The sequence below is a fragment of the Corynebacterium sp. HMSC077D03 genome (assembly GCF_001808545.1).
GTDB lineage: Bacteria > Actinomycetota > Actinomycetes > Mycobacteriales > Mycobacteriaceae > Corynebacterium > Corynebacterium simulans.
This window is the reverse complement of the sequence record NZ_KV793700.1, coordinates 113,642-170,229: the sequence shown is the minus strand read 5'-3', so window position 1 is coordinate 170,229 and position 56,588 is coordinate 113,642. Positions and strand designations below refer to the sequence as shown.

Genomic DNA, 56,588 nt, shown 5'->3' with positions numbered 1-56,588 from the left:
ATGGCAAAATTGCCAGAGACCATGCAGGTCACCGCTCATGCCCGCCTGGACCGTCTGCGCGCAGTCTAAATAGCGGTGGGCAAGGCCAAAGGTCTGGCCGGTTGCACAAACAATAGGGAAAGGCAGAGCACAGATGCTCTGCCTTTCCCTATTGTCGCTTTGAGTGTTAAAACACGTCGCGCTTAGAGCTGCGAGCCTTTGCGCTGCCAGGATTGCTCGATGACGGCCTCACCGGCGGTCTCGACCTGGAGATCAGAGCAACCGCCGTCGAAGTAGACGCGGGAGCCCATGGCTACCTGGCCGCCGTCGGCGTAGACCTCTACGGTGGCACCGTCGACTACGACGGTGAGGGAATCGGAATCACCCTCAGCCAAATGCGCTACGGCAGGAGCCGAGTCCTTGAAATAGGAATCGAAAGCAGTGCCCATGGAACGATCTAAGGTCAGTGTGCTGCCAGCATGGGTGATGACTGCCGCGGGCTTGCCGTTGCCGTCGAGCAAGGTGACGGTGACGGAGGAGCCTTCCGGGACATCCATTACGCCGACCCAGGAGCGGGCGCGCTCTGACTGGCGGATGGCATCCGGCAGGCCGCGCGGCGGAGTCTGGAAGAGCTTGCCTCCCTGGAGGGTGATGCGACGCGGCAGTGCGAGGGTATTGGCCCATCCTTCCTCCTCGAAGGAAGGATGCGCTGCAGGATCGTCGCCGCGGCCATTGCCGTTGAGAAGACCCAGGACAACCGCTTCGTCGTAGCGGGTCTCCTGCGGGACGGTGCCCTCGGTGGCGTTGGTGTTGCGCGGGCGGGAGAAATCGTGGCCGAAGTCGATGCGCTGGAAACCGGAGGCGACGGTGAAGGTGGTGCCCTCCAAGCGGCCGACGAGGTAACCGGAGACATCGCGGTTATCGCGCTCAAGGGTAACCAGGAGGACGTCGTAAATGCGCTCATCTACCTCGTCACGCAAGCGGACCAGGCGTGGAGAGACAACCGGTGGAATCGGCGAGTTTGCCGGGACCTCGCCCTCGTTGAAACCAGGATCGCCATTGAACTCGAGCGGGCCTTCCACATCCCAGGTCAAGCCGTCGGCCGAGCGCAGGATAACGGGCAGCGGCGCGTCGGAGTGGCCGGTTAGTGCGAGCATGAGCCAGCCCTCGTGGCCTTCATCGCGGTCGGCCGCGACCCAGTCTGGAACCACGGAAGGCGAGCGGAAGCGGGAGTAATTGGTGACGTTGGCGGCTACCTCGCCATAGCGCACGACATTCGGGTCTAGTGCGTTGGAGTCATCCGAAATTTCGCAGACATCGTTGAAATCGGTGTAGCGTGCTAAACGCACCGAGGTGCCGGTGGAAGTCACGGAGGTGAAGTAGAGGTTGATAGCATCTTCGCCCGCGGCTACAGAACCGGCGCGCAAGGAAAGCTCACCGCCGACAGGGGCAAGTGCGTCGTCGCACTCCAACCAATCGAATGGAAATTCTTCAGAATAGTTGTGTCCCCAGCGCGCCGGGGCGGAAAGTTCGTGGCGGTACTGGAAAAACAGGTGCCACGTATTGCCGTCTAGCAGCACGCCGGCCGGAGCCTCGAGGACTCCAGACTCAGGGGTGAAGTGCAGTTCGGGGCGATGGGTTGTCACAAAGTGCCTTTCTAAAGATTCTCGATTTAAATCAGTGCGCGGTAAATATCTACGGTCTGGGAGGCGATGGTGGCCCACGAGAACTTCTCCACAGCTCGCGTGCGGCCGGCTTGGCCGAATGCGGTTGCGTGCTCCTTGTCGGCGACGACCTGGTTGACGGCAGCAGCGAGGTTGGCCTCGAAGTCAGCGACCGCATTTTCGTCGTAGTGGACGAGGATTCCGGTCTCACCGTCGACGACAACCTCGGGGATTCCTCCGACGTCAGATGCAACTACTGCAGTCCCGCACGCCATGGCCTCCAAGTTAACGATTCCCAAAGGCTCGTAGATAGAAGGACACACGAAGACGTCGGCGCCAGAGTACACCTCTTGGATGAGGCTGCGAGAGAGCATTTCCTGCACCCAGAACACGCCGTCGCGGTTGGCCTGCAGGTCTTCGACCAAAGCTGCGGTTTCCGCGGCGATTTCTGGAGTATCGGGAGCGCCTGCGCACAGCACCAGCTGGACGTCTGAATCAAACTGGGCCGCGGCCTTCAGCAGGTGCTTCACGCCCTTTTGGCGGGTGATGCGGCCGACGAAGGCAACGATGGGGCGCTGCTTGTCGACGCCGAGTTTGTCCAGGTAGTCTGCCTCGCGCGGCTGCCACAGCTCGGTATCGATGCCATTGAGCACAACATGCACCTTGGACTCATCGATGCGGGGATAAGCATCCAGAATGGAGGCTTTCATGCCGGCGGAAACCGCGATGACGCCGTCGGCGTATTCCATGGCGTTTTTCTCGGACCACGAGGAAATCTCGTAGCCGCCACCGAGCTGCTCACGCTTCCATGGGCGGTGCGGCTCCAAAGAGTGGGCGGTGACCACATGCGGGATGTCGTAGAGGCGGGCGGCGAGATGGCCGCCGAGGCCGGAGTACCAGGTGTGGGAATGCGCGATATCAATATCGGAAGCTGCATTAGCCATGCGCAGACCCGTGGAAAGAGTTTGGATGGCGGGGTTGGCTGCGGAAAGTTCTGGATCAACGCCGTGGTTGAAGACGTCCTTTTCCTCGCGTGGGCCACCCATGCAGTGAACGGAAACATCGATTAACTCCCGCATGAAGCGGGTTAGCTCGGCGACGTGCACGCCAGCGCCACCGTAAATTTCAGGTGGGTATTCCTTGGAAAAAATTCCGGCTCTCATGTCCTCCCAGAATACGGAGAAAATCCATACCGTGCAGAAAATTCCCGTGGGGGTAGTTTCTGACCTATTTCCTCTGCGAAGCGGCCTAAAACTGAATAGGTTGGAACATGTGAAAACCCAGCCTAATGTCCTCGCCATTGTCCTCGCCGGCGGTGAAGGCAAGCGCCTATTCCCCCTTACGGAAGATCGCGCAAAGCCCGCCGTCCCCTTCGGCGGCTCCTACCGTCTCATCGACTTCGTCCTGTCTAACCTCGTCAACGCGGGCTACCTCAAGATTGCGGTGCTCACCCAATACAAGTCCCATTCCCTCGACCGCCACATCTCGCAGGCTTGGAATTTGTCTGGCCCGACTTCCCAGTACATCGCCTCCGTGCCCGCCCAGCAGCGTCGCGGTAAGCGTTGGTACAACGGTTCCGCCGACGCTATTGTCCAGTCGCTTAACTTGATTTATGACGAAAAGCCGGACTATGTCATCGTCTTCGGCGCCGACCACGTCTATCGCATGGACCCGCAGCAGATGGTTCAGGAACACATCGCTACTGGGCTCGACTGCTCCGTGGCGGGCATTCGCGTGCCGCGTAGCGAGGCCACCGCATTTGGCTGCATTCAGGCAGACGGCATGGGAACCATCACGGAGTTTTTGGAAAAGCCGGATAATCCGCCTTCGACTCCGGATGATCCGAACATGACCTATGCGTCCATGGGTAACTACGTCTTTACGGCCGATGCTCTGATTGAGGCCCTGCTCAAGGACGAGGAGAACGAAAACTCCGACCACGACATGGGCGGCGACATCATTCCGTACTTCGTGGAGCGCGGGCAGGCGCATGTTTATGACTTCATGGCGAATGACGTGCCAGGTTCCACTGAGCGCGACCATGGTTATTGGCGCGATGTGGGCACCATCGATTCTTTCTACGAAGCGCACATGGACTTAATTTCGGTGCACCCGATTTTTAATCTTTATAACAATCATTGGCCCATCCACTCCACGGATGAGTCCAACCTTCCGCCAGCGAAGTTCGTCCAAAACGGTATCGCGCAGTCTTCCATGGTGGCCCCCGGCTGCATCATCTCCGGCGGCACCGTGCGCAACTCTGTGCTGTCCTCGGACGTGCATGTGGCCGACGGAGCTTCAGTAGAAGGCTCGGTGCTGCTGCCAGGCGTGCGCGTGGGCAAGGGCGCGGTTGTCCGCCATGCCATTTTGGATAAGAACGTGGTGGTTTCCGAAGGTGCCATCATCGGCTGCGACCGCGAGCGCGACGAGTCCCGCTTTAAGGTCTCTGCCGGCGGCGTTGTCGTCGTGGGCAAGAACGAAACCGTCTAGCGCACCGCGGCGGGGAGAAAACACAGAAGCCTCACACGAGATGAAGGGGCAGCCGCCTGTATCTCGTGTGAGGTTTCTACTTTCTTAGCGCTTGGTGATAAGCGTTAGGCCGGAACCCAGTGGTAGACGGGTTACTACGGCGTCTTCGAGTGAGCGGGCGAGCTCGTCTGCTTCTCGGGCAGCGGCAGTGTCGCGGTCGCTGCGGGTGGTGTCGGCGAGGGTGCCATCCAACAAAGAGTTCGCGAGAACCAGCGTGCCGTTCTTACGCAGCAGTGGGAAAGCGGCGTTGATAAGAGCCGGCATATCCAGCGCGGGAACGTCTGCGAAGATCAATTGATAAGAATCGGTGGCGAGACGTCCCATGACCTCCAGAGGATGGGAGGGCAAAAAGCGCGCGCGGGTGGTGGCAAAGCCAGCCTCACGGAAGGTGGACTTCGCCATGGCCTGATGCTCTGCCTCCGGATCGATGCAGGTGACGATTCCATTGTTAGGCAGGCCCTGCAGGAGGTAGATTCCGGCTACAGCAGCAGCCGGAGTAATGGCGATGGCCTGGGGGCGATCAGCGCCAGAGCTGGCTGCGGAAAGGGAGGAAAGAAGCTGCCCGGTTGCTTCGTCCGGTACGGACAAGCCAAATTCCTCGGCATGGGAACGGGCCCCGGCGAGTGCCGTAGAAACTTCGCTGGTGGATTCGATGTAAGAACGCAGTGCGTCGTATGCCGTATTAGTCACAACCTAAACCATAGGTAATTTTCTGTGTATGCGGTGTCAAGACGCCAGGATTGTTACTGATGAGGTAGAAGTTTTTGTTTTTCGGTGACGCTCACAGTCACTTCGCAGAGTACTGTCTGGCGTTTTGAAGCTCGGTATAGGAAGATGAAAGCATGAAAAGGAAGCATCGCGTCGATTCGTCTTTGCGCCAGGAAACTGGTGTGGCCACTAGCCCAACGGAGCCTCACGTCGCTGCTTCCGAAGAACTCAGCGGCACAGCCGCGTTCGACGCCGGCCAGGCTGCGATGCCTTCGTGGTCGGAGCTCGTGGACGAGCATGCAGACTCCGTTTACCGCCTGGCATACCGCTTGTCCGGTAACCAGCATGATGCAGAGGACTTGACCCAAGAGACCTTCATGCGTGTGTTCCGCTCGCTTGATAAGTATCAGCCCGGTACTTTCCGCGGCTGGTTGCACCGGATTACCACCAACCTCTTCTTAGATATGGTCCGCCATCGTGCCAAGATACGGATGGAGGCCCTGCCGGAAGATTATGAGCGCGTGCCCGGCACCGATATGACCCCGGAGCAAGCTTATACCGTGGCCAACTTGGACCCGATCTTGCAAAAGGCGCTCGACGAGCTGGCCCCTGACTTCCGTGTAGCAGTTGTTCTGTGTGACGTCGTGGGAATGAGCTACGACGAAATCGCAGAGACCCTGGGCGTGAAGATGGGTACCGTTCGTTCGCGCATCCACCGCGGCCGTGCACAGCTGCGCGCGGCTCTCGAAACCGCCGCGCAGACCAACGACGAAGCCCGAGTTTTGCTCCGTAGCCGCTAGGCCGCCCACGCTAAAGTGCAATGAGGTCTATTGTGGAGACTAATTAACGAACCCAACGTTCGATAGAAAGGTAGGTGGCAAAACTCCCGTGGAGGATTCTGCACATCAGCACCGCGCCTCGTTTCATATGCGTGGAGTAGAAGGCGCCACCACCACCTTTGACAAGACTCTTGCCAAGGCCCGTGATAAGGCCAAAGCAAGGGCTCGGCGGGCTGATTCCATTGGGCACTTAGGCCCCGAAGCTGTGGCAGCCTTCGTCGATGGCGAGATGGATCCCAAAGCCACTCATCGTGTGCATGTTCACCTGGTGCACTGCGCTGAATGTCGCGCCGACGTCCGTGAGCAGCGCCGTGCTTCCCAGTGGGTGCGCAACTGCAACGTTGACCACCAAGTGCGTGCACCGAAAGATTTGATGGCCAAGCTGGCCGGAATCGCAGCTGAAGCAGCTGACGAGGACGCCGCCACACCTGAAAAAGGGCGAAACAATTTCAGCGCACACGGCGGTACCAGTGGCGTCGGCGAGCGCGATATCCTTGACAAGGTCGAGATGGTCATTCGCGCCATCAAGCACAATCAGAGGCGTTAATGCAGTGGCGCTAAGTGGCGCTATTAGCAGCGGAGTCAAGGCGAATGAGGTTGGTGCCCGTTTCACATAGCGCACAGGCGCTAACGGAGGGCTAAGATAGCATAGTGTTTTCTTCAATCGGTTGGACAGAGATTGCCGTCATCGTGCTTCTTGGCATCGTGATCATCGGTCCAGAGAGGCTCCCCGGCGTAATCATGGATGTCCGTGCGGCAATCTATGCTGCGCGTAAGGCAATCAACAATGCCAAGGCCGAACTACAAGGTGAAATGGGCGGCCTGAGCGAGGAATTTGAAACTTTGCGTGGCCCCATCAGCCAGGCCGCCGAATGGACGCGCTTGGGCCCACGCGGTGCTATCACCAAGGCTCTTTTTGACGGAGACGATTCCGCTTGGGATGATTTCGACCCGCGCAAGCTGACAGAGGGAATGGGCAAACCGCATCTAAGCGCGGGCGATGAGCAAGCGCACTCCGCAGCGCAGCGCGGTGCTTCCGGGCCACGTGCCCAACACAGTCAGCGCAGTCAACAGGCGAATTCAGGTCAGCAGGGCCAGCAGCGCCCGACCTTCGACTACTCCCAGATTTACGCGGCACCGGCACAACCGCAGCAGAGCTCGGCTCAACAGCCGCAGGCACCTACGCCAAAGTCGGCGCCAAAGTCGGCACCAACTGCGGCAAATGACAACGCAGAAGGAACCGGCTTTTCTTGGGCTGATGTTACCTAAGCAGTAACTGCTTTAGGCGTCTGCCTAATTTTTTAGTGGCGGGTAACGCCCAGACCTAAGGTCTTGCCCACCAGAGAGTCGTTGCGGATGGCGAGCTTATCCGCTAGCTGCTTGATTGCCGTTGCAGAAGGAGAATCCGGGGCGGCGGTGATGATTGGTTCGCCGGCATCGCCGCCGGTGCGCAGAGCCGGATCGAGCGGCACCTCAGCCAAGACAGGCACCTCGTAGCCCAAGATGGTGCTAAGGCGCTCTGCTACAACCTTGCCGCCGCCGGTACCAAAGATATCCATCGTGGAACCGTCAGGCAGCACCATGGCGCCCATGTTCTCAATAACGCCGGCTACGCGCTGGCGAGTCTGCTGCGAGATGGAGCCTGCACGCTCTGCCACCTCCGCGGCTGCTGCCTGCGGGGTAGTGACGATGAGCAGCTCGGCGTTCGGGATGAGCTGAGCCACGGAAAGCGCGACGTCGCCAGTGCCGGGTGGGAGATCGAGCAGTAGAACGTCCAGATCGCCCCAGAAGACGTCAGCCAGGAATTGCTGCAGCGCGCGGTGCAGCATCGGGCCGCGCCAGACCACAGGGGCGTTGCCCTCGACGAATTGGCCAATGGAGATGTGCTTGATGCCGTGGGAAATTGGTGGCAGCAGCATTTCATCATCAATGACGGTGGGGCCGGCGGTCGAACCCAGCAGGCCCGGTACGGAGTGGCCGTAGATATCGGCGTCGACAATGCCAACTTTTAAGCCCTTGGCCGAAAGCGCGGCTGCGAGGTTGACGGTGGTGGAGCTCTTGCCGACGCCGCCTTTACCAGAGGCCACCGCGAACACGCGCGTGGTGGATTCTGGCTTGGCGAAAGGAATCTCCGGCTCAGCCTGGCCGCCGCGCAACTTCTGCTTTAAAGCGCGACGCTGTTCATCGCTCATGGCATCCATGGTCACGCTGACATTGCCAACGCCCTCGATGTCCTCGAGGACGGCTCGAGTGTTGGCTTCGATGGTGTTTTTCATCGGGCAGCCGGCAATGGTCAGATAGATTTCGACGCTGACGTCATTGCCGTCGATGGCGACGGATTTCACCATGTCGAGCTCGGTGATAGGGCGGCCGATTTCTGGGTCTTCAACCCGGCTAAGGGCCTCCCGAACGGCGGATTCAGTAATAGCGCTAGTCATAACCCAACCCATCTTAGCCCCTTATTAAATACAGGAAAACGCTGGGATAAGGCGGCGTCGGAAAGCCCAGCAGTGCCGTGTAGAATTTTAGGAATATTTAGGAAGAACCATAACTTTAAGGAGAACTGTGCCGATGCGATCCCGCCGCCTTGTAGCGACGCTAGCGACTGCCGGACTGGCATTGGCTGCATTGAGCTCCTGCACCAAATTTGATCCTTCGGCGGATGAAAAGCCTGGCTTGCACCAAGCGGTAACCATATCCGTCAACCCAAAGTCCAAGCGGCAGCTGTTGCTCGCTGAGTTGTATAAGCAGACTTTGGAGTCCCAGGGCAGAGCCGCAAATGTGGCCAGTAATGAGGAACTGGAGGCCACCTCTGCTAACGAGCAGAACCTCCCGCTTATCGAGAGCGGCGACGGCGCAACGAACTTCTACATCGGTTGCACCGGTGAATTGCTCGATGCCTTCAACCCTGTTGCCGCACGCGAGATTTCGAAGCGCTACGAGGAAGACCAAAAGGACCCCTCGGGCGAGGATTTCTTGGCTACTACCCACGTGGCGCTGATGAATGCGCTACCGCCGGACCTCGCGGTGGTAGAGCCTTCCAGCGCGCAGGGGTGCAAGGAAGCGGAGCCGGATCTGCCGCAGAACTACGTCGTGGTTTATTACAAGGGTCTTTTTGACCGTGAGGAACGCCTCGCAGTGTCTTCCCTGACCAAGTTTTTGACCGATGGGGAAATCCGTGAGCTGCTGGAAAAGACCGACGAGTCCGGTTCTCTGGAGCAAACCGTAAGTGATTGGAACTCGCAATCCAATGCGGGCACAGTCATGGATACCGGCGGTGATTCCAACTCTTCCGGAGGATCCGATCTGACCTCCGGCGATGAGAAAAAGGACAATTCGAGCAAGCCGAAGTCCTAGCTTGGCTGCTGAGCAGCTCCTCGTAGAGCTTGCTTTTTCGAAAATATACTAAAGCGCCCTTGCTACCTCTATTCGAGGCGGCAAGGGCGCTTTAGCCGTTATATCTGGCTTTTAAGCCTTAGACATCGAAGGCCTCTTCAAGCAGCTTCTTCTGCTCGATCTGGTGGACCTTGGCGATACCGGTTGCAGTCGAGGACTGCGCACGGCGAGATACGCGGACCATTTCCGGCATGTCCGGAATGAGCTCACGCAGGTGCTCGTTGTAGAAAGGCCATGGGCCCTGGTTTGCTGGTTCGTCTTGGACGAAGCGAACCTGGGTGGCATTGGGGAAGGCCTTGAATGCCTCTGCGAGACGGTTGAACGGAATCGGATGCAGCATCTCGAGGCGGACGATTGCGACGTCATCGCGGCCGTCTGCTTCCTTCTTCTTAGCCAGCTCCCAGTAGAGCTTGCCGGAGACCAGCATGATGGTCTTGACCTTCTCGGCGTCGCCTACAACCTTGCCCTCGTGGTCAACGAAGTTCGGGTCATTGATGACGGACTGGAAGTGCTTGATTTCGGTGAACTCGGAGATAGCAGAAGCGGATGCCTTGTTACGCAGCATGGACTTCGGAGTAAAGACGACCAGCGGACGCTTCATGGAGCCCAGCGCCTGGCGACGCAGCAGGTGGAAGTGGTTAGCCGGGGTAGAAGGCTGAGCCACCGTCATGGAGCCCTCAGCGCACAGCTGCAGGTAACGCTCGATGCGGGCAGAGGAGTGGTCTGGGCCTTGGCCCTCGTAGCCGTGCGGCAGCAGCAGAACCAGGCTGGAGAGCTGGCCCCACTTTGCCTCACCGGAGGACAGGTACTCGTCGATGATGGTCTGTGCACCGTTTGCGAAGTCACCGAACTGTGCCTCCCATGCAACGAGTGCGTCCTGGTTACCCACGGAGTAGCCGTACTCGAAGCCCATGCCTGCGTACTCGGTCAGGGCGGAGTTGTAAATCAGGAAGCGGCCGCCGTTGCCCTTGGTCTGAGCCAGGTAGTTCAGCGGGTTGTACTCGGAGCCATCGCGCGGATCGACCGGGATAGCGTGGCGCTGGGTGAAGGTACCGCGGCGGGAATCCTCACCGGCCAGGCGGACCAGCTTGCCCTGGTTAGCCAGGGAGCCGAAGGCGATAAGCTCGCCCCAGCCCCAGTCGATGCCGCCCTCGGTGGAGGTCTTCAGGCGTTCCTTGGCAACGCGGGCAACACGCTTGTGGTACTCGAAGCCCTCTGGGCCGTTGGCGTAGGCCTGGCCAATTTCCTCGATCTCCTCGGCGGTGATGGAGGTATCCAGACCGTGGGTCAGCTCCTGCGCAGAGGTGATACCGTGCTGCTCGCCAGGGGCACCGGCCTCCGATTCCTTGACCTCGGTGAAGACGGATTCCATCTGGTCGTGGAAGTCACGAGCTGCAGCCTCAGCGTCTGCTTCGGACAGGTCGCCACGGCCGATGAGCTCCTCGGTGTAGATCTCACGGACAGACTTGTGGTCATCGATGATGGAGTACAGCTCCGGCTGGGTCATCGAAGGATCATCTGCCTCGTTGTGGCCGCGCAGGCGGTAGCAGATGAGATCGATGAAGACGTCCTTGCCGAACTTGCGGCGGTACTCAGTAGCCAGCTGGCCAACCCAGACAACTGCTTCTGGGTCGTCACCGTTGACGTGGAATACCGGGCAATCGAAGCCCTTTGCCAGGTCGGTGGCGTAGTGGGTAGAACGTGCGGAATCCGGGGTAGTGGTGAAGCCCACCTGGTTGTTGACCACGATGTGGACGGTACCGCCGGTGGTGTAACCACGCAGCTGGGACAGGTTGATGGTCTCCTGAACAATGCCCAGGCCGTTGAAGGAGGAGTCACCGTGCAGCATGACTGGGACAACGGAGAAGCCGTCCTGGCCCTTGTCCAGTAGGTCCTGCTTAGCGCGGGCGATGCCCTCCAAGACTGGGTCAACGGCCTCGAGGTGAGACGGGTTAGCAGCCAGGCTGACGTCGATTTCGCCGTCACCGAACATCTGGATGTGGTGACCCTGGGAACCCAAGTGGTACTTAACGTCACCGGAGCCACCGAGCTGGCCACCCTTGTAGTTGCCGTCGAACTCGCCGAAGAGGTCAGCCAGTGGCTTGCCAACAATGTTGAACAAGACATTCAGGCGGCCACGGTGCGGCATGCCGATGACGACCTCGTCGAGGCCCTGGCCCGCAGCAGTGTCCACGATGGCATCCATCAGCGGGATGAGGGACTCAGCTCCCTCGAGGGAGAAGCGCTTCTGGCCGACGTACTTGGTGTGCAGGAAGTTTTCGAATGCCTCAGCAGCGTTGACCTTCTGCAGGATGTACTTCTGCTCAGCGTTGGATGGCTTTGGCATGCCAGCCTCGAGGCGATCCTGCAGCCAGCTGCGCTCATCGCGGTCCAAGATGTGGGCGTACTCGGAGCCGACCTTCAGCGTGTAAGCATCACGCAGACGCTTGACGACGTCGCGCAGCTTCATGGTCTCCTGGCCACCGAAGCCGCCGACGTTGAAGGTGCGGTCCAGATCCCAGATCGACAGGCCGTGGGTCTTAAGGTCAAGGTCGCGGTGATCCGGCCAAGGCAGGCCCGGCTGACGCCAGCCAAGTGGGTTGACGTTGGCGAGGAGGTGGCCGCGGGAGCGGTAAGCCTCGATGTACTGCATGACGCGGGTGTTCTTGTCCACGCCGGTGTTCGGGACATCCTGTGCCCAGCGGAATGGCTGGTAAGGAACGCCCATGGACTCAAACAGCTCGTCCCAGAAGCGATCATCGGTGATCAGCTGGCCCAAGGTGCGCAGGAACTCGCCGGACTCCGCGCCCTGGATGACGCGGTGATCGTAGGTGGAGGTCAGAGTGACCAGACGGCCTACACCCATGTCAGCCAGACGGTCCTCGGAGGTGCCGGCGAACTCAGCCGGGTAATCCATGGAGCCGACGCCGATGATGGCGCCGGAGCCCTTGGTCAGGCGGGCGATGGAGTGGCGGGTGCCGATGCCGCCCGGGTTGGTGAGGTTGATGGTGACGCCGGAGAAGTCATCCATCGTGAGCTTGTTTTGGCGGGAGCGGTTGACGATGTCCTGGTATGCGTCAACGAACTCGGAGAAGGACATCTTCTCGGCTTCCTTGACCGCTGCCACAACGAGTGCGCGGGAGCCATCTTTCTGCGGGAGGTCGATAGCGAGGCCCAGGTTGACGTGCTCTGGCTGTACGACAGTCGGCTTGCCGTCCTTGACCTCGTAACGGACGTTCATGTCTGGGTGGATCTGGGTCGCCTTGACCAAGGCGTAGCCCAAGATGTGGGTAAAGGAAATCTTGCCACCGCGGGTGCGCTTGAGGTGATCGTTGATCATCGCGCGGTTTTCCCACATCAGCTTGACTGGAACGTCGCGCACGGTGGTTGCGGTTGGAATCTCGAGGGACTCGTCCATGTTCTTAGCGATTGCCTTGAACATGCCCTTGAGCTGACGCTCGCCAGCCTCCGGAGCCTCGCCGATGCGATCGAGCGGGGAATCTGGGTAGTTCTTCTTGGAGTCAGAATCCTTGCCTGGCTTCTCTGCTACCTTCGCTGGCTTTGCTGCTGGCGCACCGTTCGGGGTAGCAGAATCTGCAGCTGGCTTCGCCGGAGTGGACTTCTTCGCGGAGGATTGTGCAGCGGCTGCTGGGGCAGAAGCCGCGTTCTTCGGTGCTCCGTTGGCCTCAAAGTAATCGCGCCACTCCTTATCTACGGAGTTGGGATCCTTTGAGTACTGCTGGAACTGTTCGTCAATCAGCCACGCATTGGGGCCGAAAATGCTCGAGTTGCTCACGGCAGGAATTCGCCTCATTTCCTTGTTAATTACGGTTCGTTAATGGGACTTTAGTAGGGCCTTTGCGCGGGTGCACACAGCACCCCGAAAAGTGTCTTCAACCATGATACGTTCCGAGTTGTTTTGCTCACTAGGTCAGGGGTGAAAGCGCCCCTTATGAGGTGGGCAAAGGCGAAAGTTGCTCGCCAGCATGCTCAATTACCTTCTTGGCAAGTTTCCGGTTGGCAGAAGTGCCGAGCACTGCACCGATGCCCATTGGCATCAGCTTGGAGACCCATGCCCATTTCAGGCGCTTGGTTACCTGCTTGGCAAAAAGCTTGGTGAGACGGCCGTTGAGACCGCTTAGGGTTGGGCCGGTAAAGCGCGACAGGGTGGCTGCGGAAGTAACGCCCTTGACGGTGCCCATGTCGCCGACCAAGGTGTCAACCAAGGCGCTGCCCTTAGAACCGGTCAGCACCAGCAGAACCAGGGCACGGCGCCGTTCTTCGTCTTCGATGTTGTCACCGCGCAGGTAAGCAGAAGACAATACGTACCAGGAGGTAGCTTCCAGGAAAACCACGGATTCTGCCGCGATAGCAGCGATGCCGGCGATGGTGCCTACACCCGGAACTGCGGCGGAAGCACCGGCAGCAGCACCAGTGCCAGAGACTAGGTTAAGCAAGTGCTTATCGAGGATTGCTTGGATTTGTGCTGGGCTTGACTCCGGATTGCGTTTGCGAAGGCCATCAACGTATTTCTTGATAACACCAGACTGCGCTGCGACTGCTTTGTCTAGGCCATCTAAAAGCGCGTTGGTGACGCGGTTGGCTTCCTCCGGGTTGATCTCATAAACATTGTCGGAGTTGGTGGGATTTGCCGGGCCCGTCGCGTTGTTAGAAACCCTCTTTTCAATTGCGCCTTTTGCCTTATCTAAAATGCTCATCTTCTAAATCACCTCTAAAACTGTTTATGACAACCGGTATTTGGTTGCCTGTTGTAAAACCACCGTAGCGAAGTGTCTCTGCTTTTTCCTGAGCGCTTGCTGTGGATTTAGCAATAGCGTTGGTCGAGAATTTTTTAAGTATCCAAACCCGCCTAAAAGAGAGAAACTTTTCTAGTCTTAGAAGTATGAAAGCTGAGGGGAGCTTCGGGGATATATCCCGTGAAACTAGTTCCGCCGCTGCCCGCATGCATGCAGCGGATGCGCATCGTCGTGCGCGCGCTGCGGCGGAGGCCGCAGCCAACGTGTGGGAAGACGAGCTGACGGTACGGACTTCATCTGGCTGGGTACGTGGCACGAGGGAAGAAGATCTCCGTACAGATCGCCCAATTTCCGCGCCCGTGCGCTCTTGGAGGGGCATTCCATTCGGCGCCGATACCAGCGGCGCCCAGCGTTTTCGTGCTGCCGAGAAAGCTCCCAGTTGGGAAGGCGTACGCGAGTGCTATGACTTTGGTCCAGTAGCCCCGCAGCCTATCTATTCTTGGCAAGATCGCGTCGCGGGCGGAGAGGATTGCTTGCATCTCGACGTCGTTCGCCCAGACAACGACGAAAAGCTGCCGGTGGTGGTCTACATCCATGGCGGCAGTTTCATCGTTGGCTCCTCGCACATGCTTATGCTGCGTGGATTCGAACTGGCTGCGCAGATGAACGTGGTCTACGTTTCCATCAACTTCCGTTTGGGGGCGCTGGGCTATTTGGATCTGCGCAGCCTGGGAGGCGAGTGCTCGGCCAATCCAGCGGTATCGGATCAGCTCCTGGCCTTGCAGTGGGTTAAGGAAAATATCGCCGCTTTCGGCGGAGATGATGGCAACATCACCTTGATGGGTGAATCTGCCGGTGGCGCAGCGGTGTTGACACTGATGACGGTGCCGCGTGCGCACGGGCTGTTTCATCGTGCGATTGCGCAGTCGCCGCCGATTGGCATGCTGCATTCGCGGGCGCAATCAACGTTCTGGGCGCGCGAGTTGGTCAACCGTATGGCCTTGCCGCGCGCGGCCAGCGTGGATGATTTGCGCGAGGCTGAATTCGGCGACATAGTGCGCGCCGGCCAATCGATGATGTGGCGTGCGGGCGAGCTTTTCCACTTGAATTCCTGCTACGCGCCCACGGTGGATGACGATCTGATTCCTTTGCATCCGTTGGAGGCTTTCGCCCAAGGCAAACAAGCCGATGTACCGCTTTTGGTGGGGACGAACTCGGACGAGGCGAGCTTTGGCAAGTTTCTCTACCAGCGTCAGAGTGCGCGCCGGCGCGCCGCGTTGCGCCTGCTTGCTTCCTTCGACGAGGTCAACGCCCCAGCGGTGGTGGAGGCCTATGGCGGGGCAGTTGCTCGGCAGGATTTTGCGCACCTGCTTACCGACGCCCTGTTCTGGGCGCCCACCGTACGAGTTGCCGATGCGCACTCGCGGGAGCACGAGACCTGGATGTATCGCTTCGATTTTGCGCCAGCGGCGTTGAAGTGGCTTGGGCTAGGAGCGATGCACTCGATGGAGCTGTCCAATATCTTCGGCGATCCTGGCGCTTCCCGGGTCTCCGCACTGACCCGCATGGGTGATAGTGCCCTGATGGATGACATGACCCAACTCATGCAGTCGCAGTGGTCCTCTTTCATCCATACTGGCCGGCCAAACGAGAACTGGCCGCGCTATGAGCCAAGCCAGCGCAAGACCATGATTTTTGACTCGGAGCCGCAGGTCGTGGTTGCGCCCTTCGAGCGGCGTCGCCAGGCATGGCAGAACTATCACATGCTCGAGTGGGGAAGCGGTCGACCCGAGCTTTTGGCTGCGCTTGGTTTAGAAACACGGCGGCAGGATAACGGGTAGGCTTTGAGGAGCCTTGGTGATAGCCATGGTGACCAACTGCCACATGGATGGATTGCACTGATGAGCTTTTTTGAAGATATCGCTTCTGCGTTGGACGCTGAGGGAATTGAGTCCCGCGTCAATGATGACGTGATGTTTGTGCCCATTACTTCGGATCTTGAGATTCAACTAGTGGAAATTGACCCAATCCTGCCTGCCGCGAATGTCTACATTGCGGCAGCGGATGTGGATGAAGACGATGAAGACTTTGAGGCCGTCCTGGTCTCGGTGGCCTTCTCCGTGGATGATGCAGTTGAGGCTGTGGCAAAGCACATCGCTACCGATCAGGTAGTGACGGTTTTGCGGGACCTGCTGGAAGGCACCGATGAACGCATTGCGGACCTTGAGTTTATGCAGGATGAGTTCAACCCGAACCTCGTCGTGGCTGAGGTGGCTAACGACTCTGAGCTGCGCGTGCTCGTAGAGACTGTCGATGGCGTGCCCTCTGCCATCGTGCGTTTCTTGGCATTCGACTTTGACGAGGAAGAGTATGACGAGCTCGAGGATGAAGCCATCAACGAGCTGTGGGAGCAGGACGAGGACGATGACTTGAGCGAGGAGCAGCGTCTTGCATTGTTTGAGGTCGGCGAGGCTCACGATTCCGCCCCAATCATTGAAGTCCCGGCCGAGGCCTTGGAGCTTGGTACCTACACTGACTTCGATCGCCTCTTTGATGTGCTGAGCTTGGTCTCCGATCAAGCTCTGGACTGGGAGTGTCAGTTGGTTTCCTTCGACGATGCACAGTTTGAGGAGCCCGACGTCTACGACATCTTCGGCGCTGACGACGATGAGGATGAAGCGCTAGATGATGAAGATGATGATGTCATCGATGACTACGATGACGAGGATGAGCTCTAAACTGGGCGCCGTATCGGGCCTCTTCCGCAATCGCTGGCGTCAACTAAGCGTCCTCTTCTCGGTGCTGGTTGCCGCAGGCGCGTGGTCTATGTCGACATCCCCGCAGTTCCGGGAGATAACCTATACCTTCTCGAGCCCTTTGACCATCACCATTTGGGCGTTGGGCTTGGTTGCAACTGCGGGCCTATTACTTTCTAGGTACGGGCTATTTCCGCGCTATATGATGTTCAACCCCGTGATGGGGATGGCGCTGAATATGCTTATTGGCTCTTTGGTGGTAGGAACGAACATCCCCTTTTATTTCGATACTTTGGGCACTATCGTGGTTGCCATTTTGTATGGGCCTACCTTGGGTATGGCTACAGGCCTCGGCGCTTCTGTGCTGAGCGCTAGTTATGCTGCGCATCCTTTAGCCTTTATCCCTGTGTCCATGTTCGTAGGGTATATCTTCGGTGCGCTGGCGCAACGGCGCATGTTCCGTTACGTGGCAACCACCATCGTGATTGGCCTGCTGGCCGGATGCTTGTCCGGCATGCTTGTCGTCTATCCCACGATCTATTCGCTCGGTGGGGAAGGCGATATCGGGCGTGAAGGCCTGTTGAACTTCTACCAGATGGTAACTGGAAATGACCGCTTGGCCATTATCTGCCAGGCGCTTACCTCTGATTCCATTGACAAGGCCTTCACGGTCGTTGCGGCGTGTCTCCTCATCCGTTTTGCCCCTGCCGGCTTGCGGTCCTATGCCGTCTATCCCGGAAACGCAGCAATTGCGGATAGCGTCTTCCGTGAAAATAGCGAAAACCTTGGGCACGGCGATGGCATTCGCCGCGGTTTGCGCTATATGGACCGTGGTATCAGCCGCTATGCTGCCTGGCTAAAGCCTGCGAAGAGTGAGACTGGAGAGTGAACCGGAAGGTAGGCACTGTCAACTAGCCACACGAACCGCTGCGCTTCGGCATTGGTTAGCTCGTGGACAGCGTTTGCTAGCTCCGGCGGCACCATTGCACGCACCCATGCTTCGGCAAGCTCCGGGGTAACAGAGGCTCCTGTCGAATCAGTAATTCGTACTGAGACGAGATACGCGGGCACTCGGTCTTCGCCATAGCCCAAGACTCGTGCGCGGGCGCGCTCGCCCACACGATGGCGCGTTATTGCCATGGTTAGTGCCGGAAAGCCTGCTACTGCCGGAAGCTCCTTTAATGGTGGCCGCCATGTTGGCGTGGGCCGCGCCAGCGAGCGTGGATGGCGCACTATCCCGTTTAGAGCGTTGAGCGTTTCTGTTTCATGGAAGAGGATGTCAGCGGCTATCTCGCCGGCGCGGAGGCGCTCGGACACATGCGAATGGCTATGGGTAGTGCGTGCACGCCGGCTTGCGGCGTGGCGGATGCCGAAACAGGTGTTTGTGGAAGCAGGGGAGTTCTTGAAGTTCTTCATGGCGCACAACCTAATTGGTGTAGCTGACATGAAAAGAAAATTGTGCGAAAATTTGTTCGAATTGGGATTTTTCTAAACTATTTCTAGTGTCATTTCCATCCTTAGCTGCCGGTTTGCCAAGCGGGTTAAGGTAAATGTTGCTATGCCCCACAATGAAAAAGCAGCTATTGCAGCAGATGAATTAAGTGCCGGTGAGCCCAAACCGCAAGCAGTGCCAAAGATCCCCCGTGAAATTTGGATTATGGTCTCGGCGGCCTTCATTATCGCCTTGGGCTACGGCATCATCGCGCCGCTGCTTCCACAGTTCGTGGTGAGCTTCGATGTATCCATGGCCGCCGCGGGCATGGTGGTCTCGATTTTCTCCGCCAGCCGTCTCATCTTTGCGCCCGGTGCGGGCAAGCTCGTGGACAAGTTTGGCTCGCGCTGGGTCTATCTGACGGGCCTATTTACGGTGGCGATTACCACGGCGCTCGTAGCGGTGGCCCAGGAGTATTGGCACATCGTGCTCTTTCGCGCCCTGGCGGGTATCGGTTCCACGATGTTCACGGTCTCTGCCATGGGGCTTATCGTGAAGCTTTCGCCGCCGACTATCCGCGGCAAGTGTTCTGCAACCTATGCCACGGCCTTCCTGCTTGGCAATATCATCGGCCCGCTGCTTGGCGCCAGCCTCGCGTTTATGGGCTTTAGGTGGCCTTTCGTGCTTTATGGCGCGGGCGTCGCGCTTGCGGCGGTTGTGGTCTGGGTTCTCATGCCTTCGCTTTCGCGCGATGGTTCTGCGGGCGCGGCGCTGCCGCCGATGAAGCTCAGCGAGGCATGGCACGATACCGCGTATCGGGCGGTGTTGACCTCAAACTTTGCGCAGGGCTGGATCAACATGGGCGTGCGAGTTTCCGTGCTGCCGTTGTTTGCCGCCTCGGTCTTTCATAACGGCGCCGCTGCCTCCGGCTTTGCTCTAGCTGTATTCGCTGCGGGAAACGCTGTGGTGCTGCAATTTTCTGGCAGGTGGGCCGATATCTACGGCCGTCGTCCTATGATCCTCATCGGATTGGTGGGCACGGGCGTGTTCGTGGGGCTTATGGGCTTGGCCGATACCATCCCGACGCTGCTCATTGTCTCGGCTTTTGCCGGCGTCGCCTCCGGGCTTATCAATCCGGCGCAGACTGCCGCTATTGGCGACGTCGTGGGCAACAAGCGCTCCGGCGGTCAGGTGCTTTCCACCTTCCAGATGGCCGGTGACTTTGGCCAGATTCTTGGTCCCATCGTGGTTGGCGGCCTGGCGGACTACTTCGGCTTCGCCAAAGCCTTCGCGGTATGCGCGGGCGTGGCCGCCATGGGGCTCGTGGCTTGGCTGTGCGGCCGTGAGACTCTCCAAGAACGCCGCGCTATCGTCCGCCGAATCCCGCTGCGCAAGAAGAAGCGCCTTTAAAACTCGCCAGTGTGAGCGTCCCAGATTTCCTCGACTCGTGCGTCGAGAAGGGCGGCGGCAGCGGCGAAGCTTCGCATGCCGGACGTGGTAACAATCGAGGGCATGGGCGGCGGCCTGTTGGAGGCGCTGCGCTCCAAGGTGGGCCAGGAGCAAGCGGGCGGCCTATTTGCGGGATTTGTACGCTTTGATGGCAAAGCATGAGCTGCGCGGTATTCCATTTGGTCACTTCGGTAAGGGCTGCGTGCACGTGCGTATCTCCTTCGACTTCGGCACGGATGAGGGCATCGCGCAGTTCGAATCCTTCATGAATGAGGCAGCGGAGTTGGTCTCGGCCCACGGTGGTTCGCTCTCGGGCGAGCACGGCGATGGCCGCGCACGCTCGGCGTTGCTGGACCGCATGTACTCGCAGGAGATGCGCGAGCTATTCGAACAGTTCAAGGAGATTTTCGATCCGGAGAATTTCTTTAACCCGGGCGTTCTAGTAAAGCCGGAGGCAGTGACTGAGGGGCTGCGCATGGCGCCGGGGCAGCGACGCTTTGAGCTCACGCCGGTGCACAAGTTGGGCAAGGACAAGGGCTCGCTGGTCAACGCCATCAATAGGTGCGTGGGTGTATCCGCGTGCCGCAGTGAGACAGGCTCGATGTGCCCGTCCTCCCAGATTACCGGCGACGAGATGCACTCGACCCGCGGCCGTGCCCGCATGTTCAGTGAGATGTTCCGTGGCGAGTCCATCAAGGACGGCTTCGGTTCCAAAGAGGTTGAGGAAGCTCTCGACCTGTGCTTGTCCTGCAAGGCGTGCGTTTCCGAATGCCCGGTGAACGTGGACATGGCGACGTACAAGGCGGAGTTCCTGCACAACCACTACAAGGGCAAGTTGCGTCCGGGTGCGCATTATGTGATGGGCTGGCTGCCGCTTTTGGGCTACGTGGCGCACAAGATTCCGGTGGTGCCCACGCTGTTGGATAAGGTGATGTCTGCGCCGCGACTGGCGCCGCTTATAGCGAAAGTCTCCGGGTTGGATGCTGGCCGTCCGCTCATCCACTTCGCGCATACCTCGCTGCGCAAGTGGCACAAAGAGCATGAGCCGGTGCCCGTGCTTGGCGACGCCGCGGTAAACCGAAGCACGGAAAGTAGCGATGAGGCAGTTTCTTCGGCCGCTCCAGTTCCACCATTGCCACCGGGGGAACGCACCGTGGTGTTGTGGCCGGATTCTTTCAATTCCTCTCTGGGTACTTCACCCGCGACGGCCACGGTGGAGGTGCTCGAAGCGCTCGGGTACACGGTGGTCATACCGCAGGAGTTTGTGTGCTGTGGTTTGACCTGGCACTCGACTGGGCAGCTCGACATGGTAAAGCGCGTGCTGCGGCAGACGGTCAAGGTGATGAAGCCCTACCTGGACCGCGGGCTGCCTGTGATTGGCGTGGAGCCCTCGTGCACCGTGATGCTGCAACATGAAGCCGCTGAGCTTTGCGACGACCCGACATACGGCGCAGTGATTAAAAACCTGGCGCGCAACACCCACTCGTTTAGCGAGTTTATTGCCAAGCGCCTTGAGCAATTCGTCGCCGCCGGCGTCATCGCGCCGGGCGATGTCTCCGCGTTGACACAGGTGCACTGCCACGAAAAGTCATTAGGCGATCCGCAACATTCCGCTGCCGTGCTGCGGGCATTGGGCATCAACGAGGAACAGATCGCTACCGGCTGCTGCGGCCTGGCCGGCAACTGGGGCTTTGAGAAAGGCCACGCTGAAGTGTCCATGGCGCTGGGGGAGCGCGAACTATTCCCGAAGGTGAAGAAGGCAGCCACGGAAGGCAAGGTTGTCATCGCTGATGGCTTTTCTTGCCGCACTCAGATCGAACAGGGCACCGGCACAAACGCCCAACACATCGCTGAAATCGTCCACGGCATCATCGGCAAGGCCAGTTACTACAACTAAGCAGGCGCCCGATAAAAACCACAACATCGGCCGGGGCTTCCGCCACAAAGTAGGGAAGACTGGCCGCTGGCTGTTTTGTACTAGCGCTGGTTGTTGTCCACTAGTTCTTGTACAAGTTCGCGGTTAGTACCGCGGCGCAGGGTAGCCGTATGGCTTGTGCGGGCCGCGGCGATCCTGGCCGTCGCAACGCATCCATGGATGGTGCTGTGCCACCTGGGAAGACTTAAACGTGCTTTCGCGGAATGGCGTGTAAGAGCGCATGGACGAAAAGTGCATTAATTTCTTCAACAGGGTCTCCCGAGTCATTAGGCGGTAGCAGGCCGCGTGGTGAAGATTCCGAGACTCATAGTGGCTCAAACGAAGCAACTGGAGGACAAGGCGACACGGCCGTTCTGTCAGAATCTATTGATGGGGACAAAACCGGTGTGCGTCGAGCGAAATCCGATGGCATCTCAAAGGTTTCATGGGATGACGATTTTCCATTCGAGGTTCGGTTCCTCGCAGCGAGGTTCGAACCAAACGAAAGGTTCAGAACTAATAATGGTGGAACGGGTAAAGGCGTTTTACATCTGAATTTGTATTTTCCGCTTTTCCAAAATGAGTTTAAGTATTGGCAGGAGCAGTATGGTCACGCTCCGTATGAAGAAGTCATGGAAATCGTGAAATCTGCATACGAAAGTGAAGCAGTGTCCAAGGTGATGCATGGGAAAAAGCTGAATGGTGCTCGAACAATTAGTCCAGAGGCGCTAGAAGAAGCTGAGTCCCCCGTAGATTTGAGTATTTCTCAAACCGTAGTGAATGCTTGGCTAGGGACAGAAGCTCTGACTGCTGCGCTGTTGGGGCTGGTTAATGTTGAGTCGCGGATCGTAAATCGATTCAATGGGCGTCACTACATCAGGACCGGAGTTTAGACGTCTACTTGAATGGGAGTGTCGGGGCTGGTTCGACTGCATCGGTTGGTGTTGCAATTCGCCAGTAAGAATCATCGATATAGGTTTTAGAGCCCTCGAAGCTTTTCTCACACTTAACTAATCGCGTTGATAGTGAATCACCGTCTTTGGGGATTGGCAGGCCTAATTCGGCGGCAATTTTCTGGTGCTTGAGGTAATCTCCAAGGATCACGATCCCCTCAGGCTGTAGAGCAGAACGAGAGCCTCCGTTGTATCGAATACGCTTCATATAGTCCTTTTGCTGCGCGACAGTGGCGATGATGCCACGTGGGACTATGATGCCTTGAGCAATTCTGAACAATTCATTGAGGCGCTGAGCTCCGGAACTTGAAGAGAAAATCTTTGCTCGGTCGTCCTCGCTGAGTTGTAGGAGGGTGTTCGGCGGAAAAGCTTCGTCTAGGAAAAGCCATTGAATTGCGCTGCGACCAGCGGCGGAAATCGAGCGCTTGCCGTCGCGATTGCTGCCTCTAGTCAGAATTGAGTAATCGAGAAAAGCGAATCCCACTCGAAAAGTTCCCTGCTCATCGTCGGCATGGCAAAGCATTCCATGATGCCCGAGAGCCTCGATAGGGATCATCCAGCCAAACTTCTGTTTCGAGTACTTGCAGTCAACTTCGAAGCCCTCGATGTCGAAATCCATCACCTCACCGTCGCCGATAAAGCCGTCGAATTCTCGGCGAATGTTGATTTCGACTATTGAGCCGAGGTGAGCAGATTCGGTCTTACTGAGCTGGCTAATGGCGAAACGTCCAGTATGTTGACCATCATAAATCTGGTCGAAAGACTCGCGGAAGACACGTCCGAGGCGTTCTCCCGTGGGGTCTTGCTCTTTGAATGCAGCCGCTAGCTGTATAGAAATCGTGTCAGGTTGAATCTTGGCAATCACCTTGCCAATTTTAAATCAGACTCAGCTGGTTGACACGGGTTGGTGTTGCAGGTTCTAGAGACTTCGGAATTGGTTTCTTTCGCAGCGCGAACTTTATGCGTTCGCCGAGTGCCTTGGCCACCGGCGGAGGAAAGGCATTGCCAACCTGCCGCCATTGTGCGGTTTTCCCACCGGCCCACTTCCAGTCTTCGGGGAAACCTTGGATGACACCACCCATTCGTACCGTCAAACGCGGCATTTCTTGTTCGGGGTCTGTTGTGAAATCAGCAGCTGGCGGTGATTCGGCGATAGAGGAGCCCTTAATTCCGAGTTTCTTCCAGGCTTCTCGAGCACGCGTTGGCCCTACATCTGGGCCACCATGTTTTTTGCTTCCGCCCACAAGAGTCGGGCCCACTGTGTTTGCGTTTCGAGCCCAAGCTTCAGCTCCAGGCCAACCATTTTCTGCCATTAGCGGGAGAAGTGCTGTTCCCACCGGCATGTGTGATTTAACTACTTTCGGCCAGGCAAAATAGTTGGCAAATTCGTCCTTTAAAGCGACAAGGATGAACCTTGGTCGAAGCTGCGGCACTCCATAATCAGCTGCTTGGAGAAGTTTCCAAAAGGCGGTGTACCCCATTTCTTCAAGCTGATCGATTATTTGATCTCGGTAGGAGTCAAACCGTTTTTGACCGAGCCCTTTAACGTTTTCTAGAAGCACAGCACGTGGATCAATTTCGTTGATCAGACGTAGCGCCTGTGGAAAGAGGTCGCGTTCATCGTCGGCGCCAAGTTGCTTACCTGCTATTGAAAAAGGAGGGCATGGAACTCCGCCAGCAAATAGGTCGATTTTCCCTCTCCATGGCCTACCATCCAGGTTATGGACGTCCATTTCATGGACATTCCATTTTCCAAGAGGTCCTTCAGTTCCGCGGTTCTGGCGGAGAGTTTCAGCGGCCCAATTATCGATTTCGACGACCGCTGCGTGATGGAAACCTGCCTGTTCTAAGCCCAAAGCCTGGCCGCCAGCGCCAGCGCAAATCTCGAATGAGTGGAGGCGTGAGGTAGCCATCGAGCCGGTTCCTTTCTGAGCGTGAAAACGTAAACAATCATCGTGTGATAATGGTTTGATTAATAAAGTGTCTGTGTTGATTCTCTGTTGAGAGCATAGCGAGTTGGCGGACATTCCATATAATTTTACGAACGCTTGTTCCCTTAAGAGGTGTAATTGCATGAAAACGACGCGAGTGCCCTGGCATCGAGATGAGATCTTGGTAGTGGCTGCGATCGGGATCAAGTATGGGTGGCCGAACACGTCGCCGCGTTCGGAAAAGGAAAAGCTCTCGAGTCTACTGCGTAGATGCGCCGTCCACCCTGAAATCGAGCTAGGTGAAGAGGACACGAAATTCCGTAATGTTAATGGAGTCGAGCGAAAATACTACGACTTATTAACTGCACGCCCAGGATATCCAGGAAACGCGACCAATGGTGGAAAAACTACTTATTCGATTGTTGAATACATGATTGAGCACCAGATGGAAGTCTTTGAAGCTGGAATTAAGATACGGCAAATGCTGGAGTCTGACACATACCGGAGTTTCGTTATCCCAGGCCTAAGAGTTTAAGGCTCGAAATGTCGGCCGACGCCCACTCTAGTTCTTGGGCTTTGTCTGGGGTGCCCCAGTGGGTAGCGTCGTGGTCGGTGAGGGCGAGACCTTCGGTTGTCAGGTTGGCCTCGGCGGTGCAGCGAAAAGTAGTCAGCTCGATGGTGGCGAACTTGTACTCGTGCACGGTGGTGGTGACCTTCTCGCCGATGGTGGCTTCGATACCGAGCTCTTCGTGAAGCTCACGGGCGAGGGCTTGCTCGGGGGTGTTCCTATCTAGTTGGTCAAGTCCGCGGGTGGATTCCTTTCTTAGCTGTGACTAGAAGCAATAGCTTCTACCGCCGGGATATCTGCGGGAGCCCAAGTTAGATGCGCGGCCTCTGTGGAGGTAACCCATTTCGTATCGTCGTGGTCGGTGAGGCTGAGGTCGTCGGCTCGCAGGGAGGCGGTGGTGGCGCAGTAAAAGGTGGTGAGCTCGACGGTGGCGAAATCGTAATGGTGAACGGTTGTCGTTACCTTTTCGCCGACGGTGGCTGAAATGCCGAGTTCTTCCTTGAGTTCGCGCGCGAGTGCTTGCTCTGGTGTTTCGCCGGGTTCGATCTTGCCGCCGGGAAATTCCCACATGCCAGCGAGGGACGTGCCGGGCTTCTTGCGGAAGGCTAAGAGCTGTGTGCGTTCTTCATCGACGAAGACGGCGCCCACAACGCGAATGGGTTTAGACATGACTCTATTGTGCCTTGGATCTCGAAAACGTGTAGACAGCAGTCTGTAACTTAGCTAACATATTCCTAATGTTCGCGTAAAGGCTGTCGCGCGGGCTTGAATTTTGTATGCAAGCTTGAGGGGACGGTTTTACTGTGACTTCTACCGAATCGGTTTACTCCTCCATCCAGAGTCATGACGGGGAAATTCCGCAGCCTGGGGGACGGTGGAAACTCTTTTTATATAGCGCGATTGGCGCATTCGTATTCTTCCTGCCGGTGACGTATCAGGATAAGCGCTCTATTCCTTTGGACCACATGGTCACCATGGTGCGTGAGGGGATTCCGGCGGTGGTGCCGTGGATTATTTTTGCCTTGGCCGTGTACGGAACGGTGCGAAGTTTTACTACCGGCGCATTTAAAGAAAGCGCGCTTCAGGCAGTCTTTGCGGTGCTCAATATTATCGGTGCGGTGATCTCGTTTCTTATGGTCATCGACGCGCTGCCGTGGGTGCTCGGTGACGAGGACTTGGTGCCGTTCTTGTGGAACTCGATTGCCATTCCGGTAGGCCTTATCGTGCCGATTGGTGGTGCGTTCCTAGCGTTTCTCATTGGCTTTGGCCTGCTGGAGTTCGTTGGCGTGCTCATGCAGCCCATCATGCGGCCGCTGTGGAAGACGCCGGGGCGCTCTGCCATTGATGCAGTGGCCTCGTTCGTGGGCTCATATTCACTGGGAATTTTGGTCACGGACCGCGTCTACCAAAAGGGTGGATACACCGGGCGTGAGGCAGCGATTATTGCCACCGGCTTTTCGACGGTCTCTGCGGCCTTCATGGTCATCGTGGCCAAGCAGCTCGACTTGATGAAGGTATGGGGCACATACTTCATTGTCACGCTCATCGTGACCTTTGTGGTTACTGCTATTACCGTGCGGATTCCGCCGCTGCGCACCATTCCAGACGAGTATTTTGCGGACGCGCACCCAGATCCGGAAAAGCCGGTAGAAGGCCCGCGCATCAAAAACGCGTGGCGCGAGGCGATGCTGGCGCTACAACGCGCACCGTCGTTGTGGGAGTCCATCTGGGAGAACTTGCGCGATGGTGTCCGCATGGCGGCGGCCATTGTGCCCTCCATCATGTCGGTGGGTCTTATTGGCCTGCTACTGGCGCGCTTTACGCCCATCTTCGAGTGGATTGGCTACCTGTTTTATCCGTTCGCGTGGGTAGTGCGGCTGCCGGAGCCGGTACTAGCGGGCAAGGGCGCGGCCATGGGGATTGCGGAGATGTTCCTGCCCGCCACCGCAGTGGCAGGCAGCGACAGCATGGTGCTCAAGTTCGTCATCGGCGTGGTGGCAGTCTCTGCCATTATTTTCTTCTCCGCATTGGTGCCGTGCATCCTGGCAACCAAGATTCCGGTGAAACTGACCCACTTGGTCATCATTTGGTTTGAGCGTGTAGCGCTGACCATTCTCATCGCCACGCCGATTGCCCACCTGCTTTTTTGATAAGTTGAACCCAAGACGGGTTAGAGGATCGATATTGTTGGAGGGCAATGATGCTTATAGCCACTATCGCAGCTGAGGTAGCTTTTTGGCTTTGCTTAGTGGCTGGCTGCTTCATGCGCTACGTGTTTAATCTGCGCAAACTTGGCTTGATACTTATGGCCGCGACCCCAATTATCGACCTGCTGCTCTTAGTATTTTTCTATGTGAGCCTGAGCCAAGGCGGGAGGGCCGAGTTCATGCACGGATTCGCGGCCTTTTATATTTCTTTCTCGGTTGTCTTTGGCAAAGACATTATTGGATTCGTAGACCGGAAGGTTTCTGGAGTTGCACCCCGAGAAAGTGCTCATGCGGACAGACGCAATTTCACAAAGTGTGCGGTTGCAAGTGTTGGCGCAGCGCTTTTGCTGCTCATAGGCATTGTGGTGACTGGCTTAACGGGTAGCTTCTGGCTTGTCTACTGGCTCATCGCTGTTGCCTTTACTCCCGCTATGTGGTGGGGAGTCCAACGTTGGATGAGTAAGAAAGCTACCCGATAGACTGCACGGCCCGGGTAAACCCCCAACGCCGTTGGTGTCTAGCTAGCGAGGTGGGCCGTGACGATGTCATCGATAAGCCGCGCCGCTGCTTTGGCGGTGCGGTTATCTATGTCAAAGGTGGGATTGAGCTCGACGACGTCCACCAGAGCCAGCTTGCCCGTCCGCGCAATTGCTACGGCCATGGCGCGGATACGCTCATAGCTCACGCCCAGAGATGCCGGGGCGGATACGCCCGGCGCGGTAGAAGCCGGCAGGACATCGAGGTCGATGGACAAGTGAACCTTGTCCTTGCCCTCGGTGGCGCGGGCTGCAAGTTCGCCGCACTCGGCCGGGGTGAGGTTGGTTAGCTCTTCATCCAAAGTGATGGCCACGCCGAGAGATTCGGCTTCATCAAAAAGCACCTTGGTGTTATTGGGGCGGGAGATGCCCAGCACGGTGTAATCAAAGTCATCGCTAAGCTCCGAAATCTGCTTGAACGGGGTGCCGGAGGTGGCCTGGTCCGCGCGGCGGAGATCGAAGTGGGCGTCGAGATTGATGATCTTGGTGGCGCCTACCGCGCGATACAGGCCGCGGTGGGAGCCGAAGGCGGTTTCGTGCCCGCCGCCCAGGATGATGGGGAGGGTGCCGGCCGCGACGAGTTCTTGCACCTTATCGGAAAGGGCGTCGTGGGCACCCTCGAGGTCATCGGCCTGTGTGGTGATCGTGCCGGCGTCGGCAAGCGCATGCTCATGGTGCACCGCCAAGGAGCCAAGCGCGGAACGCAGCGCGGCTGGGCCTGCGGCTGCACCCTGGCGCCCACCATTACGCAGCACGCCCTCGTCGGAAGCAAAACCCAAGAGAGTCACTGGGGCTGGGGAAGTGGCGGACTGATTGATAACGCTATGCCAGCGAGCATGCTCTGGTCCCGGGCCATCGGAGCGGCCGGACCATTCGGGGGCGGGGGTGAAAAGTTCAGCTGTTTCAGTGTTCATGGTCTTCGATGTTAGGTAAAACCGCGGCATGTGGCAGGAAACTCTGCCTACAATCACTAAGCGTGAGTACCAACAGAGTCCCCGCGGCGCGTCACGCGATGGAGATCCTCAAGCTTTTATCCACGATCGACGTCCCTATTTCTGCCGCCCGCATCCAAGGTGAGCTCAACCTGCCGCGCTCATCTACGTACCACCTGCTGGCGGAGATGGTTGATGCTGGTTTTGTAGCCCATTTGCCGGAGCATAAGACCTATGGCCTGGGGTTGGCGGCGTATTCCATGGCCTCGGCCTATGTAACGCAGCAGCCCTTGGTGCGCATGGCTACTCGGGACTTGGAACAGTGTGCGGCGCTGGTGGGTGGATCGGGGCATCTGTCACGTATGGCTGGATCGGAAATTTTGTATCTGCAGGAGGTGCGTGCGGCCGGGGCTACTTCCTTGGTGACCGAGGTGGGCGTGCGCCTGCAAGCACATAAGACGGCATCCGGGCGTGTGATGCTGGCGCATCTGCCTGATGCGGAGGTGCGCGCCGCCTTTGATACTGCGGGAGGTAGCGGCTTTGCCGCGTTGAAAGAACGCTTGCGTTTGGTAGCTGCACGCGGGTGGGACCAAGAGATTGAAGAAATTACTCGCGGTCAGGCCTCCGTGGCGGTACCCATCCTGGATCATTTGGACCGCCCAGCGGCGGCGGTGGCGGTGACGTATCCGGTAGGGACGCCGGATACGAAGGTAGACGCCGCCGTTCGAGCTTTGCTGGAAGTATCGGACAAGATGGCGGCTAAAATGTACCGCAATCGCAAAAAGTGATGTAGCATACATTCATCGCGTTGGGCTGTCGCGCGACACATTGAAATTGTTGATCCCTTTTTAAAGGAGTTTTTGCCATGCCTAACGCCTACCCAACCACCGTGACCGTAAATGTCGGCGCGCTGAGCATCGAGGACGTCGTTGCCGTTGCCCGTTATGGCGCGCAGGTGGAGATTGCTCCCGAAGCGCTAGCAGAGGTGGCCGCTACCCGCGAGCGCATTGAAGAACTCGCGCAGGATCCGACCCCCGTCTACGGGATTTCCACCGGTTTCGGCGCTTTGGCCCGCCGTCATATCCCGGAAGAGATGCGCGCCCAGCTGCAGCTTTCCCTGGTACGTTCGCATGCTGCGGGCACCGGCCCGGAAGTAGAAGAAGAAGTCATCCGCGCACTGATGCTGCTGCGCCTGTCCACCCTGTGTACCGGCCGCACCGGCGTGCGCCCCGTAGTGGTGGAAACGTATGCCAAGGCTCTCAATGCTGGCATTGTGCCGGTGGTGCGCGAGTATGGCTCGCTGGGCTGCTCCGGAGATTTGGCGCCGCTTGCTCACTGTGCGCTGGCCCTGTTGGGAGAAGGCGAGGTACGCGTGAACGGCGAGCTGCAGGATGCGGGCGAAGCCTTGGCCGCAGCTGGCATCGAGCCGCTGCAGCTGCGCGAGAAGGAAGGCCTAGCGCTCATCAACGGCACCGATGGCATGCTCGGCCAGCTCTGCCTGGCCATTACTGACCTGCGCGCGGCCGCAAAGACCGCCGATATTGCCACCGCCATGACCGTGGAGGGCCTGCTGGGTACCCTCGTTGTCTTTGCAGATGACCTGCAGCAGTTGCGCCCACATCCGGGCCAGGCCGATGCCGCGGCCAATATCCTCCAGGTGGCCGAGGGGTCACAGATCTTGGAAGCCGCGCTCGAGGAGTTCAAGAAGAATCAGGTACAGGATGCCTACTCCGTGCGCTGCGCCCCGCAGGTCGCCGGCGGTTTCCGCGATACGTTGACCCACACTGCCCAGGTGGCTGAACGCGAGCTGGCTGCCGCGGTGGATAATCCGGTGGTGACCAAGGATGGCCGCGTGGTCTCCAATGGCAACTTCCACGGCGCGCCGGTGGCCTATGCGCTCGACTTCCTGGCAATTGTCACCGCGGATTTGGCCTCGATTTCCGAGCGCCGTACCGACCGCTTCCTGGACCCGGCACGCAACCGCGGGCTGAACGCATTTCTTGCCGACGACCCCGGTGTCGACTCCGGCCACATGATCGCGCAGTACGCCCAGGCTGGCATCGTCAGTGAGATGAAGCGCCTCGCCAACCCCTCCTCGGCCGATTCCATTCCGTCTTCGGCCATGCAGGAAGACCATGTCTCCATGGGGTGGTCCGCCGCCCGCAAGCTGCGCAAGGCCGTCGATGGCCTGCAGCGCGTGCTGGCCGTTGAGATCCTCACCGCCGCCCGCGCCATCGACATGCGCGAGGGTGCCCCGGCTAAGGGCACCGGCGCGGTGATCGCCAAGCTGCGCGAAACCGTCAAGGGGCCAGGTGTGGACCGTTACCTCTCTCCGGAAATCGAGGAGACCGTGCGCCTAGTCAAGGAGGGCGCGCTTGTCGAAGCCGTCGAGAATGCTACCGGAAAGCTGCGTGGTTAATATGTCGACCATCTCTTGGCGCCCGCAATCTGAGCCCAACCCCTTGCCGTTTTCCCCTTTTAAAGCCAGCACGGTACCGCGCCCCATTGGATGGCTTTCCAGTGTGGATGGTGAGGGCCGCGAAAACATCGCGCCCTATAGTCAGTGGCAAAACCTCACCTTCGATCTACCCATGGTGATGTTTTCGGCCAACCAGTACCCGGATGGTCGCCGCAAGGACACGGTGCTTAACGCGGAGGAGACCGGCTGGTTCGTGTGGAATATGGCCACCTATGATCTACGCGAGGAAGTCAATAAATCCGCCCAGGTGCTCGACTATGGCGACAGCGAGTGGGACCGCCTTTCCGTAACCAAGGAATACGCGGACAATTACCGCATTCCCATGGTGAAAGAATCGCCGGTGAAGTTCGAGTGCCAGTACAAGACCACGCTGCGCGTGCCTGGTAATTCCAAGGTGGGCAGCATCGACCTCGTGGTGGCGGATGTAAAAACCATCCATATCGATGAATCTGTCATCGATGAGGAAGGCAAGCTTGACATCCTCAAGATTAAGCCCATCGCGCGCATGGGCTACTTTGACTACACCGTGGTCACAGAAAAATTCGAGATGCGCGTGCCCGGCTCCGACGACGCCGCGCGCGCCGGACTAGAGGGCAGCGCCTAGCGCATCGGCCATAACCCGCTGGCCCGCGTGGGTGGATCAAGCGGCGAGGAGGGCCGCGGAAAGGAGGGGGATAAACCGGCGCATGCACGGCATCGTCGATCGTCCCGTCTGTGTCTCATATACGAGACAGTTAGGGCTAATGTGGCATGGTACACAGGGCTGGGTCACAGTACTTTATGACATGTGACGCTGAACAAGTCCTCGGGGACAGCCCCGGGACACCGGCCTAGGGGGCTTGGGAGGGCGTCGAAAAGCACAAGCGAAAGGAATCCTCACCATGTCTCAACCACGCGAAGTACGCGCACCACGCGGAACCGAACTGTCCGCCAAGTCCTGGCAGACCGAAGCGCCCCTGCGCATGCTCATGAATAACCTCGACCCGGAGGTAGCCGAGCGCCCCGAGGATCTCGTGGTCTACGGCGGCACCGGCCGTGCAGCGCGCAGCTGGGAGGCCTTCGATGCCATCGTAGAGTCCCTTAAGGATCTCGAGTCCGACGAGACCCTGCTCGTCCAGTCTGGTAAGCCGGTCGGCATCTGGAAGACCAATGAGTGGGCGCCCCGCGTGCTCATCGCAAACTCCAACCTCGTGGGGGACTGGGCCAACTGGGAGCACTTCCGTGAGCTCGAGGACGAGGGCCTCATGATGTACGGCCAAATGACGGCCGGCTCCTGGATCTACATCGCTACCCAGGGCATCCTGCAGGGCACCTTTGAGACCTTCGCGGCCGTAGCGAAGAAGCGTTTTGGCGGCACCCTGGCCGGCACTTTCACCCTGACCGGTGGCTGCGGCGGCATGGGTGGCGCACAGCCGCTGTCTGTCACCCTTAACGGTGGCGCCTGCCTCATCGTGGACGTTGATGAAACCCGCCTAAAGCGCCGCCAGCATAAGCGTTACCTCGATGAGGTTGTCACCGACCTAGATGAAGCACTCAAGCTGGTTCTTGACGCCAAGGAAAACAAGAAGCCGCTTTCCGTAGGCCTGGTAGGCAACGCCGCCGAGGTATTCCCGGAGATTCTGCGCCGCCAGCGCGCCGGGGAATTTACCGTCGACATCGTCACCGACCAGACCTCGGCCCACGATCCGTTGTCCTACCTGCCTTCTGAAATCACCGTGGAAGACTGGCACAACGAAGCCAAGGCGGATCCAACCACCTTCACTAAGAAGGCCCGCGAATCCATGGCTGCCCAGGTCCAGGCTATGGTCGAGTTCCAGGATGAGGGCGCAGAGGTCTTTGACTATGGCAACTCCATTCGTGATGAGGCTCGCAAGGCCGGCTACCAGCGTGCCTTCGAGTTCCCTGGCTTTGTGCCGGCCTACATTCGTCCGCTGTTCTGCGAGGGCCTTGGCCCGTTCCGTTGGGCTGCCCTGTCCGGTGACCCAGAGGACATCAAGGTCACCGACCAAGCCCTCAAGGAGCTCTTCCCAGACAACGAGCACCTGCACAACTGGCTCGACGCAGCAGAGGAGTACGTCGAGTTCGAAGGACTGCCGGCACGTATCTGCTGGCTGGGCTACAACGAGCGCCACAAGGCCGGCCTGCTCTTTAACGACCTGGTGCGCGAGGGCAAGATCAAGGCTCCTATTGTCATCGGCCGCGACCACTTGGACTCCGGCTCCGTGGCCTCCCCATACCGCGAGACCGAGGCGATGCTCGATGGCACCGATGCCGTGGCTGACTGGCCACTGCTTAACGCCATGACCGCTGTGTCTTCCGGTGCTACCTGGGTGTCCCTTCACCACGGCGGCGGCGTGGGCATGGGCCGTTCCATCCACGCCGGTCAGGTTACCGTTGCAGACGGCACCGAGTTGGCCGCCGCCAAGCTGCGCGCGGTCCTCACCAACGACCCGGGCATGGGCGTTATCCGCCACGTCGATTCCGGATACACTCGCGCGAAGGAAGTAGCTGATGAGCGCGGCGTACGTATTCCGATGGAATTTCGAGCTCGCGACTAGCAGACGGCACCACATACGGGTTGGTCAAACCCAGAAAGGACGCTTTAGATGAGCACCCTGTTTACTGGAATCTCCGAATTACACACGGTTAGTGAAGCCGGAACGCTTGACGACGCCGCCATCGTCGTCACCGATGGTGTGGTTTCGTGGGTGGGGCAGCGGTCTCAAGCGCCGGCCGCTGACGACATCGTGGATTGCGGTGGGCGAGCAGTTTTGCCCGGTTGGGTCGATTCGCATACCCACATGATTTTCGATGGAGACCGCTCCGCCGAATTCGAGGCCCGCATGAGCGGTGGCTCTTATGAAGCAGGCGGCATTGCAGTCACTATGGATGCCACTCGCTCTGCTGGCGAAAGCCGACTCGAGCAGCTTCTGGTCGAGCGCATTGCAGCGGCCCGTCGAGGCGGTACTACGACCGTCGAGACAAAAACTGGCTACGGCCTCAACACCGAATCCGAAGTGCTTGCTGCGCGAGTAGCCTCCAAGTACGCAGATGACGTCACTTTTCTCGGCGCGCACCTTGTTCCACCTGGCGCGGATGCTGATGCCTACTTGGATGAGGTCGTAGGACCGATGCTTGACGGCGTCGCAGACTATGCGAATTGGATTGACGTGTTCTGTGAGCGAGGCGCGTTTGATGAGACGCAGTCTCGGCGGGTTCTTGCCGCTGGCAAGGATCGTGGCTTAGGCGTGCGTGTACACGGTAATCAGTTGGGTGAGGGGCCCGGTGTTCAACTCGCGGTTGAGCTGGATGCCGCTTCAGTCGACCACGTTAACTATTTGAGCGATGCCGACATTGAGGCTTTAGCCAACTCCGAGACCGTCGCTACCATGCTTCCTGCCTGCGATCTTTCCACTCGCGAGCCGCTAGCTCCGGGGCGTCGTCTGCTTGATGCAGGCGCCACCGTTGCTATCGCTTCTAATCTGAATCCGGGAACGTCTTATACCTCCTCGATGAACTTTTGCGTTACTACGGCGGTGCTGCAGCAGCGTCTATCTCTAGACGAGGCCGTCCGAGCAGCGACGTTTGGTGGCGCTAAAGCTCTTCGCAGGCACGATGTTGGTGGAGGCCTAGATGCGCAGGGGCGCCCGGCAAAGGGCACGATTGTTGAAGGTGCTGCGGCCGATCTTCATGTGCTCGATGCACCGAGCGCCATTCACTTGGCTTATCGCCCGGGTATGCCCATGACGTGGCGTACGTTTGTCGCAGGAAAACCTGCGTTCTAAAGGTGCTCAGCGATGGCATGTGCCATCGCTAACTGCCCTTCGTGGGTGGGATGCATAGGGTAGGACCCATTTTCAGTCCCCGCGAGGTCGACCCAGCGCTCCGCAACGGGGGCGCAGCCGGTGTGCAGTTCGGTGCCCGGTGGCACGACGAACTGCGCGCCGGCGCGGTGGGCTGCTTGCTCGACTTCCAAGTTGATCTGCGAAATCTTTTGCATCAGCCAAAGACGGTCGACGTCGCTGACTTTTTCAATCGCGGGGCAATTGCTTTCGTTATCCGTCGGTGCAAGAAGTGGCATATAGGCGGTCGCGAAAATCTTGGCCTGTGGGGCCTTGCGGTGGATGCCGGCGTAGACGTCGTCTAGCTTGGCAGGCAGTGCCGCCAGGGCTTGGTCGATCTCCCCGCCGTGGAGTTCGGCGCAATTCAGATCGTTGGTGTTCATAGCGCAGCTTGTCAGTACGCCGAAGCCGGCGTCATTGCCGCCGATGGACAAGGTGATGATGTCGGTCGTGGTGTCCACGGCGTCCAACTGCGGTGGAAGGTCCGCACGTGGCCCCAGGACGTGGTCGGTTAGGGCGCCTTGGCACGTGACGTCGTCAAGCGCGAGCCCCTTCATCTGCTGTAACTGTGACGGATAGTTGTCGCTCGCCCGTGCACACCATCCTGGCCCGGTGTGTGGGGCGCCGCGGGTGCCCATCGAGGCATAAGAGTCGCCCAACGCGACGTAGTGCAGGGCGTCGCTAGTCTGCTCGTCCTTGCCTGTCTCTTCTTTTGCTGTGTCGCAGGCGCCAAGGCTGAGCGCTAGGGCGGTGGTTGCCAGCGCAGCCAGCGTGCTGTGGCGCACGTGGCGCGGAAAGAGACGAGCGGGGATGGTCATGGGCGTGATTGTACGCAAATGCGGGGGAAGGTTGACTATGAAATTGGGCGGGTGTGACCGTTAGGTAATGGGATAGATGGTGTGTTTGTTGGCACCTTTAAAGCGCTTTTAGCTCGATCGATGGCGGTAGGGGGTTTGTATAACGTACTGTGGAGCAAGCAATGAGCATTACCGATAACGCCACCGGCGGCGTGAACGAGCCGGAAGAAATCAATAAGTCGGAATCTCAGGAAATCTCGCAAGGTGACGTTGAAACCACCGGGGCTGCGAATAACCCTGAGGACACCGGCGCTGAAAATACTTCAGCCAACGACAATTCCCAGGGGTTTGCAACTCTCGGCCTGCCTGACGATGTTCAGCACGCCGTTGCGAAGGTCGGCTTTACCCAGCCATCCCCAATCCAGGAACAAACCATCCCGATCCTGATGGAAGGCCGCGACGTCGTGGGCCTCGCCCAGACGGGTACCGGAAAGACCGCAGCTTTCGCGCTGCCGGTTCTATCCCAGGTCGACCCAGAAGTACGCCACCCACAGGCACTGGTTCTCGCCCCAACGCGTGAACTTGCCCTGCAGGTTGCGGACTCTTTCCAGTCCTTTGCTGATCACCTGGGTCGCATCGAGGTGCTGCCAATCTACGGTGGTCAAGCATACGGCATTCAGCTTTCTGGTCTGCGCCGTGGCGCCCAGATCATCGTCGGCACCCCTGGCCGCGTCATCGACCACCTAGAGAAGGGCTCCCTGGATATTTCCCAGCTGCGCTTCCTAGTCCTCGACGAGGCAGATGAGATGCTGAACATGGGCTTCCAGGAAGACGTTGAGCGCATCCTGGAAGACACTCCGGAAGAAAAGCAGGTCGCGCTGTTCTCGGCAACGATGCCGAACTCCATCCGCCGCCTGTCTAAGCAGTACCTCAACGATCCTGCTGAGGTTACTGTTAAGTCTGAGCGCCGCACCAATGACAACATCACGCAGCGTTACCTTTTGACCCCACACCGTCAGAAGATGGATGCCTTCACCCGCATCCTCGAGGTCATCGAGTACGACGCCATCATCGTCTTTTGCCGTACCAAGCACGAGACCGAAGAGGTCGCTGACAATCTGCGCGACGCTGGCTATAACGCGGCCGCCATTAACGGCGACATCGCCCAGCAGCAGCGTGAGCGCACCGTTGACCAGCTCAAGGATGGCCGCTTGGACATCCTCGTGGCTACAGACGTCGCCGCTCGTGGCCTGGACGTTGAGCGCATCACCCACGTGGTCAACTACGACATCCCGAACGACACCGAGTCCTACGTGCACCGCATTGGCCGTACCGGCCGTGCAGGCCGTACCGGTGAGGCGATCCTGTTCGTCACCCCGCGTGAGCGCCGCATGCTGCGCTCCATCGAGCGCGTGACCAACGCCCGCCTCGAGGAAATGGACCTGCCTTCCGCTGACGAGGTCAACGAGAAGCGCAAGGAAAAATTCCTGGCCAAGATCGGCGAGTCCCTGGGTGAGAAGCAGTTCGAGTTCTTCCGCGACATGGTTCGCGAGTACTCTGCAACGAACAACGTTGCCATGGATGACATCGCCGCAGCGCTTGCAGTCCAGCTGCAGGGCGGTAAGGACTTCCTGCTCAAGGAGCAGCCAGCGCCGAAGCGCGACCGCCGTGACCGCGACCGTTTTGACCGTGGGGATCGCCGCGACCGTGGTGACCGCGGTGGACGTGGCGGCTTCCGTGACCGCGATCGTGACCGTGGCCCGCGCCGCCCGGACGGTGACTTTGAGACCTACCGCCTGGACGTCGGCAAGCGCCAGAACGTGCGCCCAGGCGCCATCGTCGGTGCGCTGGCCAACGAGGGTGGCTTGTCCTCCAAGGACTTCGGCCGCATCACCATTGCAGTGGGCCACACCCTGGTCGACCTGCCGAAGAACCTTGACCGCGCAGTGCTGGACCGTCTGAAGGACACACGCATCTCCGGCCAGCTGATTAACATCGCCAAGGACACCGGCCGCCCGCCGCGCCGCGATGGCGATGACCGTGGCGGACGCGGCGGCCGTGGTGGTTACCGTGATGATCGTCGCGGAGGCCGTGGGCGCCGTGACGACCGTGGCGGACGGGGTGGCCGTGGTGGCTACCGTGACCGTGATGACCGTCGTGGCGGTTGGCACGACTAACACGCGCAAAGCGTTACCGCCGTCCTTTTTCTTCCGCGGTACCTTAGAGGTGCAGCAAACCAGGGAGAATGGGGGGACGGCGGTTTCGCCGTTTTAGCGCAACTTCAAATGCTGTATGCCCGCGATGATGCCTTCGCGCCATGGGGCATAATCGTGGCCGCCGACGAATTGGCGCGATACCTGGTGAGGTGACTGCAAGCAACGCGCGAACTCTTGATTGACACTGCCCATGGAATCCTTTTTCGTGGGGGTGCTGGAACTCAATGCGGTCTCTAGGGTGCCAATCTCATGGAAGATTCGCCGCGGTGGCCCGGCAAGCGGCTTTTGCCAAGCCGCAAGTTCTTCTGGATCAAACCAAAAGGACGCCGACTGCACGATGGCATTTTCTAGCAGGTCCGGACGCCTGCGCACGGTGCGAGCGGCGGCGAGCCCGCCGAAGGAAGCGCCGGCGATGGCGGTGTCCGCAGGTCGCATATTTACCCCGAGACCATGCAGCCAGGGAAGCAACTGATCGGCGAGAAAAGGCTCAAGCACCGCCGCGTTGCACAGCAAGGTGCCGCGGTCTTGCGCATTCGTGGTGCTGAAATATGCGGTGCTGCACTGCGGCGCGAACGGGTAGGAGTTTACGTACCTGTTGCCATCTGTGAGCAACAGAAGCGAAGGGCCGCCGGTGATATCAGCCCAGGCCTCCACACTAAAGCGGTGGCCGTCGGGGGCGGCAATATCGAAAAGCGTGTGGTGTTGGGGCTTGCGAACGGGATAAGGCGCGGCCGGAACTTCACCAGACGCTGGCACGCGCAGGCAAGTAAGGTTTCCCACCCTCTCGGATTCTTGGTCGAGTGCTGTGGCAGTTTCAATGTGTTTAATCCATTGCTCCCGTTCGGTTGAAATTGGCTTGCCTGCAGGAATTAGCCCGGCACTCATTACGAGACCGCGCGGTAGCGCGAAAGCGCCGACGAACCAGTCGCGGTAAGGCCGTAGCCGGAAATGCTCGAGGTCTTCGCGATGGACGTGAGTGATTGTGTCGAAGAAAACGTAAGCGTCGTGAGGCGAAGCGATGAGTACAACCGCTTGGTCATCGGTGTGCGAAAGCACCTGGTAACGCGCATAGACCTTTTCGGGATTAACTTCGTCCCAATCGAAATCAATGCGCTGAGCTGCACTAAGAAGGCTAATTTCGGATAACATAACGAGTTAGTATAGCATCACCTAAATAAATAATGGGTTACTTTAGTTCGGTGGGAGGTTTGCCTCGTGCTCACAGTTCGGCGTATTGCCGTCTTAGTGCTGACCTGCGCAATTCTTGCCTTGTTGTGTTTTGCTTCTTTAGCTATCGGTTCATCCCACATTCCGCTAGCCAACGTGTGGCACTTGCTCCTTCATCCTGATGGCTCCGGTGAAAGCTACAACGTCAATGGGTTGCGTCTGCAGCGGACGGTGGTGGGCGTGCTCGTGGGAGTAGCCCTTGCAGTCGCAGGTGCAGTAATGCAGGTGATTACTAGGAACCCGATGGCAGACCCAGGCTTACTGGGCGTCAACTCTGGGGCTTCGCTCGCCATCGTGGTGGGTGCGTGCTTGGGTAGCGCTGATAGTGCCCACATGCAATTTCTCCTCGCTGCGGTGGGCGCGGCCGGCGCTGCGACTTTGGTGTACTTCGTTGGCGGTGCCTCGCAAGTGGGCGGTGCCTCGCCCGTGCGGCTGGTGCTCGCTGGCGCCGCCTTTTCCGCCGCGTCCGGCGGCGTCGTTTCGGCACTATTGTTGTTGCGCGAAGATGCATTTCAAACGTTTCGCTACTGGGACGTGGGCGCGCTAACTCGCAACGACGTCAACCTGTGGTGGTTTGCGGTACCGCTCGCCGCTGGGCTCGTCATCATCTTTGCAACGATCCCGCAGCTTTCAAACATGGCGCTTGGCGACGACGTCGCTGCCGCCTTGGGCACCGATGTGGTGCGAACCCGAGGCCTTGCCTTGGTGGGGCTGACCTTGCTTTGTGCTGCCGCAACTGCGATTGCTGGCCCCATCAGCTTCGTGGGGCTCATGGTCCCACTGTGGGCGGGATGGCTGATGGGCTCACACCTTGCCTGGACCATCTCCTTGTGCTTGGTATTCGGACCGTGCTTGATGCTCACTGCAGACATCCTGGGCCGCGTCATCGCCAGGCCCTCCGAGATCCCAGTGGGTGTCCTTACTGCCTTTGTCGGAGCGCCCTTCTTGTTCTTTATGGCAACTCGAATGAAGACTCGGAGCTGACATGTCACACCTAATACAGCGAGGTGGTCTGCCGAAAGGTCAGTGGCGAGTGGGAACGGGGAAGTACTCGGTCATTGTCCATTTCCGCAGTTGGGGCGTTTGTTTAGCATGTTCCATACTTCTATTGGCATTGAGCCTTGTCGCTTTACGCGTTGGTACCGCTAGTTATGGATTTGCGGACTTGTGGGAAGTTCTTAGCGGAGGCGGGGAAAAGCGCGCTCGCTTGGTGATAGTGGAGTGGCGTCTACCGCGCATCCTTGCGGGCATCGTGGTAGGAGCGCTGTTGGGTATGTCGGGTGTTGTTTTCCAAACGATAACTCGCAACCCCTTGGGCAGCCCGGACATCATCGGGTTTTCCATGGGCGCACAGACGGGAATCTTGGTGAGCGTCCTCGTCTTTGGCGGCAGCATCCTTGGTTCTTCCTTCGCGGCAATGGTGGGCGGAACCCTAGCCGGGGCAGTGATCTTTGCTTTGTCCAGCAAAGGAGGCTTTGGCGGTGTGCGCCTGATTTTGGCCGGCATCGCGCTGTCGGCGATGCTGGGCTCTTTAAATCGCTGGCTCCTGCTCCAGGCCGATAGCGATGCCGCCTATGGCGCGGCTCGTGCTATTACGGGAACGCTTACCGCAGTCGAGTGGAAGGAAGTGACCGTTGCTCTCGCCGCTGGCGGGGTGGTGATGCTCCTCCTGCTGTGTGCGCAGCGCCAGCTGCACCTTTTAGCACTGGGGGAGCAACGCGCTAGCACACTCGGTATGCGCGTTAACACGGAACGCGCTTGGTTGGTTATCTTGGCAACGCTCATGGTCGCCATCGCGACTACAACCGCGGGCCCCATCGCGTTCATTGCGTTACTAGCTCCTCATATTTCGAAACAGCTTACCGGTTGTAACACCCCAGTTGTTCCGGCGGCTGCCGTCGGATCAACGTTGCTCCTAGGCGCCGATGTCATGGGGCAGGTCTGGGCTTCCGAACTACCCGTGGGAGTCATCACTGCTGCAGTAGGCGGGTTTTACTTTTTCGGTCTGTTGCTGCGGAAGGAAACAAGATGAAGACAAAACTAAAGCTGAGCGAAGTGCGCACTACCTATGGCAAGAACGTGATTTCTGAATCGGTGACGCTGGAGATTCCGGCAGCGGAATTTACCGCAATCATTGGTCCAAACGCCTGCGGCAAGTCAACGCTGCTCAGTGCCATCGCCCGATTACACAAGCCTGACGAAGGCTCCATCGTGCTGGATGGGCGGGAAGTCTATGCCACCGCGCCCCGGCAACTCGCGCGAAGGCTTGGGCTGCTGCCGCAGGATGCCAAGGCGCCAGAGAAGATGACCGTGCGTGAACTGGTGGCGCATGGCCGCTCGCCACACCAAAGCCTTTTCCGCCAGTGGTCGAGCGCGGACCGTGAAGCTGTAGATCTGGCCATGGCACAAACTGGTGTTGCCGACTTGGCAGATAGAGAGGTAGATGCTCTTTCAGGCGGCCAGCGCCAACGCGTCTGGCTTGCACTCGTGTTGGCTCAGCAGACTGAGACCATCCTGCTCGATGAGCCGGTGAGCTTTCTCGACCTTGCACATCACATCGACATCTTGGAACTGTGCCAGAAGTTGTGCAATGAAGGCCGAACGGTGGTGGCGGTCTTGCACGATCTCAATCTTGCGCTGCGCTATGCCTCCAATCTGGTGGTCATGAAAGACGGAGCCGTCGTGGGGCAAGGGCCGCCTCGTGAGGTGGTCACTGAGCAGCTGCTCGAACATGTCTACGGTGTGCGCTGCCTTGTCCCCCCAGACCCACTCACCCACGAGCCGATGGTCATTCCCAGGCCGCGGTTGAAGCCAAATTCCTGATCTCGAACCCCTAAACAAAGTCCATCCGATTTCTCAAGGAGAAAAATTGAAACGACATCTCAACGCTATTACGGCGCTAACGGTTGTATTAGCTACCAGCGTGGCGCTTGTTAGCTGCAGCAGCCAAGACGCTGGTGAGCAGGAAAGACCTGAGGCTCAGACGCAAGCGACGCAGACGGGGCAGTGGCCCCGCACCGTAGAAACCGATGACGGCAACCTCGAGATTGAGGCACAGCCACAGCGCATCGTCTCGACCTCGACGACACTGACCGGTTCGCTCCTCGCCCTAGACGCGCCCGTCGTGGCCTCGGGCGCGACCAAGCCCAATATCGAGGGATTGTCCGATGATCAGGGCTTTTTCAATCAATACTCGGAGCAGGCCAAAGCTAAAGGAGTTGAAAAGCTGTGGTCGAATTCTTCACCAAACCCAGAAGACGTTCTGCCTTACGAGCCGGATCTAATCATCGTTTCAAAAAATGGCGGCGATTCAGCCTATGACCAGGTGGATCAGCTGCGGAAGATCGCGCCAGTGATGGTGGTGGATTATACGAAGGCCTCGTGGCAAGACGTCACGACCATGCTGGCGAAGGCAACCGGCAAGGAGGACAAGGCCAAACAAATTCTTGCGGACTTCGACCAGAAAGTGGACAAGGTCGCGAAATCCATCAAGGTCCCAGATCATGCGGTGTCGCCGCTAACCGTCTTTGGAGATGGCTCGGGCGCAGCTGCACTGACGCACAAGGCTGCGCAATCGCAGCTCCTGGAAAGACTTGGCTTCACGCTGACGGATATCCCTGAGCAAGTAAAGGGTGATACTTCGATGGGCAAGTCGCGCGGCGACATCGTCCAGCTGTCCTTGGAAAACGTGCAAAAAGGTCTGCCAGGCGAATCTTGGATCGTCGTCGCTGGCGATAAGAAAACCCAAGCGACAATGGAAAAGGAACAAGCCTTCAACACTTCACCGGCATATAAGAATAAGCAGGTCTACTTTTTGCCAGGGGAGACCTTCCGCCTTGATTACTTCTCCGCGCAGCTGATGCTCGATTCCCTGGCCAAGCAGTTTGCTGAATAAGCGCAAGGCCCCAACAGCAAAAATAGGCCGCGATCCCCACGGATCGCGGCCTATTTATGCTGTTGGCTGATTAGACAAACATCAAGATTGCGCAGATCATCCACAGCAGGTTGAAGATGCCGGAGAAAGCGGAAAGCTGCTTCTTCAGACCTTCAGCGTCCATGTCTTGGGCGCCGTCGAGAGCAGCGAGGGCCTTCTTCTGCTTCGGCACGATGAGGAAGAACAGCAGGCACCAAGCGATAACTGCCAGCAGGATCGCGATGTGGAACTGGACTGCGGACTTGTAGGCTTCGAGGTCCGTCAGGAAGACAGCGACGCCCAGAACCGGCACGATGGCGGAGATGTAGCCATAAGTGTTGGTGATCTTGTGCAGGATGCGCGCTGCACCGACTGCTACGTGCTCACCATTGGTGGCGCTAAACATCTGACCAGGGAAGGCAGAAGTTGCCACGCAGACCGGGCCGATGAGCAGCACTGCTGCGAGGACGTGCAGAATTACTAGAAGACTAGTCATGGAGGCCTTTCACTTCAGTTTGGGGTTCGCAAGAAGTTTAGTCAGTGGTGAGCTGGAAATCGAACCGACACTGTCTGCGCATTACCCGTACATCCGCAGCTGGAAGGGGCAAATCATATTTGCGTGCCACGGCCGCAAGCCGGCGGGAGTAGTCGCAGCGGTTGGCAGGCGGTAGCCACTCGGAAGGTAGGGAATCGGACTTGTCCTGGTTGAGATCTTTTGCAGTTGCCACCAAGTTGAGCGGGTCATTGGCAAAGGCTGTCTTGCGCTGCCTATCCCAGCGGAAGGCGCCCATGTCCCACGCCGCTGAAAGGGGGAAGACGTGGTCGACCTCAACGGAGGCTGGGTTGTGTTTACCCGAATAAGGATCGTATAGGCCGAAGGCGGTGGCCTGGGCATCTCGTACATTGTCCTTCGTATCGGGTAGCCAGCCGCCGAAGGCTTCGCGTTCGTAGCCGATGATGCGAACTCGCATATCTGCTTTCGCCACGCCCAAGGGCGGGCCCGGCAGGAAGTGGTTTAGGCCCCACAACGCAGTAACCGCGCACAGCCCGGCAAGAAAATAGTGCTTCATAGACTATTTAGACTTGTGCCGTGCTGTGCGCGGTTCCCGGTGGGGAGATATAAGAGTGGCTTAGTTTTGTACCTTCTCTGCTGCTTCCTCGAAGCCCAAGTTTTTGTTGTTTTCAACAAGCTTGGCCAGCTGGGAAGCTTCCTCGAACTCGGTGACGACCTTGGTATCTGGTGCCTTGGTCACTAGGGAGACCACGACGGTGACCACTAGGGAGATGGCAAAGCCTGGGACCAGCTCGTAGAGGGCATCGGAAAGCGCAGACATGCCCCAGCCGACAGCTACGATGGCACCGGTCACCATGCCGGCAATCGCGCCGGTGGAGTTCAGGCGCTTCCAGTACAGGGACAGCAGCACCAGCGGGCCGAATGCGGAACCAAAGCCGGCCCAAGCGAAGCCGACCAAGCCCAGGATGGAATCGGAAGGATTAATCGCCAGGACTGTCGCGATGATGGCAATGGCAACCACAGCCGTACGCGATAGGTTAATGAGAACGTCCTGGGAGGGCTTTTTCTTTGCCACGATCATGAACAGATCCTCGATCAGAGAGGTGGAAACCACGAGCATCTGTGAGGACATGGTGGACATGATGGCGGCCAGAACCGCAGTAAGAACCAGACCTGCGAACAGCGGGTGGAACATGACCTGGGCCATGTCAAGGAAGATGGTTTCGTAGTTTTCCTGATCGGTAATGGCGTGATCAGTGTTGGTGAAGAATACCGTGCCGGCCAGGGCCACGAAGATGGCGCCAATCAGGGAAAGGAACATCCAGCTGACGCCGTAGAAGCGGCCCGCGCGGGCGTCGGCAGGCTTGCGCAGCGCCATGAAGCGCACAATGATGTGCGGCTGACCAAAATACCCCAAGCCCCAGGCTAGGTTGCCGATGATAACTGCTGCGGAAACACCGGAGAAGAGCGAGAAGTACTCAGGGTTTTCAATGACTCCGCCGGAAGCATAAGGATTCTCCGCCGCGAAGCTGAAGATATCGCCAGGATTATCCAAAGTCATGATTGCCATGATCGGAACGATGATGAGCGAGGCGAACATGAGCAAGCCCTGCACGGTATCGGTGTAGGAGACCGCGAGGAAGCCGCCGACGAAGGTGTAGAACACGGTAACGGCCGCAACGATCAGCATGCCGACCAAGTAATCGCCGCCGAAGGTGGACTCGAAATAGCGGCCGCCGGAGACCATGCCGGAAGAGACATAGAAGGTAAAGAAGAAGATGATGATGGCGGCCGAGAGAATGCGCAGCACGCGGGATTTGTCATGCAGGCGGTTCTCAAAGAAGGACGGAACGGTAATCGAGTTACCGGCAATCTCAGAGTAGGAGCGCAGGCGTGGGGCGACCCATTTCCAGTTGGCCCATGCGCCAACCAGCAGGCCGATGGCCATCCATAGCTCCGACATGCCCGTTAAGAACAATGCGCCAGGCAGGCCCATGAGCAGCCAGCCGGACATGTCCGAGGCGCCGGCGGACAGTGCCGCGACGAAGGGGTGGAGTCCACGCCCGCCCAGGACGTAATCGTCGTACTGGTCTGTTTGTTTATAGCTCCAGAAACCGATGGCGGCCATCGCGAGCAGATAGAGAATCATCGCCACGACGTACCAAGTGGAATCTTGCACGGATTTCTCCTCGTTGTTTGAGAGTAGGACCCTCCCACGCTAACGTGACGCGCATTACAACCCAACGAGATTCTGTCCCGTTACCAAAAATATGTGACTCCATACACAGGTAAATCTCATGGTCTATCAGTGGAAACGTAAGAATGTAACGAGATTATAACGATTGCTCTTTCCTGCTATATTCGCTCTTAAAGCTCTCGCCCTGCCCCCAAAAGGTGCGCTGCTAGACTGGCAGCTATGGCTTCTTACCTCCTCCACGGCCTTTGGCTCCCAGTCTCAGGGCTTAGCCTATGGATTGAGCAGGTGGAAGGGCACAAGATCATCATGCCTTCGGCAGTGCCAGAGGGGACTTTCCCCGAGGTGGTGGAGACAATTCTTGCCAAGAAGTCCTTCCGCAACCGCGCCCGAGTCTCTTTGCGCACGCCAAAGGGCAAGGACGTCTCCCTCATGGTCCCCATGGCCATGTTTGCTCCCGAGGAAGCCGTGGCCACCCTGGCCAAGATGGAGTTTTTAGACTCACTAAGCCAAGCGGCAACACCGGAACAAAAAGCCACCATCGCCCCAGATCTTCTGTGGCTGATTCGCGCCTACCGGGGACTTAGCAAGTTCGTGCGCGCCGGGCGCGTGACCATCCGCCTTTCCTATCAGGGCGGCGAGTGGTTCCCCATGTGGCAGCTGACCTCGGGCTTGGGCGAGCGCGGATGGCTCGCCGAGATGCTGGCTGCCGCGCCGGGCATTTTGACCATCAATAACCGCGCGCTTTCTGATGACATGGCAGACGAGCTGACCCACTGGATCGCATTTACACAGTTGCGCTCGCTTGCCGACGCCCCCCGTCCCGCACCGTGGCACGACTTCGCGCAGGCCATGCTCACGACCGCGCCGGTGAAAAAGGGGCGCGCGCAGCTGCTGCGTGCTCTAAACGAGTGGAAAGACTCGATTACCTCTGTCGACCTGCAGCTGGTGTTCATTGTGGAAGAGCCCGGCCACGATGAAGATCCAGAATCCAGCGTCTGGCCCATCCGCGTGCAGGTCCGTTCCGGCACCGACGCCCCGCGCCCCATCATCGAGGAGCAGCTGGACAGAGGCAGCGTGGTCAAGCTGCGCGACTCGCAGCGCAAGGCACTTAGCCTGGCGCCGCGCCTGCGCGAGTCTTCGGCCGTTCCGGACTATGACGCCGGCGATTGGGATGTATTCTTGGGCACCGATCAGCTGGTGGAGTTCGTTTCCAAGGACGTCGCCCAGCTCAAGGCAGCCGGCTTTACCGTGCTGCTGCCTAAGGCATGGGCGCACATGGAAACCAAAGCCAAACTGGAAACCCGCGAGGTGCGTGACCCTGCCGAAGGATCCACCAAGGCCCACCTCGGCATGGACAAGCTGGTGGAATATGATTGGCATCTTTCCGTAGGCGATATTGAGCTCACCGAGGAAGAGATGCGCCAGCTGGTGGCGTCCAAGTCCGGCCTGATTCGCCTCCGCGGCGAGTGGGTGACCGCCGATACCCAGGCGTTGTCCAAGATTTCCGAGTACATGGACAAGCTGGCGGAAACCGCCAAGAAGCGTAAGAAGAAGGAACTCGAGCGGCTTAGCGCCGCCGCCGAGCGCGCTCGGAAGCTAGAACAGCCGGGCTGGCAGGAACTTGTCGCGGACGTCGAAAAGCGCTTGCAAGAATTCAACGAGGGCGAAACCTCCCAGGTCTCCGTGGCGGAGCTGCGCGAGTTGGCCCTGCAATCCATGGCCGAGGAGCCAGTGGAATTTACCGGCTCGACGTGGCATACCTCTCTGCTCGGCGGCATGGATTCTCCCGCGCCCGCGCGCATCGAGTTGCCCGATACCGTCCAGGCGGAGCTGCGCGAGTATCAGCGCCGCGGCGTGGATTGGCTCTACTGGATGTCCCGCAACAACATTGGAGCAGTGCTCGCCGACGACATGGGCTTGGGCAAAACCCTCCAGCTGCTTACGCTGCTTGCCATCGAGCGCCAAGAAAACCCGGAGCTCAAGCCAACCATTGTCGTGGCGCCTACTTCCGTAGTGGGCAACTGGGCGCGCGAGGCCGCGAAGTTCGTGCCGAGCCTCAAAGTCCTGGTGCAGCACGGCTCGGATCGCCTCAAGGATGAAGCACTCATCAAAGCCGCGGAGAAGGCAGACCTCGTCATCACCTCCTACGGAACAGTCGGCCGTGACTTCCTTACCTTGGGCAAGGTGGAATGGGACCGCGTGGTGCTCGATGAGGCACAGGCGATTAAGAATGCCGCGACGCGTTCCTCGAAGGCGGTGCGCTCGCTGCCTTCGCGCCACCGTATCGCGTTGACCGGCACGCCGGTGGAAAACCGTTTGTCGGAGATGCGCTCCATCCTGGATTTCTGCAATCCCGGCGTTCTGGGCAGCGCGTCCTTCTTCCGTAATCATTTTGCCAAGGCCATCGAGCGTGAAAACGACGAGACCATGGCCGAGCGCCTGCGCCAGCTGACAGCGCCGTTTATCCTGCGCCGTCTCAAGACGGATCCGAACATCATCGATGACCTGCCAGAGAAATCGGAGCAGATCATCACCGTGGCGATGACGGCCGAGCAGGCGGCGTTGTACAAGGCGCTTGTTGACGACGTGCAAAAGGCCTTGGAGGTACGTGAGGGCATGTCGCGCCGCGGCCTGGTGTTGGCCTCGCTGACTCGCATCAAGCAGATCTGCAACCATCCGGCACACTATCTGGGCGATGGCTCCGCCATCACCATTAAGGGAAAGCACCGCTCGGGCAAGGTCGAAGAGCTGATGCGGATTGTGGACCAAGCTGTAGAAAGCGAAGAACGCATCCTCATCTTTACCCAGTACAAGGCCTTCGGCGACCTTTTGCAGCCTTATCTCACCCAGCAGCTGGGCAGGGACATCCCGTTCCTGCACGGTGGGGTGACAAAGAACCGTCGTGACCGAATGGTGGAGGAATTCCAGGCGCCGGACGGGCCGCCGGCGATGATCCTCTCGCTCAAGGCAGGCGGCACGGGCCTGAACCTGACCGCGGCGTCGATTGTCGTGCACATGGATCGCTGGTGGAATCCCGCCGTGGAAAACCAGGCGACCGACCGTGCCTTCCGCATTGGTCAGCAACGCAACGTGCAGGTCTACAAGATGATTACTGCGGGCACGCTCGAGGAATCCATCCAGGACATTTTGGACGGCAAGACGCACCTGGCCGGCGCCGTGGTAGGCGAGGGCGAAGGCTGGCTAACCGAGCTGGATCCGGAGCAATTGGCACAGCTGATGAGCTACAGGGAGGCTGACTAATGGCGCAGCATACTAAGTCTGAGGAACACGACAACGTCATCTATGCCAACTTCGGCGCGCGCAAACGCGTGAGCACGCCGGAGGAGGCCGGCCGCGTCTCTCGCGTGCGCAGCATGGCTCCTGCGGCAACGCGCATCGTCTCCTTCGTGAACAAGGAGGCCGATTCCGGGCGCATTACCCGTGGACGCCAGTACGCCAACGGCGGTCATGTGGTGGGCCTGGACGTGCGCAACGGCGCAGTACACGGCAAGGTTGCCGGTTCCCAGAACGAGCCTTTCACCGTGTTGTTGCAGGTGCCGTATCGCACCAACGATGACGTGGCGGAGCTGAGCCAAATGTTTGCCCGCACGCCGAACTCGATCGCGAACGCACGCGACGGCCTGCTCAGTGAGGAAGCGCTCGACATTCTCATTGCGCAAGACCCAGCCGATATGCGGTTTTCATGCACCTGCCCGGACCCCGAGTACGTGTGCAAGCACGTGGTTGCCGTGGCCGACCGGCTGGCGGCGCGCATGGATGCCGATCCCTCGGTAATCTTTGCCCTGCGTGGCTTGGACTTTGCGCGCCTCGAGCAGGCTGTGATGGAGCAGGCGAAAAATGTCTCCCAGGACAGTTTTTCCGGTAGCAGCCTCAGCCCCGAAGAGCGCAACGAGCTGTTTTGGGAAGGCCGGCAGTTGCCCGATATGCCGCGCCCGAAAGTGGCACCGGCAGTCGATGACTCTGACCCAGATCTGCTGCGTAAGGCCATGCGCGCCGTCAGCCATACGAACATAGATTTGCTTCGCGCGGTCTCTGATGTCGAGGACCTTTACTATCATCTGACTCACCAATAGGCATAAGGGCTTAGTACCTGCTGCCGGAGACTTTAAAAGGGGAGAGTTTCATCCATGGTGACCTTCATCCATACCTCGGACTTTCAGTTGGGCATGACCCGCTGGTTCCTCGAGGGCGAGGCCCAGGTGCGCTTCAACGATGACCGTGAGGCGGCCGTTGTCAGGCTCGGTGAATTAGCCGCGGAAACCGGCGCGGAATTCATCGTGGTGGCAGGTGACGTATTTGAGCATAATTCGCTCAGCAAGGCCACCTTGGGCCGTGCCAAGGAGGCCTTTCGCAATCTGCCGGTGCCTGTTTATCTGTTGCCCGGCAACCACGATCCGCTGGTGGCGGATTCCATCCTGCGCAAGCCTTTTGCGGACAATGTCCACGTCATCGCGGATTCCACCCCGATTGAGGTGCGCGAAGGAGTAGAGATCGTCGGTGCCCCGTATCTCTCCAAGCGCGCAAACTATGACCTCGTGCAGGCAGCGCTCGCCCCGCTCGCGCCTTACGACGGCGTCCGAATCGCCGTAGGCCACGGGCAGGTGGAAGCACGCGAGTCTGAGGCTGACGTTATTGACTTAAAGTTTGTCGAAAACCAGATTTCTGAAGGCGTCATCGATTACCTTGCTCTGGGAGATACCCACTCCACGCAGGCCTTGGGGCAGTCGGGGCGCGTCTGGTTCTCCGGCAGCCCGGAGACTACCGCTTTTGATGACCGCGAGCGCGATTCCGGCAATGCACTGGTCGTGGTAATCGACAACGGGCAGGTTGAGGTCACCCCACACCACATCGGCCGCTGGGCTTTTCGCGCCGTGGCGGCAGACGTCAACTCCGACGAGGATGTCGAGCGCTTCCTCACTGTTCTCGATGACATGCCGAATAAGTCCCGTACCGCAGTGAAGTATGGCTTGCGCGGCACGGTGGGGTTGGGCGCCCAAGCGCGTTTGGAGCAAGGCTTGGCCGAGCTCGAGCCGGTCTTCGCCTCGCTGCGGCCGCGTGAGCGAACCATGGACTTGCACCTTGCTCCCGATGAGGAGGAACTTGCCAGCCTAGAGCTTTCCGGCTTTGCCGCTGATGCCTTGGCGGAGTTGGTGGAAAACCTGGAGGACCCTGTAGCCCGCGACGCAGCCAACCTGTTGTTCCGTCTCAGTGTGAAGGAGGCCTAACGCCATGATGCGTCTACACAGCTTGGAAATCTGGAACGTCCGCGGCGTCGAGCATCTGCGCATCGAACAGCTGCTGGAGACCGGCGTCGTGGTCATCCACGGTGAGAACGAGGCCGGCAAGTCCACCATCGTGGAAGCCATCGATACCGTGCTGACGGAAAAGCACACGGGTGCCGCTAAGAAGATTAAGGCGCTCAAACCGGTGGACCGAGATGCGGGCCCTGAGGTAGAGCTTGAGGTCACCGTGGGTCCGTATCACTTCCGCATCCACAAGCGCTGGCTCAAGAAGAAGATGTCTGAATTGCGCGTTCTGGCACCGCGTGCGGCGCAATTTACTGGCGGCGAGGCCGATGACGAGCTGGATCGCATCTTGAACGAGCATCTTGACCGCCAGCTCCTTGACGCTCTGTTCCTCCGCCAAGACGACCTAGGCTCAGGCGTGGCTGCCGTGGGAATTCCCTCGGTGACAAATGCCTTAGAAGAAGCCAGCGGTATGTCCACCGCGGCCGCGGAAGACTCTGAGCTGGTCAATCGCGTGCAGAGGGAATACGAAAAATACTTCACCGCGCGCACCGGGCAGCCGGCTAAGGAACTAAAGGATGCCCAAGAGCGCTACAACGCGGCAGAACTTGCGCACAATGAGGCCACGGAAGCATTGCGCCAGCTTGACGATGTCGTGGTCAAGCACGAGGCTGCACAACTTGCCAAGCGCGACGCCGAGGAAGCATTGCCGGCAGCACAGGCAGAACTAGCCGAGCGCGAAAAGGACGTTGTTGAGGCCCGCGCCGCCCTCGAAAAGATCGAAGCCCAGCGCGAAGTGGTTGACCGCGCTGCGGCAGATGTGGAGGCCAAGAAAGAAGCACTTGAACGCCGCCGCAGCGCGGTGGAGGAGGTTTCCAGGGCCGCTGCGAATCTCACGGCTTTAGCCACCAAGGTCGAAGAACTTAGCGCGAGCGTCGAAGATGAGAAAGAAGCCCGCAGCGCGCTCGAGGAAAAGCTCGAGCGCGCAAATCAAACCTATGAGAAGGCACGCGCCAACCTCCAATACGCGCGAAAGGCGCACAAGAAGAAGGAGCGGGAGGCCCTTGGCGAGCGCCTTGAACACCTAGGCAAGCTCGACAAAGAACTAGCTGACCGCCGCGCCGAGGTAGCTCAAGCACCAGAGGTTGCAAACCTCAAAGACATCGAGCAAGCCGCTAACGAAGTCCAGGTCCAAGAACGCGTTTTTGCCGCAGCCGCTGCCAAGCTGGTCATCAGCGGTGAAGGCGAGTTCGAGGTCGACGGCGAAGTCCAACAAACCGACGACAACACACAAACCATCCAGCTACGCGATGGCATGAAGTTTGCATTCGGCAAGATTCAGGCAACTTATCAAGCAGCAGCCGGTGATACCTCGGCCGACACCGTGGCACAGGCGCGCACGCGCCTTGCGCAACTGCTTGAAGACGCTGGCTGCGAAGACCTCGCTGCAGCACAGAAGCTGCGCGAGGAATTCTTGGAAAAGCAGCGCGCCGTCGTACAAGCTCAGCGCGAATTCAAGGCGGCCTTGGGCACCGACGACCTTGGCGAGCTCGAAGCAAAATATGCCGCACAGTCAGCGGACTTTGAAGAGCCTCGCGAGCACGAGGGCACGGACGTATCTGAGGAAGCACTCGACTTGTCCAGTGCCGAGGCTGCTGAGGAGGCCGCGCGCAGCGAAGTCACCATGGCGGAAAAGGAGCTGGCCCCGTACCGAGATAGTCAGGCAGCCACGCAGCTGGCTGCGGCGACGGCGCGGCATGAATCCGCTGCCAACCAGTATGCTGCAGCTGAGGAAGCTTTGCGTAACGCCCGCGATGCAGCAACGGATGCAGACGTTGAAGAGGCTCTCCATGCGGCGAAGGTGCAGCTGGAGCAGCAGCGCGAACGCCTGCGAGAACTAAGCGCCATCGACGTCGATACGGTCTTTGCTCTGCACAAGGGCGCGGAGGAACAGGTACGTAGCCTGAACAACGCAATTTTGAGTGCCGACGGCGACATGCGCGAATATGTCGGCCGAATCGAGATGCACTCTGGTGTGGCCGAACGCCTGGCTGCAGCCAGCGCCGAGCTAGAAATCTCACGGGAGGTACTCGCGGCCGTCGAAAAGCGTGCAAATGCTGCCCGCTATCTGCGGGAGCTGTTGCTTAAGCATCGCGATGCTGCGCGCCAGCGCTACGCCGCGCCTTTCGTGACAAAGCTTAATGCTCTCGCGCGCACCGTCTTCGGCGGTGACGTCGACTTCGAGCTCTCCGAGGAGCTCGTTGTCACCGCGCGTAGCCGCAACGGCCAAACCATTGATATGGGTTCGCTTTCCGGCGGCGCGAAGGAACAGCTGGCCATCCTTACACGGTTTGCTATCGCCGGGCTCGTTCAAGAGTCCGGTGTGCCCGTCATCGTGGACGATGCGCTGGGCTCTACCGACTCGACACGCCTGAACCTGATGTCGACGCTCTTCGCCCAGGTAGGCAAGCATTCGCAGGTGCTTGTGCTTACATGTATGCCGCAGCGATACGCGCGTGTACCGGAGCGCACGGAGCTTGCCATGGACGCGCTGAAGGTTTAGTTTTTCTCAGTAAAGCCAGTGTGTACTGTTATTTGCATGACTACGGGAACCCGCTGGCTTAACGAGGAGGAACAGGAGCTTTGGCGCCTGCTTCTTGGATCCATCCGCAAGATCAATCGCGGCATGGAAGAAACTCTCATGTCCGGTGGGGAAGTCTCTGCTTCTGAGTTTGCCGTCCTAGTGACGTTGTCCGAGCAAAAAGACCATCAGATGCGCCTGCGCGAGCTGTGTGCCGAGCTGGATTGGGACCGTTCCCGCACATCCCACCAAGTAACGCGCATGGAAAAGCGCGGGCTCGTCACCAAGTGCAAGAGCGTCGGCGATGCCCGCGGCGTGGTGGTAAAGATAACGGATGACGGTTTTACCCGCCTCGAGCGCGCCGTGCCTGAGCACGTCGAGTCCGTGCGCCGTCTTGTCTTTGATCACCTAAGCGAGGAAGATGTTCCCTCGTTGGTTAACTTCTTCAAAGGGGTGCTAGCAGTAAAGAACGTCCCTGGCTACGAGGGATTCGTACCCGACGAACTTCTGCACGGTCAAGCAGAGCCTCAGGTTTAGGCTTGCAAGGTTGCCGGCCAAAACACGACCAAAGCTGACCTATCATGTGGCTTAGCGCCACAGTCAAACTCATATGTAGCCCAAAAGGAGACACCACCATGATGGGACAAGAGCTCTTCGAGCACCCTAAGCGCCAGTACCCGCACTACAACATCACTGTTCTCGATGACCTGGGTGCCCCAGAAGCTCACCTCGAGGGAATTGCTACGGAAGAACAGGTGGCTGCTATGGACGCCGCCTTGGAGAATTTTCCAGACGCTGCAATTACCTTTGACGAGGAAGGCGGCCACTGGATTGTTGGCGAAGAAGCCGATATCAACCGCATGTTCGCTGATAGGGACGCTTTTGTCGACGCCCTCGAAAACAACGAGGATCCTGGTATTTAAAACAGGCCGCAATGGTGTCAATCAAACGGTGGATAACTACAAATTCATAACGATCTACTGCTAAAGTTAGTGCCAGTGATTACTCTTGCTAGGCGAGGTGTGCCTAGGGAGTACAAGGCGCAGTGAAAGGAAACAACGGATTATGAACGAATACGAGGCACAGGAACAGCGCGAAGCAGCTGCACGTGACAAGGCTGACGGCTGGGTATCTGTGTTCGTCCAGTGGATCCCGAACATGCTCCTGGTTTTCGTTCTCGTTACCGCTATGTTCCTCGGCATGTTCTACATCGAGCACGGCACCCTGGACATCACCCAGGAGATCGTAAACCCGTTCATCAAGTAGTACTTGGAGAACTCAAAGCTCAATAGCTAAATATTAAAATGGCGGCCCATCTTCTGGACCGCCATTTTGTCGTTTTAAAAGCCTGCCGCAATTAGTGCTGCTCGTTCGGATCGTTGTCCGCGTCTTCCTTGGTCTCGTGGATGGTGCCCTTAACGTGATCCGGTGCGGCGTAGATGGAGTAGAGCTTTGCTGGCTCGGAGCCCTCGTTGACGAAGTTGTGCCACTTGCCAGCTGGTACGAAGATGGCAAAGTCGTCTTCGACTACCTGGTCGATGTCTAGGTTGTCCTTGTCTTCACCAATCATGATGCGGCCCTGGCCGGACTCGAGGCGCAGGAACTGGTCATGGTCATCGTGGACCTCCGCGCCGATTTCGCCGCCGGCAGGAATAGACATGACGGTCATCTGCAGGTATTGGCCGGTCCACAGGGTGTCACGGAAAGCATCGTTAGCCAGGGTGGTCTCTTCGATGTTGAGAACATAAGGGGTCGGGCCATGGTCGGTGCGCAGATCTGACATGTCAGGTACCTCCTTGTAGGGATTATGGTTCTTTAACACCAGCTTATGCTCGCCCGCGTATTAATGCTGAGGATTTTCTTTTCTCGTATCTTCGCCGCCGTCCTGCCATTGCCTTTTATGCTGTTCGGACTTTTTATGGTTGCGGATGGATATCACGCCGATGACGATACCGATGACGATGGGCACCCACACCTTCGAGTTGTCGAGCAAGAAAACCATCCACTCGGGCAGCGCCGGGAGGTCAGGGAAATCGATGTTCGGCCAGTTGATGTCTGGCCAATCTATGCTGATCGTCGGCAGATGGATTTGGGGAAGCTCGGGGAGGTCTGGCAGATCTGGCCAGTCGATGTCGGGGATAGGCAGCAAGTCCAACAGCTTGCGCAGGATTGGGCCGAGCACGATAACGGCCAACGCCCAACCGCCTTTACCAAGGCCTGCAAGAAGAGGATAGGCCACGCGTTTAACGGGGCTTTGCTCCATTGCTTCGCGACGCCGCGCACCCCGGCTGCCAGCTGGTGGCTCGAATTCGACCACCTCTGAGCCGTTGTGATATGTCACCTCGAGCAACTCGTCGAGAGCATTCGCGTGCAGCTTGAGGTGCGGCTTCGTGCGGTTGACAAGCTCTAAGCTGCGTAGCTCGTCGGTATCGATTTGTTTTAGTGCCACTCGCGCCGAAGACAACGAGGTGTACCTTCCAAGGACTTCGCCATCGCGGCAAACTTGCACGCGAATAGGTGGATTATCAATGAATGCCCGGATTCTATCTTTAAGCGGCATGTTGGCGTCTAGGGCGGTGTATTCTTGCTCGCTCGGTTCTTGCGGCCAGTTTTCATAAGCTGCAGCAAACTCCACATCGGGGCCGACCATGACCTCGAGCCTTCCCGCCTCAGGATGGTTCAGAATCCACGTTTCCATGACCTAGGCCTTCCTTCCGGTTAACCAGCTGCCCAACCACGCAAGCAGGACGACCTCAACTGCGTAAATCCACGTACCGGTGTTGTAGTAGACCTTGGTAGAAAGCCAAAACATAAAGGCCGCAATGAGCGGAAAGGACAGCGTATAGCGGAAGAGCCGGCCATCCAGCATGCCCAATGCCAACGCCATCACTGGCAGTAGCACCAGCATGGTCACAGTCGCTGTATTCCCACTAAGAGCCGCGCCCACAATCCCCGGCACCACGAAGAACGCTAACGCGACCGCGAGAAACGAGAGGTAGGCCCG

At 58.6% G+C, this 56,588-nt stretch carries 51 protein-coding genes and 1 pseudogene (2 of these 52 running past the window's edge); 32 read left to right on the top strand and 20 right to left on the bottom strand.

Going from position 1 to position 56,588, the window contains the following annotated elements; translation table 11 throughout:
• Positions 1-69, top strand: the 3' portion of a protein-coding gene (locus tag HMPREF2888_RS09370) for a methyltransferase domain-containing protein (RefSeq protein WP_062035438.1). The gene continues 798 nt to the left of window position 1, outside the view; only the last 69 of its 867 coding nucleotides appear in the window; the start codon falls outside the window, past its left edge; it ends in the stop codon at positions 67-69.
• A 113-nt stretch (positions 70-182) separates the two neighbouring features.
• Here HMPREF2888_RS09370 and HMPREF2888_RS09365 read toward each other — a convergent pair whose 3' ends face one another.
• Both HMPREF2888_RS09365 and glgA read right to left on the bottom strand, forming a co-directional pair.
• Positions 183-1,625 (bottom strand): GH32 C-terminal domain-containing protein, encoded by a 1,443-nt coding sequence (locus HMPREF2888_RS09365; RefSeq protein WP_070433456.1) that lies wholly within the window; start codon positions 1,623-1,625, stop codon positions 183-185.
• Between the two features lie 26 nt (positions 1,626-1,651).
• Positions 1,652-2,806 carry a glycogen synthase gene (glgA, locus tag HMPREF2888_RS09360; protein ID WP_070433457.1) on the bottom strand — a complete coding sequence of 385 codons (1,155 nt, stop codon included), beginning with the start codon at positions 2,804-2,806 and terminating at the stop codon, positions 1,652-1,654.
• A 109-nt stretch (positions 2,807-2,915) separates the two neighbouring features.
• Here glgA and glgC point away from each other — a divergent pair, with 109 nt between their 5' ends.
• Positions 2,916-4,133: a glucose-1-phosphate adenylyltransferase gene (glgC, locus tag HMPREF2888_RS09355; protein ID WP_070433458.1), complete on the top strand. Its 1,218-nt coding sequence runs from the start codon at positions 2,916-2,918 to the stop codon at positions 4,131-4,133.
• 84 nt (positions 4,134-4,217) lie between these two features.
• Here glgC and HMPREF2888_RS09350 read toward each other — a convergent pair whose 3' ends face one another.
• The gene (locus HMPREF2888_RS09350) at positions 4,218-4,862 is read right to left on the bottom strand and encodes an O-methyltransferase (protein ID WP_070433459.1); all 645 of its coding nucleotides are present in this window, start codon (positions 4,860-4,862) and stop codon (positions 4,218-4,220) included.
• 152 nt (positions 4,863-5,014) lie between these two features.
• On the opposite strand from HMPREF2888_RS09350, the gene sigE reads away from it, so the two are divergent.
• From sigE to HMPREF2888_RS09335, 3 genes are all read left to right on the top strand, one after another.
• A complete protein-coding gene (sigE, locus tag HMPREF2888_RS09345) occupies positions 5,015-5,680 on the top strand; it encodes an RNA polymerase sigma factor SigE (RefSeq protein WP_070433460.1) in 666 nt (221 codons plus the stop codon).
• A gap of 127 nt (positions 5,681-5,807) precedes the next feature.
• A complete protein-coding gene (locus HMPREF2888_RS09340; RefSeq protein ID WP_062039033.1) occupies positions 5,808-6,266 on the top strand; it encodes an anti-sigma factor family protein in 459 nt (152 codons plus the stop codon).
• 104 nt (positions 6,267-6,370) lie between these two features.
• Complete coding sequence (locus HMPREF2888_RS09335) at positions 6,371-6,988, top strand: twin-arginine translocase TatA/TatE family subunit (protein ID WP_061921800.1); 618 nt, start codon at positions 6,371-6,373, stop codon at positions 6,986-6,988.
• Positions 6,989-7,020: 32 nt separating this feature from the next.
• On the opposite strand, the gene HMPREF2888_RS09330 is transcribed toward HMPREF2888_RS09335, so the two are convergent.
• Positions 7,021-8,157, bottom strand: a complete 1,137-nt coding sequence (locus HMPREF2888_RS09330; protein ID WP_070433470.1) for an Mrp/NBP35 family ATP-binding protein — start codon at positions 8,155-8,157, stop codon at positions 7,021-7,023.
• 133 nt (positions 8,158-8,290) lie between these two features.
• Here HMPREF2888_RS09330 and HMPREF2888_RS09325 point away from each other — a divergent pair, with 133 nt between their 5' ends.
• On the top strand, positions 8,291-9,076 hold the full coding sequence (locus HMPREF2888_RS09325) for a type 2 periplasmic-binding domain-containing protein (protein WP_070456215.1): 786 nt from the start codon (positions 8,291-8,293) through the stop codon (positions 9,074-9,076).
• Positions 9,077-9,194: 118 nt separating this feature from the next.
• Here the strand turns inward: HMPREF2888_RS09325 and HMPREF2888_RS09320 are convergent, their stop codons facing one another.
• A complete protein-coding gene (locus HMPREF2888_RS09320; RefSeq protein ID WP_210386816.1) occupies positions 9,195-12,911 on the bottom strand; it encodes a multifunctional oxoglutarate decarboxylase/oxoglutarate dehydrogenase thiamine pyrophosphate-binding subunit/dihydrolipoyllysine-residue succinyltransferase subunit in 3,717 nt (1,238 codons plus the stop codon).
• Positions 12,912-13,065: 154 nt separating this feature from the next.
• Positions 13,066-13,833 (bottom strand): hypothetical protein, encoded by a 768-nt coding sequence (locus tag HMPREF2888_RS09315; protein WP_246815058.1) that lies wholly within the window; start codon positions 13,831-13,833, stop codon positions 13,066-13,068.
• Positions 13,834-14,018: 185 nt separating this feature from the next.
• On the opposite strand from HMPREF2888_RS09315, the gene HMPREF2888_RS09310 reads away from it, so the two are divergent.
• Genes HMPREF2888_RS09310 through HMPREF2888_RS09300 form a run of 3 tightly spaced genes read left to right on the top strand, consistent with a single transcriptional unit; the run spans position 14,019 to position 17,517 of the window.
• Complete coding sequence (locus HMPREF2888_RS09310) at positions 14,019-15,713, top strand: carboxylesterase/lipase family protein (protein WP_070518672.1); 1,695 nt, start codon at positions 14,019-14,021, stop codon at positions 15,711-15,713.
• A gap of 60 nt (positions 15,714-15,773) precedes the next feature.
• Positions 15,774-16,610 carry a hypothetical protein gene (locus HMPREF2888_RS09305; RefSeq protein WP_062035418.1) on the top strand — a complete coding sequence of 279 codons (837 nt, stop codon included), beginning with the start codon at positions 15,774-15,776 and terminating at the stop codon, positions 16,608-16,610.
• Complete coding sequence (locus HMPREF2888_RS09300) at positions 16,600-17,517, top strand: ECF transporter S component (RefSeq protein ID WP_141744855.1); 918 nt, start codon at positions 16,600-16,602, stop codon at positions 17,515-17,517. Before HMPREF2888_RS09305 ends, HMPREF2888_RS09300 begins: the two co-directional genes overlap by 11 nt.
• On the opposite strand, the gene HMPREF2888_RS12585 is transcribed toward HMPREF2888_RS09300, so the two are convergent.
• Complete coding sequence (locus tag HMPREF2888_RS12585) at positions 17,472-18,044, bottom strand: hypothetical protein (protein WP_246815057.1); 573 nt, start codon at positions 18,042-18,044, stop codon at positions 17,472-17,474. The two genes, HMPREF2888_RS09300 and HMPREF2888_RS12585, sit on opposite strands and share 46 nt — an antisense overlap.
• Before the next feature lie 142 nt (positions 18,045-18,186).
• Between HMPREF2888_RS12585 and HMPREF2888_RS09290 the strand changes: the two genes are divergently transcribed.
• The 3 genes and pseudogenes from HMPREF2888_RS09290 to HMPREF2888_RS12785 all read left to right on the top strand — a co-directional run bounded on the left by HMPREF2888_RS09290 (position 18,187) and on the right by HMPREF2888_RS12785 (position 22,317).
• A complete protein-coding gene (locus HMPREF2888_RS09290; protein ID WP_082778585.1) occupies positions 18,187-19,470 on the top strand; it encodes an MFS transporter in 1,284 nt (427 codons plus the stop codon).
• A gap of 133 nt (positions 19,471-19,603) precedes the next feature.
• Positions 19,604-21,406, top strand: a pseudogene (locus HMPREF2888_RS09285) (FAD-binding and (Fe-S)-binding domain-containing protein); the annotation flags it as partial.
• Between the two features lie 242 nt (positions 21,407-21,648).
• Positions 21,649-22,317, top strand: a complete 669-nt coding sequence (locus tag HMPREF2888_RS12785; RefSeq protein ID WP_141744854.1) for a hypothetical protein — start codon at positions 21,649-21,651, stop codon at positions 22,315-22,317.
• 4 nt (positions 22,318-22,321) lie between these two features.
• Here the strand turns inward: HMPREF2888_RS12785 and HMPREF2888_RS09270 are convergent, their stop codons facing one another.
• Positions 22,322-23,242, bottom strand: a complete 921-nt coding sequence (locus tag HMPREF2888_RS09270) for a NaeI family type II restriction endonuclease (RefSeq protein ID WP_062035412.1) — start codon at positions 23,240-23,242, stop codon at positions 22,322-22,324.
• Positions 23,243-23,252: 10 nt separating this feature from the next.
• Entirely contained in the window at positions 23,253-24,290 is a 1,038-nt protein-coding gene (locus HMPREF2888_RS09265) for a DNA cytosine methyltransferase (RefSeq protein ID WP_061921833.1), read from the bottom strand.
• Positions 24,291-24,450: 160 nt separating this feature from the next.
• Between HMPREF2888_RS09265 and HMPREF2888_RS12780 the strand changes: the two genes are divergently transcribed.
• Positions 24,451-24,843 carry a hypothetical protein gene (locus HMPREF2888_RS12780; protein ID WP_070518671.1) on the top strand — a complete coding sequence of 131 codons (393 nt, stop codon included), beginning with the start codon at positions 24,451-24,453 and terminating at the stop codon, positions 24,841-24,843.
• Here the strand turns inward: HMPREF2888_RS12780 and HMPREF2888_RS12580 are convergent.
• Together HMPREF2888_RS12580 and HMPREF2888_RS09250 are read right to left on the bottom strand one after the other, a co-directional pair.
• On the bottom strand, positions 24,821-25,033 hold the full coding sequence (locus tag HMPREF2888_RS12580) for an NUDIX hydrolase (RefSeq protein WP_246815062.1): 213 nt from the start codon (positions 25,031-25,033) through the stop codon (positions 24,821-24,823). The two genes, HMPREF2888_RS12780 and HMPREF2888_RS12580, sit on opposite strands and share 23 nt — an antisense overlap.
• Before the next feature lie 98 nt (positions 25,034-25,131).
• A complete protein-coding gene (locus HMPREF2888_RS09250) occupies positions 25,132-25,545 on the bottom strand; it encodes a (deoxy)nucleoside triphosphate pyrophosphohydrolase (RefSeq protein WP_070518669.1) in 414 nt (137 codons plus the stop codon).
• Between the two features lie 134 nt (positions 25,546-25,679).
• Here HMPREF2888_RS09250 and HMPREF2888_RS09245 point away from each other — a divergent pair, with 134 nt between their 5' ends.
• Both HMPREF2888_RS09245 and HMPREF2888_RS09240 read left to right on the top strand, forming a co-directional pair.
• A complete protein-coding gene (locus HMPREF2888_RS09245) occupies positions 25,680-27,026 on the top strand; it encodes a YjiH family protein (protein ID WP_070518668.1) in 1,347 nt (448 codons plus the stop codon).
• Between the two features lie 47 nt (positions 27,027-27,073).
• Positions 27,074-27,562: a hypothetical protein gene (locus tag HMPREF2888_RS09240; protein WP_083296633.1), complete on the top strand. Its 489-nt coding sequence runs from the start codon at positions 27,074-27,076 to the stop codon at positions 27,560-27,562.
• A 38-nt stretch (positions 27,563-27,600) separates the two neighbouring features.
• Here HMPREF2888_RS09240 and hutG read toward each other — a convergent pair whose 3' ends face one another.
• Positions 27,601-28,533: a formimidoylglutamase gene (gene hutG, locus HMPREF2888_RS09235; RefSeq protein WP_070518702.1), complete on the bottom strand. Its 933-nt coding sequence runs from the start codon at positions 28,531-28,533 to the stop codon at positions 27,601-27,603.
• A gap of 98 nt (positions 28,534-28,631) precedes the next feature.
• On the opposite strand from hutG, the gene HMPREF2888_RS09230 reads away from it, so the two are divergent.
• From HMPREF2888_RS09230 to hutI, 5 genes are all read left to right on the top strand, one after another.
• Positions 28,632-29,339 carry an IclR family transcriptional regulator gene (locus tag HMPREF2888_RS09230; RefSeq protein ID WP_062044274.1) on the top strand — a complete coding sequence of 236 codons (708 nt, stop codon included), beginning with the start codon at positions 28,632-28,634 and terminating at the stop codon, positions 29,337-29,339.
• Between the two features lie 77 nt (positions 29,340-29,416).
• Positions 29,417-30,970 (top strand): histidine ammonia-lyase, encoded by a 1,554-nt coding sequence (hutH, locus tag HMPREF2888_RS09225; RefSeq protein WP_062041217.1) that lies wholly within the window; start codon positions 29,417-29,419, stop codon positions 30,968-30,970.
• 1 nt (position 30,971) lies between these two features.
• Entirely contained in the window at positions 30,972-31,634 is a 663-nt protein-coding gene (locus HMPREF2888_RS09220; protein WP_141744853.1) for a flavin reductase family protein, read from the top strand.
• Between the two features lie 277 nt (positions 31,635-31,911).
• Entirely contained in the window at positions 31,912-33,588 is a 1,677-nt protein-coding gene (hutU, locus tag HMPREF2888_RS09215; RefSeq protein WP_070518667.1) for a urocanate hydratase, read from the top strand.
• Positions 33,589-33,636: 48 nt separating this feature from the next.
• Entirely contained in the window at positions 33,637-34,815 is a 1,179-nt protein-coding gene (gene hutI / locus HMPREF2888_RS09210; RefSeq protein ID WP_062035408.1) for an imidazolonepropionase, read from the top strand.
• On the opposite strand, the gene HMPREF2888_RS09205 is transcribed toward hutI, so the two are convergent.
• Positions 34,812-35,690, bottom strand: a complete 879-nt coding sequence (locus HMPREF2888_RS09205; protein WP_083296632.1) for an SGNH/GDSL hydrolase family protein — start codon at positions 35,688-35,690, stop codon at positions 34,812-34,814. The two genes, hutI and HMPREF2888_RS09205, sit on opposite strands and share 4 nt — an antisense overlap.
• Before the next feature lie 161 nt (positions 35,691-35,851).
• Here HMPREF2888_RS09205 and HMPREF2888_RS09200 point away from each other — a divergent pair, with 161 nt between their 5' ends.
• Entirely contained in the window at positions 35,852-37,846 is a 1,995-nt protein-coding gene (locus HMPREF2888_RS09200; protein WP_070432815.1) for a DEAD/DEAH box helicase, read from the top strand.
• A gap of 93 nt (positions 37,847-37,939) precedes the next feature.
• Here the strand turns inward: HMPREF2888_RS09200 and HMPREF2888_RS09195 are convergent, their stop codons facing one another.
• Positions 37,940-39,034: an alpha/beta hydrolase gene (locus tag HMPREF2888_RS09195; RefSeq protein ID WP_070432816.1), complete on the bottom strand. Its 1,095-nt coding sequence runs from the start codon at positions 39,032-39,034 to the stop codon at positions 37,940-37,942.
• Between the two features lie 66 nt (positions 39,035-39,100).
• Here HMPREF2888_RS09195 and HMPREF2888_RS09190 point away from each other — a divergent pair, with 66 nt between their 5' ends.
• From HMPREF2888_RS09190 to fepB, 4 genes are read left to right on the top strand one after another with little or no spacing between them, the layout of a single operon-like run.
• Positions 39,101-40,096, top strand: coding sequence for a FecCD family ABC transporter permease (locus HMPREF2888_RS09190; protein ID WP_201057396.1), 996 nt, complete (start codon positions 39,101-39,103; stop codon positions 40,094-40,096).
• Between the two features lies 1 nt (position 40,097).
• Entirely contained in the window at positions 40,098-41,144 is a 1,047-nt protein-coding gene (locus HMPREF2888_RS09185; protein WP_062035398.1) for a FecCD family ABC transporter permease, read from the top strand.
• Positions 41,141-41,935, top strand: a complete 795-nt coding sequence (locus HMPREF2888_RS09180; protein WP_070518666.1) for an ABC transporter ATP-binding protein — start codon at positions 41,141-41,143, stop codon at positions 41,933-41,935. The genes HMPREF2888_RS09185 and HMPREF2888_RS09180 overlap by 4 nt, the downstream gene beginning before the upstream one ends.
• 46 nt (positions 41,936-41,981) lie before the next feature.
• Entirely contained in the window at positions 41,982-43,007 is a 1,026-nt protein-coding gene (gene fepB, locus HMPREF2888_RS09175; protein WP_062035394.1) for a Fe2+-enterobactin ABC transporter substrate-binding protein, read from the top strand.
• Positions 43,008-43,077: 70 nt separating this feature from the next.
• Here fepB and HMPREF2888_RS09170 read toward each other — a convergent pair whose 3' ends face one another.
• From HMPREF2888_RS09170 to putP, 3 genes are read right to left on the bottom strand one after another with little or no spacing between them, the layout of a single operon-like run.
• Positions 43,078-43,521 (bottom strand): DUF2269 domain-containing protein, encoded by a 444-nt coding sequence (locus HMPREF2888_RS09170; RefSeq protein WP_070498293.1) that lies wholly within the window; start codon positions 43,519-43,521, stop codon positions 43,078-43,080.
• A 37-nt stretch (positions 43,522-43,558) separates the two neighbouring features.
• Positions 43,559-44,095, bottom strand: a complete 537-nt coding sequence (locus HMPREF2888_RS09165; RefSeq protein WP_070498295.1) for an HNH endonuclease family protein — start codon at positions 44,093-44,095, stop codon at positions 43,559-43,561.
• Positions 44,096-44,155: 60 nt separating this feature from the next.
• Entirely contained in the window at positions 44,156-45,718 is a 1,563-nt protein-coding gene (gene putP, locus HMPREF2888_RS09160; RefSeq protein WP_070498298.1) for a sodium/proline symporter PutP, read from the bottom strand.
• Positions 45,719-45,955: 237 nt separating this feature from the next.
• Between putP and HMPREF2888_RS09155 the strand changes: the two genes are divergently transcribed.
• The 7 genes from HMPREF2888_RS09155 to HMPREF2888_RS09125 all read left to right on the top strand — a co-directional run bounded on the left by HMPREF2888_RS09155 (position 45,956) and on the right by HMPREF2888_RS09125 (position 54,850).
• The gene (locus HMPREF2888_RS09155) at positions 45,956-48,997 is read left to right on the top strand and encodes a DEAD/DEAH box helicase (protein ID WP_070498300.1); all 3,042 of its coding nucleotides are present in this window, start codon (positions 45,956-45,958) and stop codon (positions 48,995-48,997) included.
• Positions 48,997-49,830 (top strand): SWIM zinc finger family protein, encoded by an 834-nt coding sequence (locus HMPREF2888_RS09150; protein WP_061925914.1) that lies wholly within the window; start codon positions 48,997-48,999, stop codon positions 49,828-49,830. Before HMPREF2888_RS09155 ends, HMPREF2888_RS09150 begins: the two co-directional genes overlap by 1 nt.
• A gap of 54 nt (positions 49,831-49,884) precedes the next feature.
• A complete protein-coding gene (locus HMPREF2888_RS09145) occupies positions 49,885-50,982 on the top strand; it encodes a metallophosphoesterase family protein (protein WP_070518665.1) in 1,098 nt (365 codons plus the stop codon).
• 4 nt (positions 50,983-50,986) lie between these two features.
• Positions 50,987-53,566 carry an AAA family ATPase gene (locus HMPREF2888_RS09140; protein ID WP_070518664.1) on the top strand — a complete coding sequence of 860 codons (2,580 nt, stop codon included), beginning with the start codon at positions 50,987-50,989 and terminating at the stop codon, positions 53,564-53,566.
• A 36-nt stretch (positions 53,567-53,602) separates the two neighbouring features.
• The gene (locus HMPREF2888_RS09135) at positions 53,603-54,121 is read left to right on the top strand and encodes a MarR family winged helix-turn-helix transcriptional regulator (RefSeq protein WP_061925904.1); all 519 of its coding nucleotides are present in this window, start codon (positions 53,603-53,605) and stop codon (positions 54,119-54,121) included.
• 98 nt (positions 54,122-54,219) lie between these two features.
• Positions 54,220-54,507 carry a hypothetical protein gene (locus HMPREF2888_RS09130; RefSeq protein ID WP_061925901.1) on the top strand — a complete coding sequence of 96 codons (288 nt, stop codon included), beginning with the start codon at positions 54,220-54,222 and terminating at the stop codon, positions 54,505-54,507.
• Positions 54,508-54,649: 142 nt separating this feature from the next.
• Positions 54,650-54,850 carry a hypothetical protein gene (locus HMPREF2888_RS09125; RefSeq protein WP_061925898.1) on the top strand — a complete coding sequence of 67 codons (201 nt, stop codon included), beginning with the start codon at positions 54,650-54,652 and terminating at the stop codon, positions 54,848-54,850.
• Between the two features lie 91 nt (positions 54,851-54,941).
• Here HMPREF2888_RS09125 and HMPREF2888_RS09120 read toward each other — a convergent pair whose 3' ends face one another.
• The 3 genes in view from HMPREF2888_RS09120 to HMPREF2888_RS09110 are tightly spaced (at most 60 nt apart) and all read right to left on the bottom strand, a layout consistent with a single transcriptional unit that may run on beyond the window.
• The gene (locus tag HMPREF2888_RS09120) at positions 54,942-55,367 is read right to left on the bottom strand and encodes a cupin domain-containing protein (RefSeq protein ID WP_061925895.1); all 426 of its coding nucleotides are present in this window, start codon (positions 55,365-55,367) and stop codon (positions 54,942-54,944) included.
• Between the two features lie 60 nt (positions 55,368-55,427).
• Positions 55,428-56,282, bottom strand: a complete 855-nt coding sequence (locus HMPREF2888_RS09115; protein ID WP_070518663.1) for a hypothetical protein — start codon at positions 56,280-56,282, stop codon at positions 55,428-55,430.
• A gap of 3 nt (positions 56,283-56,285) precedes the next feature.
• Positions 56,286-56,588, bottom strand: partial view of a hypothetical protein gene (locus HMPREF2888_RS09110; RefSeq protein WP_061925889.1) — the 3' portion only. Its footprint extends 24 nt past the window's final position; 303 of the gene's 327 nt are visible here — the last part of the coding sequence; its start codon lies off the right edge, out of view — the gene reads right to left on this strand; the stop codon is at positions 56,286-56,288.

What these genes read in the sequence shown, in the direction of transcription:
- glgA (WP_070433457.1), bottom strand. Translation starts at nt 2,806, where the DNA reads ATGAGAGCCGGAATTTTTTCCAAGGAATACCCACCTGAAATTTACGGT.
- sigE (WP_070433460.1), top strand. Translation starts at nt 5,015, where the DNA reads ATGAAAAGGAAGCATCGCGTCGATTCGTCTTTGCGCCAGGAAACTGGT.
- HMPREF2888_RS09340 (WP_062039033.1), top strand. Translation starts at nt 5,808, where the DNA reads ATGCGTGGAGTAGAAGGCGCCACCACCACCTTTGACAAGACTCTTGCC.
- HMPREF2888_RS09330 (WP_070433470.1), bottom strand. Translation starts at nt 8,157, where the DNA reads ATGACTAGCGCTATTACTGAATCCGCCGTTCGGGAGGCCCTTAGCCGG.
- HMPREF2888_RS09325 (WP_070456215.1), top strand. Translation starts at nt 8,291, where the DNA reads ATGCGATCCCGCCGCCTTGTAGCGACGCTAGCGACTGCCGGACTGGCA.
- HMPREF2888_RS09315 (WP_246815058.1), bottom strand. Translation starts at nt 13,833, where the DNA reads ATGAGCATTTTAGATAAGGCAAAAGGCGCAATTGAAAAGAGGGTTTCT.
- HMPREF2888_RS09310 (WP_070518672.1), top strand. Translation starts at nt 14,019, where the DNA reads ATGAAAGCTGAGGGGAGCTTCGGGGATATATCCCGTGAAACTAGTTCC.
- HMPREF2888_RS09305 (WP_062035418.1), top strand. Translation starts at nt 15,774, where the DNA reads ATGAGCTTTTTTGAAGATATCGCTTCTGCGTTGGACGCTGAGGGAATT.
- HMPREF2888_RS09300 (WP_141744855.1), top strand. Translation starts at nt 16,600, where the DNA reads ATGAGCTCTAAACTGGGCGCCGTATCGGGCCTCTTCCGCAATCGCTGG.
- HMPREF2888_RS12585 (WP_246815057.1), bottom strand. Translation starts at nt 18,044, where the DNA reads ATGAAGAACTTCAAGAACTCCCCTGCTTCCACAAACACCTGTTTCGGC.
- HMPREF2888_RS09290 (WP_082778585.1), top strand. Translation starts at nt 18,187, where the DNA reads ATGCCCCACAATGAAAAAGCAGCTATTGCAGCAGATGAATTAAGTGCC.
- HMPREF2888_RS12785 (WP_141744854.1), top strand. Translation starts at nt 21,649, where the DNA reads ATGGCGTGTAAGAGCGCATGGACGAAAAGTGCATTAATTTCTTCAACA.
- HMPREF2888_RS09265 (WP_061921833.1), bottom strand. Translation starts at nt 24,290, where the DNA reads ATGGCTACCTCACGCCTCCACTCATTCGAGATTTGCGCTGGCGCTGGC.
- HMPREF2888_RS12780 (WP_070518671.1), top strand. Translation starts at nt 24,451, where the DNA reads ATGAAAACGACGCGAGTGCCCTGGCATCGAGATGAGATCTTGGTAGTG.
- HMPREF2888_RS09250 (WP_070518669.1), bottom strand. Translation starts at nt 25,545, where the DNA reads ATGTCTAAACCCATTCGCGTTGTGGGCGCCGTCTTCGTCGATGAAGAA.
- HMPREF2888_RS09240 (WP_083296633.1), top strand. Translation starts at nt 27,074, where the DNA reads ATGATGCTTATAGCCACTATCGCAGCTGAGGTAGCTTTTTGGCTTTGC.
- hutG (WP_070518702.1), bottom strand. Translation starts at nt 28,533, where the DNA reads ATGAACACTGAAACAGCTGAACTTTTCACCCCCGCCCCCGAATGGTCC.
- HMPREF2888_RS09230 (WP_062044274.1), top strand. Translation starts at nt 28,632, where the DNA reads ATGGAGATCCTCAAGCTTTTATCCACGATCGACGTCCCTATTTCTGCC.
- hutH (WP_062041217.1), top strand. Translation starts at nt 29,417, where the DNA reads ATGCCTAACGCCTACCCAACCACCGTGACCGTAAATGTCGGCGCGCTG.
- HMPREF2888_RS09220 (WP_141744853.1), top strand. Translation starts at nt 30,972, where the DNA reads ATGTCGACCATCTCTTGGCGCCCGCAATCTGAGCCCAACCCCTTGCCG.
- hutU (WP_070518667.1), top strand. Translation starts at nt 31,912, where the DNA reads ATGTCTCAACCACGCGAAGTACGCGCACCACGCGGAACCGAACTGTCC.
- hutI (WP_062035408.1), top strand. Translation starts at nt 33,637, where the DNA reads ATGAGCACCCTGTTTACTGGAATCTCCGAATTACACACGGTTAGTGAA.
- HMPREF2888_RS09205 (WP_083296632.1), bottom strand. Translation starts at nt 35,690, where the DNA reads ATGACCATCCCCGCTCGTCTCTTTCCGCGCCACGTGCGCCACAGCACG.
- HMPREF2888_RS09200 (WP_070432815.1), top strand. Translation starts at nt 35,852, where the DNA reads ATGAGCATTACCGATAACGCCACCGGCGGCGTGAACGAGCCGGAAGAA.
- HMPREF2888_RS09195 (WP_070432816.1), bottom strand. Translation starts at nt 39,034, where the DNA reads ATGTTATCCGAAATTAGCCTTCTTAGTGCAGCTCAGCGCATTGATTTC.
- HMPREF2888_RS09185 (WP_062035398.1), top strand. Translation starts at nt 40,098, where the DNA reads ATGTCACACCTAATACAGCGAGGTGGTCTGCCGAAAGGTCAGTGGCGA.
- HMPREF2888_RS09180 (WP_070518666.1), top strand. Translation starts at nt 41,141, where the DNA reads ATGAAGACAAAACTAAAGCTGAGCGAAGTGCGCACTACCTATGGCAAG.
- HMPREF2888_RS09170 (WP_070498293.1), bottom strand. Translation starts at nt 43,521, where the DNA reads ATGACTAGTCTTCTAGTAATTCTGCACGTCCTCGCAGCAGTGCTGCTC.
- HMPREF2888_RS09165 (WP_070498295.1), bottom strand. Translation starts at nt 44,095, where the DNA reads ATGAAGCACTATTTTCTTGCCGGGCTGTGCGCGGTTACTGCGTTGTGG.
- HMPREF2888_RS09155 (WP_070498300.1), top strand. Translation starts at nt 45,956, where the DNA reads ATGGCTTCTTACCTCCTCCACGGCCTTTGGCTCCCAGTCTCAGGGCTT.
- HMPREF2888_RS09150 (WP_061925914.1), top strand. Translation starts at nt 48,997, where the DNA reads ATGGCGCAGCATACTAAGTCTGAGGAACACGACAACGTCATCTATGCC.
- HMPREF2888_RS09145 (WP_070518665.1), top strand. Translation starts at nt 49,885, where the DNA reads ATGGTGACCTTCATCCATACCTCGGACTTTCAGTTGGGCATGACCCGC.
- HMPREF2888_RS09140 (WP_070518664.1), top strand. Translation starts at nt 50,987, where the DNA reads ATGATGCGTCTACACAGCTTGGAAATCTGGAACGTCCGCGGCGTCGAG.
- HMPREF2888_RS09135 (WP_061925904.1), top strand. Translation starts at nt 53,603, where the DNA reads ATGACTACGGGAACCCGCTGGCTTAACGAGGAGGAACAGGAGCTTTGG.
- HMPREF2888_RS09130 (WP_061925901.1), top strand. Translation starts at nt 54,220, where the DNA reads ATGATGGGACAAGAGCTCTTCGAGCACCCTAAGCGCCAGTACCCGCAC.
- HMPREF2888_RS09125 (WP_061925898.1), top strand. Translation starts at nt 54,650, where the DNA reads ATGAACGAATACGAGGCACAGGAACAGCGCGAAGCAGCTGCACGTGAC.
- HMPREF2888_RS09120 (WP_061925895.1), bottom strand. Translation starts at nt 55,367, where the DNA reads ATGTCAGATCTGCGCACCGACCATGGCCCGACCCCTTATGTTCTCAAC.
- HMPREF2888_RS09115 (WP_070518663.1), bottom strand. Translation starts at nt 56,282, where the DNA reads ATGGAAACGTGGATTCTGAACCATCCTGAGGCGGGAAGGCTCGAGGTC.